Source organism: Streptomyces sp. x-80, from assembly GCF_046549095.1.
Taxonomy (GTDB): Bacteria; Actinomycetota; Actinomycetes; order Streptomycetales; family Streptomycetaceae; genus Streptomyces; species Streptomyces celluloflavus.
On record NZ_JAJPWM010000001.1, the window covers coordinates 1 to 57671 of the forward strand.

Annotated in this window: 46 protein-coding genes (1 of these 46 running past the window's edge); 18 read left to right on the forward strand and 28 right to left on the reverse strand. The window is 71.9% G+C overall.

All coding sequences use genetic code 11. The annotated features are described in order from the left end of the window. The first annotated feature begins 239 nt into the window (after positions 1-239). From ACLJWH_RS00005 to ACLJWH_RS00020, 4 genes are all read left to right on the forward strand, one after another. Positions 240-1424 (forward strand): TIGR04053 family radical SAM/SPASM domain-containing protein, encoded by a 1185-nt coding sequence (locus tag ACLJWH_RS00005; protein ID WP_411139397.1) that lies wholly within the window; start codon positions 240-242, stop codon positions 1422-1424. A 64-nt stretch (positions 1425-1488) separates the two neighbouring features. Further along, positions 1489-2943, forward strand: a complete 1455-nt coding sequence (hemG, locus tag ACLJWH_RS00010; protein ID WP_411139890.1) for a protoporphyrinogen oxidase — start codon at positions 1489-1491, stop codon at positions 2941-2943. 111 nt (positions 2944-3054) lie between these two features. Then, positions 3055-3249: a hypothetical protein gene (locus ACLJWH_RS00015; protein ID WP_411139398.1), complete on the forward strand. Its 195-nt coding sequence runs from the start codon at positions 3055-3057 to the stop codon at positions 3247-3249. After that, positions 3246-4466 (forward strand): MFS transporter, encoded by a 1221-nt coding sequence (locus tag ACLJWH_RS00020; RefSeq protein ID WP_411139399.1) that lies wholly within the window; start codon positions 3246-3248, stop codon positions 4464-4466. The genes ACLJWH_RS00015 and ACLJWH_RS00020 overlap by 4 nt, the downstream gene beginning before the upstream one ends. Before the next feature lie 66 nt (positions 4467-4532). Here ACLJWH_RS00020 and ACLJWH_RS00025 read toward each other — a convergent pair whose 3' ends face one another. The 6 genes from ACLJWH_RS00025 to xylB all read right to left on the reverse strand — a co-directional run bounded on the left by ACLJWH_RS00025 (position 4533) and on the right by xylB (position 12121). Next, positions 4533-5780, reverse strand: coding sequence for a phosphodiester glycosidase family protein (locus ACLJWH_RS00025; protein ID WP_411139400.1), 1248 nt, complete (start codon positions 5778-5780; stop codon positions 4533-4535). Between the two features lie 159 nt (positions 5781-5939). Then, positions 5940-6467, reverse strand: coding sequence for a hypothetical protein (locus tag ACLJWH_RS00030; RefSeq protein WP_411139401.1), 528 nt, complete (start codon positions 6465-6467; stop codon positions 5940-5942). 70 nt (positions 6468-6537) lie between these two features. Beyond that, positions 6538-7167: an N-acetylmuramoyl-L-alanine amidase gene (locus ACLJWH_RS00035; RefSeq protein ID WP_411139402.1), complete on the reverse strand. Its 630-nt coding sequence runs from the start codon at positions 7165-7167 to the stop codon at positions 6538-6540. Between the two features lie 233 nt (positions 7168-7400). After that, a complete protein-coding gene (locus ACLJWH_RS00040; protein ID WP_411139403.1) occupies positions 7401-8816 on the reverse strand; it encodes a family 2B encapsulin nanocompartment shell protein in 1416 nt (471 codons plus the stop codon). Positions 8817-8945: 129 nt separating this feature from the next. After that, positions 8946-10358 carry a family 2B encapsulin nanocompartment shell protein gene (locus tag ACLJWH_RS00045; protein ID WP_411139404.1) on the reverse strand — a complete coding sequence of 471 codons (1413 nt, stop codon included), beginning with the start codon at positions 10356-10358 and terminating at the stop codon, positions 8946-8948. A 332-nt stretch (positions 10359-10690) separates the two neighbouring features. Continuing rightward, entirely contained in the window at positions 10691-12121 is a 1431-nt protein-coding gene (xylB, locus tag ACLJWH_RS00050) for a xylulokinase (protein WP_411139405.1), read from the reverse strand. A gap of 133 nt (positions 12122-12254) precedes the next feature. On the opposite strand from xylB, the gene xylA reads away from it, so the two are divergent. After that, the gene (gene xylA / locus ACLJWH_RS00055) at positions 12255-13418 is read left to right on the forward strand and encodes a xylose isomerase (protein WP_411139406.1); all 1164 of its coding nucleotides are present in this window, start codon (positions 12255-12257) and stop codon (positions 13416-13418) included. A 37-nt stretch (positions 13419-13455) separates the two neighbouring features. On the opposite strand, the gene ACLJWH_RS00060 is transcribed toward xylA, so the two are convergent. After that, positions 13456-14415: an acetylxylan esterase gene (locus ACLJWH_RS00060; protein WP_411139891.1), complete on the reverse strand. Its 960-nt coding sequence runs from the start codon at positions 14413-14415 to the stop codon at positions 13456-13458. Positions 14416-14588: 173 nt separating this feature from the next. Here ACLJWH_RS00060 and ACLJWH_RS00065 point away from each other — a divergent pair, with 173 nt between their 5' ends. After that, the gene (locus tag ACLJWH_RS00065; protein ID WP_411139407.1) at positions 14589-15443 is read left to right on the forward strand and encodes a hypothetical protein; all 855 of its coding nucleotides are present in this window, start codon (positions 14589-14591) and stop codon (positions 15441-15443) included. 39 nt (positions 15444-15482) lie between these two features. Here the strand turns inward: ACLJWH_RS00065 and mmuM are convergent, their stop codons facing one another. From mmuM to ACLJWH_RS00090, 5 genes are all read right to left on the reverse strand, one after another. After that, on the reverse strand, positions 15483-16403 hold the full coding sequence (mmuM, locus tag ACLJWH_RS00070) for a homocysteine S-methyltransferase (protein WP_411139408.1): 921 nt from the start codon (positions 16401-16403) through the stop codon (positions 15483-15485). Positions 16404-16443: 40 nt separating this feature from the next. Then, positions 16444-17316 (reverse strand): YceI family protein, encoded by an 873-nt coding sequence (locus tag ACLJWH_RS00075; protein WP_411139409.1) that lies wholly within the window; start codon positions 17314-17316, stop codon positions 16444-16446. Positions 17317-17438: 122 nt separating this feature from the next. After that, positions 17439-20426: a glycoside hydrolase family 2 TIM barrel-domain containing protein gene (locus ACLJWH_RS00080; RefSeq protein WP_411139410.1), complete on the reverse strand. Its 2988-nt coding sequence runs from the start codon at positions 20424-20426 to the stop codon at positions 17439-17441. Between the two features lie 388 nt (positions 20427-20814). Then, positions 20815-22110, reverse strand: a complete 1296-nt coding sequence (locus ACLJWH_RS00085; RefSeq protein WP_411139411.1) for an SWF or SNF family helicase — start codon at positions 22108-22110, stop codon at positions 20815-20817. Beyond that, complete coding sequence (locus ACLJWH_RS00090; protein ID WP_411139412.1) at positions 22107-25220, reverse strand: SNF2-related protein; 3114 nt, start codon at positions 25218-25220, stop codon at positions 22107-22109. The genes ACLJWH_RS00085 and ACLJWH_RS00090 overlap by 4 nt, the downstream gene beginning before the upstream one ends. A 165-nt stretch (positions 25221-25385) precedes the next feature. Between ACLJWH_RS00090 and ACLJWH_RS00095 the strand changes: the two genes are divergently transcribed. Further along, positions 25386-25568: a hypothetical protein gene (locus ACLJWH_RS00095; protein ID WP_411139413.1), complete on the forward strand. Its 183-nt coding sequence runs from the start codon at positions 25386-25388 to the stop codon at positions 25566-25568. Positions 25569-26007: 439 nt separating this feature from the next. Here ACLJWH_RS00095 and ACLJWH_RS00100 read toward each other — a convergent pair whose 3' ends face one another. Together ACLJWH_RS00100 and ACLJWH_RS00105 are read right to left on the reverse strand one after the other, a co-directional pair. Beyond that, positions 26008-27414, reverse strand: coding sequence for a tannase/feruloyl esterase family alpha/beta hydrolase (locus tag ACLJWH_RS00100; RefSeq protein ID WP_411139414.1), 1407 nt, complete (start codon positions 27412-27414; stop codon positions 26008-26010). 372 nt (positions 27415-27786) lie between these two features. Next, positions 27787-28569 carry a hypothetical protein gene (locus tag ACLJWH_RS00105; RefSeq protein ID WP_411139415.1) on the reverse strand — a complete coding sequence of 261 codons (783 nt, stop codon included), beginning with the start codon at positions 28567-28569 and terminating at the stop codon, positions 27787-27789. Between the two features lie 357 nt (positions 28570-28926). On the opposite strand from ACLJWH_RS00105, the gene ACLJWH_RS00110 reads away from it, so the two are divergent. Next, on the forward strand, positions 28927-29823 hold the full coding sequence (locus ACLJWH_RS00110; RefSeq protein ID WP_411139416.1) for an oxygenase MpaB family protein: 897 nt from the start codon (positions 28927-28929) through the stop codon (positions 29821-29823). A gap of 25 nt (positions 29824-29848) precedes the next feature. Here the strand turns inward: ACLJWH_RS00110 and ACLJWH_RS00115 are convergent, their stop codons facing one another. Together ACLJWH_RS00115 and ACLJWH_RS00120 are read right to left on the reverse strand one after the other, a co-directional pair. Next, the gene (locus tag ACLJWH_RS00115; protein WP_411139417.1) at positions 29849-30460 is read right to left on the reverse strand and encodes a class I SAM-dependent methyltransferase; all 612 of its coding nucleotides are present in this window, start codon (positions 30458-30460) and stop codon (positions 29849-29851) included. A 1096-nt stretch (positions 30461-31556) separates the two neighbouring features. Then, a complete protein-coding gene (locus tag ACLJWH_RS00120; protein WP_411139418.1) occupies positions 31557-31985 on the reverse strand; it encodes a PPOX class F420-dependent oxidoreductase in 429 nt (142 codons plus the stop codon). A 166-nt stretch (positions 31986-32151) separates the two neighbouring features. Here ACLJWH_RS00120 and ACLJWH_RS00125 point away from each other — a divergent pair, with 166 nt between their 5' ends. Together ACLJWH_RS00125 and ACLJWH_RS00130 are read left to right on the forward strand one after the other, a co-directional pair. Continuing rightward, positions 32152-32559, forward strand: coding sequence for a roadblock/LC7 domain-containing protein (locus ACLJWH_RS00125; protein WP_411139419.1), 408 nt, complete (start codon positions 32152-32154; stop codon positions 32557-32559). Between the two features lie 79 nt (positions 32560-32638). Beyond that, entirely contained in the window at positions 32639-33550 is a 912-nt protein-coding gene (locus ACLJWH_RS00130; RefSeq protein ID WP_411139420.1) for a DUF6397 family protein, read from the forward strand. Here the strand turns inward: ACLJWH_RS00130 and ACLJWH_RS00135 are convergent. Continuing rightward, on the reverse strand, positions 33466-34350 hold the full coding sequence (locus ACLJWH_RS00135) for an acyl-CoA thioesterase (protein WP_411139421.1): 885 nt from the start codon (positions 34348-34350) through the stop codon (positions 33466-33468). The two genes, ACLJWH_RS00130 and ACLJWH_RS00135, sit on opposite strands and share 85 nt — an antisense overlap. A gap of 52 nt (positions 34351-34402) precedes the next feature. Beyond that, complete coding sequence (locus ACLJWH_RS00140; protein WP_411139422.1) at positions 34403-36916, reverse strand: DEAD/DEAH box helicase; 2514 nt, start codon at positions 36914-36916, stop codon at positions 34403-34405. A gap of 526 nt (positions 36917-37442) precedes the next feature. Here ACLJWH_RS00140 and ACLJWH_RS00145 point away from each other — a divergent pair. Then, positions 37443-37784, forward strand: coding sequence for a hypothetical protein (locus tag ACLJWH_RS00145; protein WP_411139423.1), 342 nt, complete (start codon positions 37443-37445; stop codon positions 37782-37784). Positions 37785-38669: 885 nt separating this feature from the next. Here the strand turns inward: ACLJWH_RS00145 and ACLJWH_RS00150 are convergent. Continuing rightward, positions 38670-39191: a DUF6624 domain-containing protein gene (locus ACLJWH_RS00150; RefSeq protein ID WP_411139424.1), complete on the reverse strand. Its 522-nt coding sequence runs from the start codon at positions 39189-39191 to the stop codon at positions 38670-38672. 785 nt (positions 39192-39976) lie between these two features. On the opposite strand from ACLJWH_RS00150, the gene ACLJWH_RS00155 reads away from it, so the two are divergent. After that, positions 39977-40570: a pyridoxamine 5'-phosphate oxidase family protein gene (locus tag ACLJWH_RS00155; protein ID WP_411139425.1), complete on the forward strand. Its 594-nt coding sequence runs from the start codon at positions 39977-39979 to the stop codon at positions 40568-40570. A gap of 139 nt (positions 40571-40709) precedes the next feature. On the opposite strand, the gene ACLJWH_RS00160 is transcribed toward ACLJWH_RS00155, so the two are convergent. After that, positions 40710-41075 (reverse strand): hypothetical protein, encoded by a 366-nt coding sequence (locus ACLJWH_RS00160; protein WP_411139426.1) that lies wholly within the window; start codon positions 41073-41075, stop codon positions 40710-40712. A gap of 200 nt (positions 41076-41275) precedes the next feature. Further along, positions 41276-41557 carry a hypothetical protein gene (locus ACLJWH_RS00165; protein WP_411139427.1) on the reverse strand — a complete coding sequence of 94 codons (282 nt, stop codon included), beginning with the start codon at positions 41555-41557 and terminating at the stop codon, positions 41276-41278. Positions 41558-41951: 394 nt separating this feature from the next. Between ACLJWH_RS00165 and ACLJWH_RS00170 the strand changes: the two genes are divergently transcribed. Next, a complete protein-coding gene (locus ACLJWH_RS00170; RefSeq protein WP_411139428.1) occupies positions 41952-42731 on the forward strand; it encodes an SDR family NAD(P)-dependent oxidoreductase in 780 nt (259 codons plus the stop codon). Between the two features lie 1132 nt (positions 42732-43863). Here the strand turns inward: ACLJWH_RS00170 and ACLJWH_RS00175 are convergent. From ACLJWH_RS00175 to ACLJWH_RS00185, 3 genes are read right to left on the reverse strand one after another with little or no spacing between them, the layout of a single operon-like run. Then, positions 43864-44589 carry a tRNA-dependent cyclodipeptide synthase gene (locus tag ACLJWH_RS00175; protein ID WP_411139429.1) on the reverse strand — a complete coding sequence of 242 codons (726 nt, stop codon included), beginning with the start codon at positions 44587-44589 and terminating at the stop codon, positions 43864-43866. 22 nt (positions 44590-44611) lie between these two features. After that, a complete protein-coding gene (locus tag ACLJWH_RS00180) occupies positions 44612-44932 on the reverse strand; it encodes a DUF6092 family protein (protein ID WP_411139430.1) in 321 nt (106 codons plus the stop codon). Then, positions 44889-45506 carry a nitroreductase family protein gene (locus tag ACLJWH_RS00185; RefSeq protein ID WP_411139431.1) on the reverse strand — a complete coding sequence of 206 codons (618 nt, stop codon included), beginning with the start codon at positions 45504-45506 and terminating at the stop codon, positions 44889-44891. The genes ACLJWH_RS00180 and ACLJWH_RS00185 overlap by 44 nt, the downstream gene beginning before the upstream one ends. A gap of 994 nt (positions 45507-46500) precedes the next feature. Here ACLJWH_RS00185 and ACLJWH_RS00190 point away from each other — a divergent pair. Further along, positions 46501-46734 carry a hypothetical protein gene (locus tag ACLJWH_RS00190; RefSeq protein WP_411139432.1) on the forward strand — a complete coding sequence of 78 codons (234 nt, stop codon included), beginning with the start codon at positions 46501-46503 and terminating at the stop codon, positions 46732-46734. 189 nt (positions 46735-46923) lie between these two features. Here ACLJWH_RS00190 and ACLJWH_RS00195 read toward each other — a convergent pair whose 3' ends face one another. Next, positions 46924-47301 (reverse strand): nuclear transport factor 2 family protein, encoded by a 378-nt coding sequence (locus tag ACLJWH_RS00195; protein ID WP_411139433.1) that lies wholly within the window; start codon positions 47299-47301, stop codon positions 46924-46926. A gap of 245 nt (positions 47302-47546) precedes the next feature. Next, a complete protein-coding gene (locus ACLJWH_RS00200; protein ID WP_411139434.1) occupies positions 47547-48323 on the reverse strand; it encodes an HAD hydrolase family protein in 777 nt (258 codons plus the stop codon). A 353-nt stretch (positions 48324-48676) separates the two neighbouring features. On the opposite strand from ACLJWH_RS00200, the gene ACLJWH_RS00205 reads away from it, so the two are divergent. Then, entirely contained in the window at positions 48677-49402 is a 726-nt protein-coding gene (locus ACLJWH_RS00205) for a vWA domain-containing protein (protein WP_411139435.1), read from the forward strand. A 152-nt stretch (positions 49403-49554) separates the two neighbouring features. After that, complete coding sequence (locus ACLJWH_RS00210) at positions 49555-50337, forward strand: helix-turn-helix domain-containing protein (protein WP_411139436.1); 783 nt, start codon at positions 49555-49557, stop codon at positions 50335-50337. Positions 50338-50830: 493 nt separating this feature from the next. Here the strand turns inward: ACLJWH_RS00210 and ACLJWH_RS00215 are convergent, their stop codons facing one another. Together ACLJWH_RS00215 and ACLJWH_RS00220 are read right to left on the reverse strand one after the other, a co-directional pair. Continuing rightward, on the reverse strand, positions 50831-52198 hold the full coding sequence (locus ACLJWH_RS00215; protein ID WP_411139437.1) for a M64 family metallopeptidase: 1368 nt from the start codon (positions 52196-52198) through the stop codon (positions 50831-50833). 435 nt (positions 52199-52633) lie between these two features. Continuing rightward, positions 52634-52900, reverse strand: coding sequence for an ArsR family transcriptional regulator (locus tag ACLJWH_RS00220; protein WP_411139892.1), 267 nt, complete (start codon positions 52898-52900; stop codon positions 52634-52636). A gap of 719 nt (positions 52901-53619) precedes the next feature. Here ACLJWH_RS00220 and ACLJWH_RS00225 point away from each other — a divergent pair. Both ACLJWH_RS00225 and ACLJWH_RS00230 read left to right on the forward strand, forming a co-directional pair. After that, entirely contained in the window at positions 53620-56592 is a 2973-nt protein-coding gene (locus tag ACLJWH_RS00225) for an AfsR/SARP family transcriptional regulator (protein ID WP_411139438.1), read from the forward strand. Positions 56593-56739: 147 nt separating this feature from the next. Next, positions 56740-57671, forward strand: partial view of an L-tyrosine/L-tryptophan isonitrile synthase family protein gene (locus ACLJWH_RS00230; RefSeq protein ID WP_411139439.1) — the beginning only. Its footprint extends 1042 nt past the window's final position; the window shows 932 of its 1974 coding nt (coding positions 1-932); its start codon is at positions 56740-56742; the stop codon falls past the right edge of the window.

The following is a 57671-nucleotide window of genomic DNA, read 5'->3' on the forward strand; positions in this document are numbered from 1 at the left end:
GGACGGGAGTTGAACGACGGCAGCAACGGAGCGGCCAGTCCCCACAGACCATCAGGAACCAGCCGCTGCGAAAGATCGACACCCACAAGCAGCAATGATGCCCCAGTTCACCACGTGAGACATCCTCTAAGTCCCGGAAATCCAGGGCGATATACCCGGTGAAGGGCGCCGGTGACGCATTTCCGGCGGCGTACAGTGCGAATGTTCCGAATTGCCGCAGCGACCTGTGGAGCCGTTTCGTGCCGAATAACCGCCTGGTCCGCCGCCCCCGCCACGATGTCGCCGAACGGCCCTTCATCGTCATCTGGGAGGCCACCCGGGCCTGCCCGCTGGCCTGCGCGCACTGCCGGGCCGAGGCGCAGACCGCCCGGCACCCCGGCGAACTCGGCACCGCGGACGCCCGCGCCGTCATGGACCAGGTCGCCGCCTTCGGGCGCCCGAGCCCGCTCTTCGTGATCACCGGGGGCGACCCGTTCCAGCGCCCCGACCTGACCGAACTCGTGCGGTACGGAACGGGGTTGGGGCTGCGCGTCGCCGTCTCGCCGTCCGGCACCCCCACCCTCACCCGCGACCGCCTCGCCGAGGTCCGGGACGCCGGCGCGCTCGCCCTCTCGCTCAGCCTCGACGGCTCCACCGCCGCACTGCACGACAGCTTCCGCGGCGTCCCGGGCGTCTACGGCTGGACCCTGGACGCCTGGCGGACCGCCCGCGAACTCGGCCTCAAGGTGCAGATCAACACCACCGTCACCCGCCACAACCTCACCGACCTGGCCGATATCGTCCGGCTGGTGCGCGACGAGGGCGCGATGCTGTGGAGCGCCTTCCTCCTCGTCCCCACCGGCCGCGGGCAGCAGCTCGCCGCGCTGTGCGCCACCGAGGTCGAGGACGTCCTGAACTTCGTCCACGACGCGGGCGCGGTGATCGCCGCCAAGACCACCGAGGGGCACCACTTCCGCCGGGTCGCCCTCCAGCGGGCCGTCCTCGACGCCCTCGGCGAGGACCCGGAAGCCGTCCTCGGGCTCGGCGGTCTCTACCGCCGGCTCAAGGACCGGGCGGCGGAGCTGGGGCTGGACGCCGGCCGGGTACGGCGCCCGCCGATGGACGTCGGCTCCGGCCGCGGCTTCGTCTTCATCTCGCACACCGGCACCGTGCACCCCAGCGGCTTCCTGCCGCTGGACGCGGGCAACGTCAAGGACCGCCCGCTGACCGAGATCTACCGCACCTCCGCTCTCTTCACGGCGCTGCGCGACCCGGCGCGGCTCCGCGGCACCTGCGGTGCCTGCGAGTTCCGCACCGTCTGCGGCGGCTCCCGGTCGCGCGCCTACGGCATCACCGGCGACCCGCTCGCCGCCGACCCGTGGTGCTCCTACCGGCCGGGCAGCTTCCCGCACCAGGACCGGCTGGCCGAACTGCTCCCCGCCTGAGGCGCACCGCCGTCCGGCCATCCGTCCTCCGCAACCCCCTTGTCAGGAGCGCACTGTGAGCACCATGCCCGGTACACCGAAGAGCACCGACACCCCGCGCCCGCCCCGGCACGCCGTGGTGATCGGCGGCGGGATCGCCGGCCTGGCCGCCGCCTGGCAGCTGCACGAAACGGCCCGAGGCGCGCTCCGCGTCACCGTCCTGGAGAGCGCGGACCGCGTCGGCGGCAAGCTCTCCACCCGGACCCTCGCCGGCACCGTCCTCGACGACGGCTGCGAGTCGATGATGTCGCTGCGCCCCGAGGCGGTGCGGCTGGCCGAGGCGGTCGGCCTCGGCGGTGAGCTGCTGCCGCCCGTCGCCGCGCCCACCACCGTCTGGACCCGCGGTGCGCTGCGCGCCCTGCCGCCGGGCCATGTCATGGGCGTACCGACCGACCCCGACGCGCTGGCCGCGACCGGACTGCTCTCCGCCGCCGGCGTCGACCGGCTCCGGCGGGAGCCCGCGCTGCCGGCCGCGCCCGTGGCGGGCGACATCACCGTCGGCCGCTATCTCACCGACCGGCTCGGCCCGGAGACCGTCGACCGGATCGTCGAACCGCTGCTCGGCGGCATCTACGCCGGCCGCACCGAACTGCTCTCACTCGAAGCGGTGATGCCCCGGCTCATGCCGTTCGCCCGCCGCGGCACCTCCCTCCTCGACGGGCTGCGCGCCGCCCGGCGGGACGCCCCCCAGGGCCCGCCGCCGCAGGTCGTCACCGGTCTGCGCGGCGGCGTGGGCCGGCTGCCCGCCGCCGTCGCCGCGTCCCTGGCCGGCGGCCGCGACGCGGACATCCGTACCGGTACCCGCGTCGTCTCCCTGTGGCGCAGCGACCGGGGCTGGCACATCCTCGCCGAGACCGGTCACGGCCCACTGGAACTCACCGCCGACGCCGTGGTGCTGGCACTGCCCGCACACCCCGCCGGCCGGCTGCTCGCCCCGCACGCGCCCGCCGTGGCCGGTGAACTGTCCGGCTACGGCTACGCCGCCACCGCCGTCGTCACCCTCGCCTTCGCCCGGCGGACGCTGCCCGCCGTCCCGTGCGGCAACGGCTTCCTCGTCCCGCCCGTCGACGGCCGCACCGTCAAGGCCGCCACCTTCACCAGCAACAAATGGCGCGCGGTGGCCGAGGCCGATCCCGGCACCTTCCACCTGCGCACCTCCATCGGCCGGTTCGGGGCCGCCGAGGACCTGGCGCGGTCCGACGACGAACTGGTCCGCCGCTCGCTGGCCGACCTGGGTGACGCCCTCGGCGGCCCGCTCGGCGATCCGTCCGACGCCGCCGTCACCCGCTGGTTCGACGGACTGCCGCAGTACACCGTCGGCCACCAGGAGCGTGTCGCCCGCATCCGGGCCGGGATGGCGCACCTCCCGGGCCTGGCGGTCTGCGGTGCCGCGTACGACGGAGTCGGGGTCGCGGCGTGCGTCGCGAGCGGGCAGCGGGCGGCGGCCGAGGTCCTGGCGGCGGTCGACGCGGGCCGGTGACCCGCAGTGATCACCTGATCGGAGTACCCGGAGTCGAGCCGCATATACCGCGAAATACGCAAAACTGGCCGCCCCTTGCCGCCTGATCAGGCGGCGTCGAGGAGGTGTGCCATGGTTATCTCCCTCTCGGTCATCCTCTTGCTGGTGATCTTGACCGTCATCTTCCTGCGCGGCGGAAAGCTCAAGCTCTCGCACGCCCTGGTCTGCATGCTGCTCGGCTTCTACCTCGCGAGCAGCAGCTTCGCCCCGGACATCCACAACGGTCTGGGCAGCGTCGCGGACGCGGTGAGCAGCGTGCGCCCGTGACCCTGTCGGCCTGCCGGAACCTCGTTCTCGCCACCATCGGTTTCGCCGTGACCTTCTGGGCGTGGAACCTCATCTCCCCGCTCGGCAACGACTTCCGGACCAGCCTGGGCCTGACGCACTTCCAGGAGTCGGCGCTGGTGGCCGTGCCGGTGCTGGTCGGCTCGCTGGGCCGGGTGCCGGTCGGCGCGCTCACCGACCGCTACGGCGCCCGGGTGATGTTCCCGCTGATCTCCGCGCTCACCGTCATCCCCGTGCTGCTGCTCATCCCCGCCAAGTCCTACCCCGCGCTGCTCGTCGTCGGATTCCTGCTCGGCCTGGGCGGCACCACGTTCGCCATCGGCATCCCGCTCGTCAATGGCTGGTTCCCGCCCGGCAAACGCGGTCTGGCACTGGGCGTCTTCGGTATGGGCATGGGCGGCGTCGCCCTCTCCGGCTATCTGACCCCGCGCATCCACCGGTACGACGAGAACCTCCCGTACCTCGTCGTCGCCATCGTGCTGGCCGCCTACGCGGTGTGCGCCGCGCTGCTGATCAACGACCACCCGGACCGGCCGGTCCCGCAGACCTCCCTCGGCACCCGGCTGGGCGCGGCCGGCCGGCTCCGGGTCACCTGGGAGCTGGCCGCGCTGTACGCGATCGGCTTCGGCGGCATCGTCGCGTTCGGTGTCTATCTGCCGACGTACCTGGAGAACGGGTACCACCTGGACGACACCGACGCCGGCACCAGGGCGGCCGGATTCGCGGTGGTCACCGTCATCTTCCGGCCCATCGGCGGCTGGCTCTCGGACCGGGTGCACCCGGCGGTGGTCACCGCCTGGGCGCTCGGCGCGGTCGCGGTGCTCGCCGTGGTCCAGGCATTCGGACCGGCGCTGAACCCCACCGGAACCGTCACCCTCCTGCTCATGGCGGCCGGTCTCGGCGCCACCAGCGGCTCGGTCTTCGCGCTGGTCTCGCGGGTGACACCGCAGGCCCAGGTCGGCAGCGTCACCGGCATCGTCGGCGCCGTCGGCGGCCTCGGCGGCTTCGTGCCGCCGCTTCTGATGGGGTCGGTCTACAGCGGTACGGGGTCCTACTCCATCGGTCTCATGCTGCTCTCCGACCTCGCCCTGGCCGGCTGCGTCTACGCCGCCGGCCGGATGCGCACCGTGGGCACCGCCCCTACCGGCCCCACCGGCCCTACTGCCCCCACCCGCACCGGCGGTGCCTTCCCCGCATGACCCCGCCCGCCCGCCGGTCGGCCGGCCGTCCGCCTGTCAGCAGGATCCGGACGACCCGAAGGCCGGTCAGGAGGCCCGCGAGGAGAAGACCCCGATGCCGTTCGCGACCGGCCGCTCCGCACCGCCCGACGGATGGTTGCGCACCGTCACCTGCCGGCTGTCCGGGTCGCGGGTGACCAGCGTGGCGGACCCGCCGCCGTCCAGATCGACCGCCTCCCGCGCACCCAACTCGCCCATCAGAATGGCCAGTTCGCGCACCGTCAGACCGGTCCGGCCGGCCGCCCCGTCCAGCGAGAGCAGATAGAGCACCCGGCCGCCGGGCCCGAACCCGGCCGCGGTGCGCACCGCGACGGCGTCCGTGTCGAGACCGTCCACCGGCCGCGCGTCCCGCAGGACCGGGAAGCCGCCGATCGCGAACCGCAGCAGGCCGGGCCCCCGGCCCACGAGGCGGTGGCCGACCCCGACCGGATCGCCCGGACGCAGCCCGCGCAGCTGCCGGGCCCCCTCCTCGCGCCCCACCAGCACCACGCTCCCCGCGGCGACCCCGCCACGGCCCGGCCGCTGTGCGAGCGCCGTCACCCGGCCGTGCCGGACGGTCACCTCGGCGGTCTCCGTACTGCACGGCGCCGCCCGGTCGGTGTCCGTACCGCAGGTGGCGCGCACCCGCGACGCCGGACCCCACTGTTCGGTGTACGCGCCGATGCCGTTCACCGGCAGCGCGAAGAGATTGAGTCCGCGCAGCGGCAGCGGCCCCCGGGCGGTCAGCACCGCGCCACGCAGCGCGAGCCGGTCGAGCCGCGCCCGGCGGTCGTAGCCGACGCCGATGACGTCCTCGGTGGTCGCGCCCGGCGGCAGGGCCGGGCCGAACCGCTGCCCGTCGGGCACCGCGCTCTTGAGCACCCGCCCGGCGGCGATCTCCGGTCCGTCCGGGGCGCCGGTCACCTCCACACCGGGGTGCTGGACCTCGACGATATGGAAGAAGTCACCGTTGACGGCACCCACCGCGCCCTGTGCGGCGGCCAGGTGGGACACCGGCGCCCGTGCGCCGACCACCTCCGGATGGAGCAGATCCACCGTGACCCGGGGATCGGCCAGATCGACCGTCAGCAGATGGCCGAGCACCGTGCCGCGCGGCACCGTCAGCCGGAATTCGCCGTACGCCACACCGGGCGCCACCGGCACCGCGGCCGCCCGGCGCAAGGTCTCGACCGCGGCGGTGGCCGGTGCCCCGCCCGCCAGCGCGCCGCCGGCCAGCACCCCCCACGCCACCAGAACTGTCAGCACCGCGCGAACCCGGCCGAATCGCTGCTTCACGAGTCCCCCTGACGTCCCGCCAACTGTCCCACGTGGTGGAGGCGTTCACCATGAAGTGAGGTCGGCGGGAAGCCGTACATCCGCCGTACGGCGCCGCACATCCGCGGTACGGCCGCCGTGCCGCCCGGCGCGGGTGTCGCCGCGGGTACGCCGCCCGCGCTACGGCAGGTGTCCGGCGGACCCGGCGTGCGCGGGTCCCGGGCCGTACGGCTCCGGCGGGCACTCCGCGCGCAGCTCGTCGAGCACCCACCGCAGGTCCCCGGCCGGTACGGACGGCAGCAGCATGGCCACCGCCGTCAGCAGCCGGCCGAGGACGAACGTGGTGTCGGGGGTGGTGCGGACCAGGTCGCGTACCGCCTCGACATCGCCGTCCCGCAGCCCTTCGAGCAGCGTCACCACCCCGGGCGCCGCCGCCTCGTCGGTCTCCACCCAGCCCGGCTCGCCGGGTGCCTTACGGGCGAGATGGTGCAGGACCCGGTCGGCGACATCGCTGCGGTACGCCTTGCGCACCGCCTCGTTGGCGACCCAGGCGAGAGCCGAGACCAGGTCCCGGCTCTCCTCTGCGGACATCTCCTCGGGGAGTGCCTCGTCGAACGCCTGCTGGTTGCCGTGCCGGAAGGCCAGGAGAAGGCGGCCCGCCTTGGCCTTCGCCGCAGCGACACTGATGTCTGATATCTCGCCACTCACCCGTAAAGCTTAAAGGTGCGGCATGTGTCCCCGCAGGTACGGTACGGCCCCGGCGTCACTTGGCGCCCTGTCAGGAGTCCTCGATGACCAGCCGCATATAGCGGGCCCAGTCCCAGTACTCGCCGGGGTCGGTGTGGTCGGTGCCGGGTACCTCGGCATGGCCGATGATGTGCTCGCGGTCCTTGGGGATGCCGTAGCGCTCACAGATGGCGGCGGTCAGCCGTGCGGACTGCCGGTACAGCGCGTCGGTGAACCACTTCGGCTCGTCGATCCAGCCCTCGTGCTCGATGCCGATGCTGTGGGTGTTGTAGTCCCAGTTGCCGGCGTGCCAGGCGATATTGCGTTCGCTCACGCACTGGGCGAGATAGCCGTCGGCGGACCGTACGACATAGTGCGCGGCCGCCTGGTGCGCGGGGTCCTGGAAGAGCCTGAGGGTGTCGGTGTACGTCTCCTGGGTCACATGCACCACGACCATCTCGATCGGGTACTGGGCCGGGCGGTCGGCGTCGGTGTAGTTGGCGGGGCTGGCCGCGGACCAGTGGACGGGCGGATACGCCGCGCTGCCCGGTCCGGCGGTGCCCGGTCCGGCGGTGCGCGCGGCCGCGCGGGCGGTGGCGAGCGGGGTGAGGGCGGCGGCCGCGGCGAGCGCGGCGGCGCCGGTGAGCAGCTGTCGGCGGGCGGGGTGGTGGCCGGACTCCATGGGAACTCCTGACAAGGTCAGTTTTGGTCGCGTACATGTCACGTAGCTGTGTGCGTTCATCATGCGCAACAGGACGCGGCCTGCCAAGGGAATGGCCGATCCGTCAATGGCTTGACCAAAGATGGAACAACGCAGGTCAGAAGTGGGAAACAAATGATCGGACGTCACCCGGGTGCCACGGCCGGCCCCGAGGCGGGGACGGCCGCGGCACCCGGGCCGGAACCGGTCGCCGGTCAGCGGCCGATCTCTACGTCCTCCAGGATGCCCAGGGCGTCCGGTACCAGCACCGCCGCCGAATAGTAGGCACTGACCAGATACTTGATGACGGCCTGGTCATTGATGCCCATGAAGCGCACCGACAGCCCCGGCCGGTACTCGTCGGGAATGCCGGTCTGGTGCAGGCCGACCACACCCTGGTTCTCCTCGCCGACGCGCAGGGCGAGCACCGAACTGGTCTGGTCCGCGCGGACCGGGATCTTGTTGCACGGCAGCAGCGGGATACCCCGCCAGGCCCGCACCACCGTCCCGTCGATCTCCGCGTGGGTGGGATAGATGCCCCGCGCGTTCCACTCTCGCCCGATGGCCGCGATCGTGCGCGGATGCGCCAGCAGGAACTGGGTCTTACGGCGCCGGGACACCAGCTCGTCCAGATCGTCCGGGGTCGGCGGGCCGCTCCGGGGGTGGATGCGCTGGGTGAGGTCGGCGTTGTGCAGCAGCCCGAACTCGCGGTTGTTGACCAGCTCGTGCTCCTGGCGCTCGCGCAGTGCCTCGATGGTCAGCCGCAGCTGCTGGTCCAGCTGGTTCATCGGGTCGTTGTAGAGGTCCGCGACCCGTGAGTGAATCTTCAGCACGGTCTGCGCGACGCTCAGTTCGTACTCGCGCGGCGCCCGCTCGTAGTCGGCGAAGGTGCCCGGCAGCGACGGTTCGCCGACATGCCCCGCGGCCACGTCGATGGCCGCCTCGCCGTGCTTGTTCCGGGCGGGCGCGAGCGTCGCGCGGTAGGTGTCGAGATGCCCGCGCAGCGCCGCCGACCGGGCCAGCACCTCCTCGTACGCGGCGCGCGGCAGCGTCAGGGCGGTCACCCGGGTCGCGGCCCGGACGGAGTGCTCCCACACCGTGTCCGGCGCCAGCAGCACCGCCTCGCCGACGGCGTCGCCGCCGGCCAGCACGCCGACCACCGTCTCGTCGCCGTACTTGCCGGCGGTGAGCCGGTCGAGCCTGCCGTGCGCGATCAGGATGACCCGGTCGGCCGGCCGGCCCTGCTCGGCGAGGAGGTCACCGGGCGCGTACTCCTGCTGGACGAACCGGTCGGCCAGCGCTTCCAGCGTCGCGGGGTCCTCGAAGCCGGACAGCGGCGCCATCTCCCGCAGCTCCGCCGGGATCACCCGTACGTCCGGGCCCTGCGTGACGAACTCCACCCGGCCGTCGCCGAGCGTGTGCGTCAGCCGGCGGTTGACGCGGTAGGTGCCGCCGGACACCTGCGTCCACGGCAGGACGCGCAGCAGCCAGCGGGAGGAGATGCCCTGCATCTGCGGCGCGGTCTTGGTCGTCGTCGCCAGCTGGCGGGCCGCCGTGGTGTCCAGGCTCGAACGGTCCTGCTCGACGCCGGCGGGCTGCGGGGCGGACGTCGGGTCCACCGATGTGGTCATGGAGAAGATTCACCTGTTCCGAGGGGCGTGTGCGGTGTCTGTGTCAGATCCGTGTGCGACACGGGACACGGGATGTGCGAGGTGCGGTGCGCGGTATACGCGGGCGCCGCCGCGCGGACCGCGGCCCGGTCAGAGACCGATTTCCACGTCTTCGAGGACGCCGAGCGCGTCGGGCACCAGAACGGCCGCCGAATAGTAGGCGCTGACCAGATAATTGATGACGGCGCGTTCGTCGACGCCCATGAAACGCACCGAAAGGCTCGGCTCGTATTCATCGGGAATTCCGCTGCGGTGCAGGCCGACCACGCCCTGATTCTCCTCACCGGTGCGCAGCAGCAGAACGGAACTCGTCCGCTCCTTCGTCACCGGGATCTTGTTGCACGGGAAGATGGGCACACCGCGCCAGGACGGCAGTGAATGGCCCTGGAATTCGACCGCCGCCGGATACAGGCCGCGGGCGCTGCACTCCCGGCCGATCGCCGCGATCGTCTTCGGATGGGCCAGCAGAAAGCCCGGGTCCTTCCAGACCGTCGCGAGCAGTTCGTCGAGGTCGTCGGGGGTGGGCGGGCCGCTGCGCGGACGGATGCGCTGGGTGAGGTCGGCGTTGTGCAGCAGCCCGAACTCGCGGTTGTTGACCAGTTCGTGCTCCTGGCGCTCGCGCAGCGCCTGGACGGTCAGCCGCAGCTGCTCCTCGACCTGGTTCATCGGGTCGCTGTAGAGGTCACCGACCCGGGTGTGGGTGCGCAGCACGGTCTGCGCGACGCTGAGTTCGTACTCGCGCGGCGCCGGTTCGTAGTCCACGAAGGTGCTGGGGAGGGACGGTTCGCCGCGGTGCCCGGAGGCGACGGAGACCGTCGATTCCCCGCTCGCGTTCGCCGGCCGGGCGGGGCCGCGGACGACCGTCGCGAGATGTGCGCGCAGTTCGGGGGAGCGGCCGATGACCTCCTGGGCGGCCGGCCGGGGCAGCTCCAGGGTGGTCACCCGCGTCACCGCCCGGTAGCCGGACTCCCAGCGCGCGTCCGGGGCGGTGAGCGGCTCGTCGCCGAGGTGGTCGCCGCCGGCCAGCGCGGCGAGCACGGTCTCGTCGCCGTACTTGCCGGTGCCGAGCCGGTCCACCCGGCCGTGGACGATCAGTACCAGCCGGTCCCCGGGCCCGCCCGCCTCGGCGATCAGCTCGCCGGGGGCGTAGTCGTGCCGGACGAACCGCTCGCCGAGCGCCGTCAGCACCGCGGTATCGGTGACCTCCCGCAGCGCGGGCAGTTCGCGCAGTTCCTCGGGGATGATCGCGGCTTCGGTGCCGGTGATGTCGAAATCGATGCGCCCGTCGCCGACGGTGTACGCCAGCCGGCGGTTGACGCGATAGGTGCCACCGGCGACCTGCACCCAGGGCAGCAGCCGCAGCAGCCAGCGGGAGGTGATGCCCTGCATCTGCGGCGCGGTCTTGGTGGTGGTCGCCAGATTCCGCGCGGCGGCGGTGCTCAGACTCGACGCGGTAAGAGAGCCCTCAAGTTCAGGTAAAAACGATTCTTCATTAATCGTCATGGTGTGGTGCCTGTTGCCTATCTCTCCGAAGGGTGCGAGGCGGCCGGTGAGAGGTCCGCTCCTCGTGGCCTTCGAGGAGGTTCACCGACGGAGATTCACCGACGGCCCGCCGGACCGAAGATAGGGCCATGAAATTACCCACACAATCCCTCGATAGGGTGGCATGGAATTATCTTTTGATGGAAAGGTTTAGCAGTTTCCGGGACGGGGCAGCGTGCCGGGGCGCCCGCCTCGGCCGCACCGTCCGGTACGGCTCGCGGCGCACCGCGCAGGCGCACCGCCCGCGGACCGGCGGCCGCACCGCCCCGGTGCGCTCCATGGGCCGGGCGCCTTCACCGCCGCAGCAGCGCGTCCCCGTCGGCGAGCGTCGCGGCCAGCCGGTCCCAGACGGCGGCGTCCCGCTCCCGGGCCTCGTACACCGGGCCGCGGGCCGTCCCCCAACGGCGCGCAACCGCCGCCGGATCCTCGCCCAGCAGCAGCCCGGCCGCCTGCGCCGCCGCGCCCAGCGCGACCAGCTCCCGCGCCTGGGGCACCACCACCGGACGGCCCGACAGCCGCCGTACCGTCTCCCGCCAGGCCCGCCCCCGCGCACCGCCGCCGATCAGCAGCAGCGGCGCGTCGGGCGCGGTGCCCTCGTCCAGCACCCGGTCCAGCGCCTGCAACAGCGCGAACACCGCGCCGTCATAGGCGGCCTGGAGCAGCTGGCCGGCCGTGGTGTCGTACCGCAGACCGTGCACCAGGCCGGACGCGCGGGGCAGGTTCGGGGTCCGCTCGCCGTCCAGGAAGGGCAGCAGCACCGCGGTGCCGCCCGCCTCGACCGCCTCGCGGTCCCGCCCCAGGAGTGCGGCGACGCGGTCCACGGCGAGGGTGCAGTTCAGCGTGCAGGCCAGCGGCAGCCAGTCGCCGCGCGCGTCGGCGAACCCCGCGACGGTCCCGGTCGGATCGGCGGGCCGGCGCGGGGAGACCGCGTAGACCGTGCCCGAGGTGCCCAGACTCAGCACGGGTGCGCCGGGGCGCAGGCCCAGGCCGAGCGCGGCCGCCATGTTGTCGCCGGTCCCGACGGCCACCAGCGCACCACGGGGCACCGGCAGTTCGTCGGTGCGTACGGTGCCCGCCGCCTCGCCCGGTAGCGCGACCCGCGGCAGCGCCTCGGGGGACAGGCCGACATGGTCCAGGACCCGGGCGTCGTAGGACTCGGTGGACGACGCCCACCAGCCGGTCCCCGACGCATCGCCCCGGTCGGTGACGGACTGCCCGGTGAGCCGCTGGGTGAGGTAGTCGTGCGGCAGCCGCACCGCGGCCGTCGCGGCGGCCGCGGCCGGCTCGGCCGCCCGCAGCCAGGCCCATTTGGCCACCGTGAAGGCGGGCGTCGGTACGCTGCCGATGCGCCGTGCCCAGGACTCCGGGCCGCCCAGCTCCGCGATCAGCCGCTCGCTCTGCGGCGCCGGCCGTACGTCGTTCCACAGCAGCGCGGGGCGCACCGGCTCCCCGGCCGCGTCCAGCGTCACCAGGCCGTGCTGCTGCCCGCCGACGGAGAGCGCCGACGCCTGCCGCGCCGCGGCGCCGCACTGCCGCAGTGCCTGGTCCAGCGCCCGCCACCACTGCCGGGGGTCGCTCTCCTTGCCGTCGCCGTCGGAGACCGTGTGCGGTGCCCGGCCGCGGGCGACGACCGTACCGGTCGCGGCGTCCACGACCAGCGCCTTGGTGGCCTGGGTGGAACTGTCCACCCCGACGACGAGCGGTCCCGCTGACTGTGCGCCCATCGCGCTCTCCCTCGGCCGGCTGCTGCCCCGCCCCGGTGTGGTCCCAGGGGGTTCCCCGGTGTGCTGCCGCATATTAGTTTGGCCGCCGCGGAACGGGCGAAGCGCGCCCTGACGACATGACCGGGGAGTCGCGATGCGCCATCAGCCCGTGCCCGAGGACAAGTTCAGCTTCGGCCTGTGGACCGTCGGCTGGCAGGGCCGCGACCCCTTCGGCGACGCCACCCGCCCCGCCCTCGACCCCGTCGAAACGGTCCACCGGCTGGCCGGCCTGGGCGCCTACGGCGTCACCTTCCACGACGACGACCTGATCCCGTTCGGCTCCGGCGGCCGCGCCCGCGAGGCGGCCGTCGCCCGCTTCCGGAAGGCACTGGACGCCACCGGCCTGGTCGTCCCGATGGTGACGACCAACCTCTTCACCCACCCCGTCTTCAAGGACGGCGGTTTCACCTCCAACGACCGCGGCATCCGCCGCTACGCCCTGCGCAAGACGATCCGCACCCTCGACCTCGCCGCCGAGCTCGGCGCCCGTACCTACGTGGCGTGGGGCGGGCGCGAGGGCGCCGAGTCCGGCGCGGCCAAGGACGTACGGGCCGCCCTGGACCGGATGAAGGAGGCGTTCGACCTGCTCGGCCAGTACGTCGTCGAGCAGGGACTCGACCTGCGGTTCGCGATCGAGCCCAAGCCCAACGAGCCGCGCGGCGACATCCTGCTGCCCACCGTCGGCCATGCCCTGGCGTTCATCGGGCGGCTGGAGCGCCCGGAGCTCTACGGCGTCAACCCGGAGGTCGGACACGAGCAGATGGCGGGGCTGAACGTCCCGCACGGCATCGCCCAGGCGCTGTGGTCGGGCAAGCTCTTCCACATCGACCTCAACGGCCAGAGCGGGCTCAAGTACGACCAGGACCTGCGCTTCGGCGCGGGCGATCTGCGGTCCGCGTTCTGGCTGGTGGACCTGCTGGAGACGGCCGGGTACGGCGGGCCGCGGCATTTCGACTTCAAACCGCCGCGCACCGAGGACCTGGACGGGGTCTGGGCCTCGGCGGCCGGCTGTATGCGCAACTACCTCGTGCTCAAGGAGCGCGCGGCGGCCTTCCGGGCCGACCCGGCCGTCCAGGACGCGCTGCGCGCCGCGCGCCTGGACGAACTGGCCCGCCCCACCGCCGAGGACGGCCTCGCCGGGCTGCTCGCCGACCGCACCGCCTACGAGACCTTCGACGCCGGGGCGGCGGCCGCCCGCGGTATGGCCTTCGAGCAACTGGACCAGCTCGCCCTGGACCATCTGCTGGGCGCGAGGTGAGGGGCGGCGCGGGCGGCCTTGGGGTAATGGCGGACGGTCAGCCGAACAGCTCGCGCAGGAACCGCAGCTCGGCCACCCGCTGCTCCCCGCCGCCCCCCTCATGGCCGTTGAACCGCCACACCAGCAGCTCCTTCTCGCCCGCGTAGTGGTGGTGCGCGGCGAAGACGGTGGACGGCGGCACGACCGCGTCCCGCAGTGCCACGCCAAAGAGCGCCGGGGCGCTTGCGCGGGCCGCGAAGTTCAGACCGTCGAAGTGGTCCAGGGTGTCCAGGGCGGTGTCGATCCGGGTGCGCTCGCCCGCGAAGTAGCGCGTGAGCTCGCCGTACGGGTCCGCGTCGGTGATGTCGAGCGCGCGCCGGATGTGCGACAGGAACGGCACATCGAGCAGGGCGCCCGCCAGGCCGGGCGCCAGGCCCGCCACCGCGAGCGCGGTCGCGCCGCCCTGGCTGCCGCCCGCGACCACTGTGCGGTCGGCGTCCACCGCGGCATGTCCGCGGGCCGCCTCCACGGCGCGCACGCCGTCGGTGAACAGCCGCCGGTAGTAGTGGTCGTCCGGGTCGAGCAGCCCCTGGGTCATTTTTCCGGGCACCCCGGGATGGGGCGCGCCGACCGGATCGGGGGTGTCACCGGGCCGGTCGGGACCGCTCTGCCCGCGGGTGTCCATGACCAGCGTCGCGTATCCGGCGGTGGGCCACAGCAGCCAGTCGTGCGGGGTGAGCCGGCCACCGCCGTAGCCTATGTACTGCACCACGCACGGCAGCGGTCCGGCGGCCGCCCGCGGGACCAGGAACCAGCCGCGGATGCGGTGCCCGCCGAAGCCGGAGAACTCCACGTCGTAGGTGCGCAGCAGGGTGAGCCCGGCATCGGTCTCGGTGAAGCGGGCGTCGAGGTCGTGGCCGCGCGCCTCGTCGAGGGTGCGCTGCCAGAAGGCGTCGAATCCGGCCGGCTCGGGACGCGGCGGACGGTAGGCGCGCAGCTCGTCCAGGGGAAGGTCGATGAACGTCGATGAACGTCGATGAACAAGGAATTCCTCCGGGCCGTATGACGGTGTGCAAGGCGGTATACCGACTGTGATCAACCGTGCCCGCCGGTCGGATATTTCGGTCCGGGATTGTTCCAGGTTGGTCACCGTGGCACCCAAAGCTCCGTAAAGAAGCGATCATTTGTGCCATGATTTTTCCTCCGCCTCCGTCCTCGCCGCCGAACCAGCCGCCCAACGGCAACCCGGGTGGCTTCGGTCCGCCGGCCGGCGGCTTCGGCCCCGGCCAGGGCCAGGGCGGTTACGGTCCGGGCGGCTACGGTCCCCCCGCCGGCAACCAGCCCCCCGGCGGCTTCGGCCCGCCCGCGGGCGGCTACGGCCCCGGCGGCCCGGGAGGACCCGTCGGCGGCTGGCCGCCGCCCGGCCCGCCCGCCGGCGGCGGCGGTGGCGGCAACGGCAAGACGATCGCCGCCATCATCGGCGGTGGCGTGATAGCGGTGGCCGCCGTCGTCGTCTTCGTGGTGATGTCCAACAGCGGCGGCGACAACGGCAAGAACCAGGCGGCGCCCGTGGAAACCGGCACCAGTGCCACACCGTCCGCGACGGGCTCCGCCACGCCCACCGGCCCCACCACACCGCCCGCGACGCCGACGGCGAGCACCGACATCGAGAGCATGATGCCGTCGCCCACCAACGGCAAGATCCCGTTCTTCCAGCTGAAGCCGGGTGACTGCTACAACCTCCCGGCGGGCGGTGGCGGCAACAACGACGCGGCCTCCTGCAACGGCGCACACGACGCCGAGGTCGTCTCCACCCACCGGCTGGACGCCGGCCTCACGAGCGAGGACGCCATCAAGGAGAAGGCGTCGGCGCTCTGCAAGAACGACCTCCAGAGCAAGGCGGTCCGGCAGCCCGCCGGGACCGCCGAGGGCACCTACGTCCAGTTCCCCAACATGAGCGGCTACAAGATCGGCATCAAAACGGTCAGTTGCAGTCTGACGGGCAATCGCACCGGCACCAAGAAGCTCACCAAACCGCTCTCCTGAGCCCGCCGTCGCCGGGGCCGACCCGGCCCCGGCGGTGCGTCAGCGCCCGAGACCGGCCGCCAGCCCGGCGATGGCGGCCGGGCCCACCCGGCAGCAGCCGCCGATCAGCCGGGCACCCGCCGCCGCCCAGGCGGCGACCCGGTCGGCGCTGAACTCCGGACTGCCGCACCACGCCCGCGCCCCGGCGTCCCAGCTCTCCCCGCTGTTGGGGTAGACCACCACCGGTTTGCCGGTGATCCGCGCGGCGAGCGGGACCGCCCGGTCCGCGTCCCGCGGCGTACAGCAGTTCACGCCGACCGCGATCACCTCCTTGGCCTCCGCGGCCAGCGCGAACGCCTCCGTCAGCGGCTGCCCGGCCCGGGTGCGGTCACCCGCGATGCTGTAGGAGAGGTAGGCCGGTACCTCCAGTCCGCGCACGGCGCGCAGCAGCGCACGGGCCTCGTCGGTGTCGGGCACCGTCTCCAGCGCCAGCACATCGGGCCGCGCGGCGGCCAGCACGGCCAGCCGCGGACGGTGGAACCGCGCCAGTTCCGCCACCGACAGCCCGTAGCGGCCGCGGTATTCGGAGCCGTCCGCCAGCATCGCGCCGTAGGGTCCGGCCGACGCGGCGACGTACAGCGGCGCGGCCACCCCGCCGGCCCGTGCCCGCCGGGCCGCCTCGCGCGCCAGCTCCACACTGCGGCCGAGCAGCGCCGCGGCCTCTTCGGCACCGATGCCGCGCCGCGCGAACCCCTCGAACGTCGCCTGGTAGCTCGCGGTGATCGCGACCTGCGCCCCGGCCTCGTAGTACGCCAGATGCGCCAGGACGACGGCCTCCGGGTCCTCGGCGAGCAGCCGGGCCGACCACAGGGTGTCGCTCAGATCGTGCCCGGCGGACTCCAGCTGGTTGGACAGCCCGCCGTCGAGGACGACCGGTCCCGCGGCCAGGGCATCGGCGAGCGACGGGGAGACACTGGCCACGGGCGGCACCTCTTCCTGCGGCGGGTTCTTCCCGCCGGTCCTAGTCCTGCTGGACGGCCTGGATGTCCAGCTCGATCCGGATCGTAGCGCCGATCGCCGCGATGCCCCTGGCCAGCATCTTGCGCCAGTCCAGGGTGAAGTCCTCGCGGTGCAGTTCGGCGACGGCCGTGCACGCGGTGCGGGTCTCGCCCCCCATGCCCGTACCGATGCCCAGATAGCGGGTGTCCAGCTGCACATTGCGACTGACCCCGTGCAGATGCAGGACGCCCGGTACGGTCCAGCGGCCGCCGCCCTTGTGCACGAACCGCTCACCGGTGAACTGGAGCGTGGGGAACCGGGCCACGTCCAGGAACTCGGCGGAGCGCAGATGGTCGTCGCGCAGCTGCACACCCGAATCGATGCTGGCCGCGTCGATGGTCACCTCGACCCGGGAGTCGCTCATCTGCTCGCCGATCCACAGCCCGCCCTCGAAACGGTTGAACCGGCCGTGGATCTCGGCCAGCCCGATGTGCCGGGCGGTGAAACGGATGGAGCTGTGGTCGGGGTCGAGCCGCCACCGGCCGGGAGCGGGCAGCTGCGGCGCGGGCGCCAGGTCCAGCGCGACCGGCCGCGGCGCCGTCCGCTCGCCCGCCACGACCTCGACGTCGAACCGCTCGGGGCGGAACCCGTCACAGGTGATCACGAGGTGGTACCCGGCCGGAGCCAACGTGGCGGTCAGCCGCCCGTTCGGATCGGTCCGGCCGCGCATCACCTCCTGGCCGCCGGCGTTCCGGACCGAGACCTCGGCCCCGGCCATCGGCAGCCCGACGGGATCGTGGACCGCCAGATCCAGCGCCCCGGCGCCACGGGGGAGGGGCGCCTGGGCAGTGTGCGGCGTACGGTCACGAAGGCGGTTCAGGAAGGCGAGCGCCATGGCAGGACGGGCCTCTCGGTCGATAGTGGGGGGATCCGGAGATCGGCGGGCAATCAACTCCATCCTGTCATTGGTCCAGACCGGGCTGCCGTCGGGTGGCATGTCACAAAGAAACGTGACATTCATCGCAACGAGGAGAAGGTGAAGGCGAACCGGGCCGGCGCCACCTCCAGCCGGTACCGCGGCAGTACACCCGGTCCGCACGACTGGCTGCCGATGCCGTGCTGCGCATGGTCGAGATGCAGCCACACCAGCTGACCGGGCGAGAGATCCGTGGTGTGCCGGGCCGCGTCCAGCTCCTCGACCGGCCAGCGGCGCGCGGTGAGATAGAAGTCCGGATCGCCCTCGATCCGGATGCCCGAACCGTCCGTACGGGACAGCTGCGCCCAGCGCACACCGGGCCGCGCACCGTTCTCCTGCGGCCGGACGTACGGCGTCTGCATCGCGTCCACCGGCATCGACCAGCGGCCCACCCGCGCCGCGGCCAGGGTGTCCGGATAGCCCTCACCCGGCCCGCCGCCGAACCACTCCGCGTGCCCGACGCTGCCGCACACCGCCATCCGCACCCCCAGCCGCGGCAGCGGAGCGGGCCAGTCGCCCTCCGGCTCGACGGACACCTCCAGCCGCAGCAACTCCCGCCGGGCCGTCCAGCGGTAGACCGTACGCAGCGCCGGCTCCGCCCCGGCCGCCGCGACGCGGGTCCGCACGACCAGCGCGTCCGCGAGCGTCTCGACGGCGTCGACGCGGTGCCGCATCCGGTGCAGCCCGAGCCGCCGCCACTCGGCGGCCGGCGACCGTCCCGGCTGCCGGGGCGTGGCCTCGTCGTTGTCGGTCGGCGCCCGCCAGACATCCAGCCGGGGGCCGCGCAGCAGCACGCCGTCCAGATAGCCGAGCGTTCCCGTGGTGGCGTCGAACGTCCCCGGGCCCAGCAGGATCACATTGCCCTCGCCGCGGCGCGGGGCGGCGGTGGCGGCCGGGGGAGTACGGACCGGGCGGGCGGCGGCCGGCAACTGGCCCCAGGCGACCTCGTGCCCCGCGCCCGCCCACGCGGTGTCCTCGGCCAGCACCGCCCGGACCGTCCACAGCGCCTCCGCCTCACCCGGCGGCGCGGGTGGGGCGGGCAGCCGCAGTTCGGCCGACTCACCGGGCGCCAGCGCCGGCACCGCCAGCGGACCCGTCCCGCGCACCTCGCCCGCCACCTCGTACGCCCAGCGGAACGCCAGATGGCCCAGATCCGCGAAGTCGTGGAGATTGGTGATCCGGACCGTGCCCGCCACCCCGTCCCCGTCGATCCGCACCGGTTCGACGACCTTCTTGAACTCGGCCAGCCCCGGTGACGGCGTCCGGTCGGGGAAGACCAGCCCGTCGCAGACGAAGTTGCCGTCGTGCAGCTCCTCGCCGAAGTCGCCGCCGTAGGCGTGGTACACCTCACCGTCCGGTGTCCGCTGCCGCAGCCCGTGGTCGATCCACTCCCAGACGAAACCGCCCTGGCAGCGCTCGTACGTCTCGAACAGCCGCTGGTACTCACTCAGCCCGCCGGGACCGTTGCCCATCGCATGCGCGTACTCGCACAGCAGGAACGGGAGCCGGCGGCGGCGGGCGTCCAGCTCCGGGTCGGGGAGCGGGTCCTCGGCGCGCCGCCCGATCCGCGCGACCTCGGCGTGGTCGGCGTACATCCGGGAGTAGACATCCGTATCGGCGCAGCTGCGGTCGCCCTCGTAGTGCAGCGGGCGGGACGGGTCGCGCTCGCGTATCCAGGCGGCCATCGCGGACAGCCCGCGGCCGGTGCCGCACTCGTTGCCCAGCGACCACAGCACGATGGCGGGGTGGTTCTTGTCCCGCTCGACCATCCGGCGGGCGCGGTCCAGCAGCGCGGGCTCCCAGCGCGCGTCGTCCACCGGATTGCCCCGCCAGTCCTGCTGTCCGAAACCGTGGGTCTCCAGATCGCATTCGTCGACCACCCACAGGCCCAGCTCGTCGCAGAGGTCCAGGAAGGCGGGGTGCGGCGGATAGTGGCTGGTGCGGACCGCGTTGATGTTGTGGCGCTTCATCAGCAGCAGATCGCGGCGCATCACCTCCCGGCCGACCGTGCGCCCGTCACGCGGGTGGAACTCATGGCGGTTGACACCGCGCAGCAGGATCCGCCGGCCGTTGACCTTCAGCAGGCCGTCCTCGACGCGGACGGTACGGAACCCGATCCGCAGCGGTATCCGCTCGCCGGGGGTGGCCAGTTCGGCGTCGTAGAGCCGGGGTGTCTCCGCCGTCCACGGGAGCACCGGGACACTCGCGCTCTCGCCCGTCGCCAGATCGAGGCCGAGCGCCGGGACGGTGACCCGGCCGGCCGGTGCGCAGTCCACGCGCAGGGTGCCCAGGCCCGTCGTGTGGTCGAACCCGGCGTGCACGAAGTGGTCGGTGACCGAGCCCTCGGGACGGCGGTGGACCGAGACGCTCCGGAAGATGCCGGGCAGCCACCACTGGTCCTGGTCCTCCAGATAGCTGCCCGACGACCACTGGTGCACGCGGACCGCCAGCACATTGCCGCACGGCCGCAGCAGATGCCCGACCGCGAACTCGTGGGGCAGCCGGCTGCCCTTGAAATGCCCCAGCTCCTGCCCGTTGAGCCAGACCCGGGCGCAGGACTCCACGCCGCCGAAATGCAGCACCGCGGGTCCCTCGCCCCAGCCCTCCGGCAGGTCGAAGCGGTGGCGGTGGTCGCCGGTCGGATTCTCGTCCGGCACCCGCGGCGGGTCGACCGGGAAGGGATAGGCGGTGTCGGTGTACGCGGGCGCGCCGTGACCCTTGAGCACCCAGTGGCCGGGCACCCACAGGTCCTGCCACCGGGAGTCGTCGAAATCCGGCCGGGCGAAGGAGTCGTCCTCGGCGGTGGCGGTCACCGAGAGCCGGAAGCGCCAACTGCCGTGTAACGGGAGCCGGGCGGCGTCCGATCTGGCGTACCAGGCACGCGGCGGCAGCGCCCCGCGGCCCGGGGAACGGTCCTCGTAGTACGGCGGGAGCTCCGGTCGGCGGGGTGAGCCGGCCGCGCCGGGGGCGGTCCGGGCCGGCGGCCCGTACGGCGGATGGTGCGGTGCGTGGGACGAAGTGCCGGACACTGGTCCTCCTCGCTGCGGGCGGTGGCCTGGCCGTGGGGGATCCGATCAGCGAATCATGATCGGGCGCGGGGCGCAGCAGGATGGGCAGGATTGGCCGGGGCGGGCGGGCCGGGGTGTCCGCCGCTGTACCGGACACCGGTGGCCGTCCAGCCCCCCGTACCGCTCCGGAACACGCCCCTCGTACCGGGCCCGTCGCTCCCCCGTACCGGCCCGCCTCCCCGGCCGCTCCAACGGGCACGGCACGGGGATGCCCGGAGGACATGAACTCCGCGGTACCGGCCGGTGAAGGCCCGCGATCCGCTCCGTCACCTCCGCGTGGCCTGCCCCTTGGCCGCCGCCCGCCGGAACGCTCCCGCCCGGCCCCGGCGTTCCGCGGTCCCGCCCGGTGTCAGTCCTCCGCCGACAGTCCCGCGAGGGCGCCCGCCGGATCGTCCGTCGGCGGGCCCGCGGGTGCCCACCGGCCGCGTTCCTTGCGGTAGGGCCACCAGCGCCCGTCCGGGCCGTACCGCAGCTGGACGTCGCCGCCGGCCACCGTCCAGCGGTTGCGGGTGGCACGCAGCCGCGGCCGGGGCTCGCCCTCCTCCCAGGCGGCGGCCAGCCGGCCGGTCGCGCGCGCCAGTGTGGCCGGATCCGGCGTCCACTCCTCCTCCAGGACGGCGAGCCCGGCCGAACCGCCCAGCTCCCAGGCCCGTACGGCCAGCGCCAGCCCCCGCGCATCGCGCCCCGAACCGGCCGCCAGCCGCTCCGCGACGGCCGCCCCGGGCCCGGTGCTTGCCAGCCGGACCGCGTCCTGCGCGGGCGTCAGGGCGGGTGCCGGCGGCGTGTCCGCGTGCCAGGTGGCGAGTGCGTCCGCCAGCAGCAGCCGGGCGCGTGCCGCCGTGTCCTGGATGAGGAACTCCAGGGCGGCCACCTCCACTCCGGGCGCGGGCGGGGTGCCGCCGCCGAGAGCCGGTGCGGCGCCCGGCGCCTCGACCGGCGGTGGCGGCGCGGGCAGCGGCGGCAGGATGTCGCGCGCCGCGTACGCCTCGACGGCCGGTACGCCCGCCGCCGGTGCCGCCGGCCCCGGGTCCCCGCCGGCCGGCGTCCCGGCACGGGCGGCGCTGCGCGCCTGGAGATCGTCCAGCAGCTCCTGCTCCCCGCGCCCGCGCAACAGCAGCAGCACGAACGGATCCTGGTCCAGCAGTCGCGCCAACTGGTAGCAGAGTGCGGCGGAATGCGCGCAGTGGTCCCATGCCTCGCAGCCGCATTCCGACTCCATGTCGCCGATGGACGGCAGGAGGCCGATACCGGCGGCGGCCGCGTCCTCGACCAGATGCGGCGGCATATCGCGGTCCAGCAGCGCCGCGATGTGCCCGGCCCGGTCCGCGACCAGGTCCAGCAGACGGTCCCACTCCGCCGCGCTCAACTGCTGGAGCAGCACATCGGCGCGGTGCCGGGTGTGGTCCGGATCCTGGACGATCGCGGTGATCCGGCCGGGGCGCACCGACACCGCGCCGACCGCACCGGCGCGGGCGTGCCGACGGCCCAGCCGCAGCTGCGCACCGTCCAGCGCGGTGTCCTCCAGCGCCTTGAGCCACGCCTGTCCCCACCAGCTCCGGGCGAAGGGGCCGCTCCGGGCGGCCGGCAGCGCGGCGAAGGTGCGTTCCCGCCCGTCGGGCGCGTTCCTCGTGTCCGGTATGGTCATCGCTCGCTCCCTCGCAGTGCGACCAGGTCCGCCAGCTCGGCGTCGGTGAGTTCGGCCGGCGCGGCCTCGCCGGAACCGAGCACCGCATCCGCCAACCGCTGTTTACGGGAGAGCATCTCCGCGATGCGGTCCTCGATCGTGCCCTCCGTGATCAGCCGGTGGACCTGCACCGGCCGGGTCTGTCCGATGCGGTACGCGCGGTCGGTGGCCTGCGCCTCGACGGCCGGATTCCACCAGCGGTCGAAGTGCACGACATGCGCGGCCCGGGTGAGGTTCAGACCCGTACCGGCCGCCTTCAGCGACAGCAGGAACACCGGGACCGCGCCCTCCTGGAAGCGCCGCACCAACTCCTCGCGGCGGGCCACCGGCGTACCGCCGTGCAGAAACAGGGTGGGCACCCCGCGCGCCGCCAGATGCCCCTCCAGCAGCCGCGCCATCCGCACGTACTGCGTGAACACCAGCACGCTCGCGCCCTCGGCGAGGATGGTGTCGAGCAGTTCGTCCAGCAGCTCGACCTTCCCCGAACGACCGGCGAACGCCGGCCCGTTCCCCTCCCGTCCGGCTCCGTCCGGGCCGGTCTCCCTCCCGTACTGCGCCGGGTGGTTGCAGATCTGCTTGAGCGAGGTGAGCAGCTTGACCACCAGACCGCGGCGCGCGAACCCGTCCGTCCCGGCGATCTCGTCGAGCCCCTCGCGCACCACGGCCTCGTACAGCCCGGCCTGCTCCCTGGTCAGCGCCACCGCATGGTCGGTCTCCGTCTTCGGCGGCAGCTCGGGCGCGATCCCCGGATCGGACTTACGGCGGCGCAGCAGGAACGGCCGCACCAGCCGGGCGAGCCGCTCGGCCGCCGCGGCCGCCTCGGCGGACGCCGCCGCACCGCCTTCGACGGCCTGCGCGTAGCGGGTACGGAACCGGCCGAGCGGCCCCAGCAGACCGGGTGTCGTCCAGTCCAGGATCGCCCACAGCTCCGACAGGTTGTTCTCCACCGGAGTGCCGGTCAGCGCCACCCGCGCCTTGGCGGGGAGGGTGCGCAGCGCCCTGGCGGTGGCGGAGAACGGATTCTTGATGTGCTGCGCCTCGTCGGCGACGACCAGCCCCCAGCCGGCTCCGGCCAGCTTCCCGGCGTCCAGCCGCATGGTGCCGTAGGTGGTGAGCACGAACTCGCCGTCGGCCAGCTCCGACAGGCTGCGCCGCCCGGCGTGGAAGCGGCGTACCGGCGTGCCCGGCGCGAACCTCTCGATCTCGCGCTGCCAGTTGCCCATGAGGGAAGTGGGGCAGACGACGAGCGTGGGGCCCGCCGAGTCGGGATCGCTCTGACGGTGCAGGTGCAGGGAGATGAGGGTGATGGTCTTGCCGAGACCCATATCGTCGGCGAGACAGCCGCCGAGCCCGAGCGAGGTCATCCGGTGCAGCCAGCCGAGCCCGCGCAGCTGGTAGTCGCGGAGCGTCGCGGCGAGTTGGGCGGGCTGCCGGACGGGGTCGGCACCGCTCCGCTCCGGGTCGGCGAGCCGGTCGCGCAGCCGCGCCGCCCAGCCGGCGGCCCGCACCTCGACACACCGGCCGTCGTCGGTCTCGGCCGTCCCGGTGAGCGCCGCGCCGAGCGCGTCGAGCGGCGTGATCTTACGGTCCTGGCGGTTGCGTGCGGCGCGCAGCTCCTCCGGGTCGATCAGCACCCACCGGTCGCGCAGCCGCACCAACGGGCGGCCGGCCTCGGCGAGCCGGTCCAGCTCCGCCTTGTCGAGCTCTTGGTCACCCACCGCGAACCGCCAGCTGAAGGAGAGCAGCGCGTCCGCGGAGAGCAGTGCGGGCAGTCCGGACTCCGGTCCGTCCACCGGGTCGGGCGTTCCCACCACGGCCCGGGTGGTCAGCGTGCGCGCCAGCCCCCTGGGCCAGTGGACGCGCACTCCGGCGGCGGCCAGCGCACGGGCGGCCGGCCCGAGCAGTTCGGCTATCTCCTCGTCGGCGAGATCGAGTGCGCCGGGCACCGCCGCGGACAGCAGCGGGGTGAGCGGCGCCCAGGCGTCGGCCGCGCGGCGCAGCGTGCGCAGGGTGTCCATCCGCGCCCGCGGTCCGAACGCCTGCCCCGCGGCGGACGTTCCGGCCCACACCTCGGCGGCGTCCGCGACCAGCGTCGGGTCGGTGAGGCTGTGCAGCTGGAGGACGGCGGTGAAACCGATCCGGGCGGCGTCCGCATCCGGGGGCCCGTCGTACGGCTGCCCTTCCCGCGACGGCTGTTCCTCCTGGCTCCCTCGTCCGGCCCGGGTCTCCTCTCCACCGGCCCGGCTTCCTGCTCCGGCCCGGGTCTCCGCTCCCGCCTGCGTGTGCCGCTCCCGCGTGCTGTTTCCTCCCGGCGGTACGTCCGGTTCGTCCGGCCCGACCGTGCCGTGCACCTCCACCCGCAGTGAGATCCGTACGCCCGCGTCATGCCCGGCGGCGACGTCCGCGGCCCAGGCGCGCTGCTCGGGGATGCGCTGCGGGGCGGGCGCCGCGAAGGCGGGTGCCCCGGTGGCCAGCGCCGCGGCGGGGGAGCGCGGCAGCCCGTCGGCCACCGCGTCGAGGAAGGCCCGTACGTGGCGCTCCGGCTCGGGCAGCAGCACCGGGTCGGTGTCCGGGAGCGGGGTGGCGTGCGCGTACGGCGGCATCGCGGCCGCGAGGTCACGCAGCCGCTCGACATCGGCCGGGTCCAGCGGACCCAGCCGCCAGGCGTCGTGGTCGGCGGCGCTCAGACCGGGCAGCAGCCGGCCCCGGGCGGCGAGCTGGAGCGCCAGCACGGCCGCGGCGCCCCAGAACGCGGCGGCCGGATCGGCGCCACGGGCGGCCCGCGCGCGGGTGAGGACGGGCACCGCGGCACTGACGGGCAGGATCACGGCCGGGACGGCGCATACCGAGACCCCGCCGTCCGCATCCGGCAGCACGACAGGAATCCCGTCCGTCACCGGCAGGGTGTCCACCGTCGGTCCGTCCCCGGCCGTGGTGCCTGCCAGGGGTTCGCCGTCCGGGCGCCAGAACGCGACCCGGCCGGCCCGTGGTGGGTCCGACGGAAGGAAAACCGCTGCACAGCGGGCGAGCGCGGAGAGGTGCGCGGGCGTGACTGCGGGAAGAAAAGTCACTGGGCGGAGAACTCCTCAAATTTGACTACTGGCCCTTGGAGCGCCCGAGAGTACACGACGCTCCGGCCCTCGATGGAACCTGCGGCGCGAAAACGGCGTTCAATGGGATACGGCGTTCACAGGGATGCACGGAGCGCGGCATGCGCCGCGGAAGGGGCGTGAAGGATGTCCACACAGGCGAAGGTCGCGATCGGCGGCGTTGCGGTGGGAGTGATCCTGCTGTGGCTGCTGCCGTTCTGGGCGGCCGTACTGGTCATGGTCGGAGTTCCGGCCGTCGCGTATCTGGCACTCGACCCCTCCCAGCGGCGTCGGCTGCGCCGGGCCGGCCGCAAGGAGATCGGCCGCTGAGCCGCGGGGCCCCCGCACCGCTCCGGGGGCCCGGGGGCCGGCCGAAGCCGGGCAGGGACCGCAGTTCCGTACGGCCCCGAACACCGGCTCATGAAGCCGGACGGGCCCGGCCCAGGGCCTGAGCCGACCGGCCCGAGACCTGAGCACGGGGGCGCGACGGCGCGGCCGCCGGACCTGACCGTCCCGGCCGGGAGCGCCCACCGCTCGTTCCTCCTGGCAGACGGTCAGGGCGGCACCACTCCTCCTGGCGGAGGGCCCGACCGGGGGCACACCTGCCGAAGACCGCCAGGAGCACTGCTCGCCGGGAACACTCATCGCGGGAGACGGCCAGGACCTGAATCCGGTACGGCGGCCCCCACGGAGCCGACGGCCCTGCCGCTGACGACCGGAACCGAACCAGGCGCGGCGGAACGGTGGGACGCGGCCCCGACGCGATCGATCAGCCGCCGACGCGGCAGGTGTTGACGACATCCCCGACCACCGGTCTGCGGATCGTGTGGTCCGCGGGCGGGAGGACGGCCCGCTCCACCCAGTCGGTCAGCGCGGTGAACGCCGACCGGTAGCAGGGCAGGATCGGCCGGAGCAGGCCCGGATAGCTGTCGTAGAGGCCGTCGACATGGGTACCGCCCTGCACGGTGTAGTAGCGGTGCAGCCCGGAACGCTGCTGGTCGGCGACCATCCGGGCGTAGACGTCGGAGTCCGTCGCGATCGGCAGCAGCGTGTCCAGATCGCCGTGCAACGTGATCAGCGGCCGCCCGATCCGTCCGGTCAGCGCGATCCGCTCGACCGCCTGCCGCACGGCCGCGGGTCGGGCGGCGAAATCGTACGCGGCGTCCGACGCACAGGGCGCCAGAATCTCGCCGGGCGTCGAACCCGCCGAAGTCCCCGGGCAGATGGGGTCATAGTCCGGATCCAGCGCCGCCCGGTAGGTCTTCTGCGTCACGCCCCAGTAGGCGGCCTGGTGGTACGGCCAGAGAAACCACGAACCGGCCGCGAACCCGGCCGCCACCATCTCCCGCACCCCGGCCTTCCCCTGCCCGTACGCCACGGCCGTCGGCAGTGACGTCAGCGGGTTCGGCCCGTTCGCCGTCCACAGCGTGCCCTCCCAGTCCACACCGCCGTCGTACAGCTCCGGGTGGTTCTCCAACTGCCAGCGCGTCAGATATCCGCCGTTGGAGATCCCGGTCATGTACGTACGGTGCGGGGCGCGGCCGTAGAAACCGGCCACCGTCTGCTGCGCGGCGCGGGTCAGCTCCGTCGTACGGCGGTTCCACTCGGCGATGGCATCACCGGGCCGCCGCCCGTCGCGGTAGAAGTCCGGGCCGTTGTTGCCCTTGTCGGTCGCGGCGTACGCATAGCCCGCCGCCAGCACCCGGTCGGATATCAGGACGTCGGTGGCGTACTGCTTGCGGGTGCCGGGCGCGCCCGTGACGACGAGCCCGCCGTTCCAGTGTTCCGGGAGCCGGATCACGAACTGGGCGTCGTGCCGCCAGCCGTGTGTGGTGTTGAAGGTGGAGTCGTCGGGGAAGTAGCCGTCGATCTGGACGCCGGGCACACCGCTGGGTCTGTGGGTGCCGGCCGCCGCGAGACCGGCTTGGTCGGCGGTGTCCGTGTACTCCGTACCGGCCAGCGCGGTGGTGGTCAGATCGGGCAGACAGACCGCCTGCTGCCGCTCCGACCCCGGCACGCGCAGGGCGGAGACGGCGGCGCCGGAGCTCGGCGAGGGCCCCGCGCAGGAGCGGGCGGCACCGGACGCGGCGCGCGCCGGCCCCACCGAGGTCAGGGCGAGCAGGACGGCACCGCACAGCGCGGCGGAGCGTCGCGAACGGCCGATCGGCGGGCGCATGAGGAGCCTCCAGAGGCGGGACGGCGGAGAACGGCGGCACCGGCGGGCCGAGGCGACCGCGGCGCCCCATGCTGCGCCGCCGCGCCACCACGCACCATGGCCCCGCCCCACACCTCCCGGACCGCGGCGATGTGCCCGGCCACCGATATCCGCGCCGGCCCGGGGAGTCCGTGAGCCGACCGTTCCCCGGCGGAGCCCCCGTAAGGCCCATGACGGGGCCGCCGGTGCCCGTGCCGAAGCCGTCGGCCCTCCTCGTCCCGTGCCGGTCGTCTGCATGAACGCCTCCCCGCGTGTCCTCCTCATGCGTCCGGACCAGTGCAGCACACGGGTCTGACAACGGCCGTTCCCGGCAGCCGCCGCCCGCCGCGGAGGTCAGGCGGGACGTGCCGCCAGCGCGTCCAACGACGCCAGCAGGGCCGGGAGTTCGGGCCCGCGGCCCACCGGATGCACCTCGCCGGGCTCCTCGTCCAGCAGCACGAACGCGATGTCGTCGGTGCGGGCGACCATGCTCCAGCCCGGCCCGTCGACCCGAAGTGTGCGGGCCTCACCCGCCGCGAACGACGACCGCACCCGACCGGGCGGCGGTGGCTGCGCCAGGTAGCCGCGCGCCTCGTGCAGCACCTGCCGCACCCCGTGGTGCGGGTGGGCGCCCGGAGCGACGAAGGTGACCTCGGCAGCCACCTGCTCGCGCCACACCGCCCACCGCAGCGCGATCTCGTCCGCGCCGAGCCGCCGTTGGGCCGGTCCCCACCGCCCGGCATCCGGCGGGACGAGCGGGGCCGGATCCCCCTCCCGCGGTTCTGGGTCGTGCGGCTGCGGAACCCCCGGCGCCGATACGGCGAGGGCCAGCGGCCACCCCGGCAGCGCGGCGACGATGCTGCCCGCCCCGGGCGAGAGGTCGTACGCCATCCCGCAGTCCCACGCCGCGACAGCGCAGGCTACCAGCGGCACGTCGTCGGTCGCCACCGTCCAGCGCGCGCCGCCACCGTCCTGGCCGAGGACCAGCCCGTAGCCCGCATCGCGGGGATCGAGGCCGAGACCCGCACACGCCTCGGCGTAGTCGTCGCCGAGCACGCTGGGGAACTGCGCGGGGGTCAGCAGCACCGCCGTCAGCACGAACAACTCGTCGCTGCCGGCGCTCTCGGTCCTGGACACGGGGGCCTCCCCAGCCGATCCGTCCGGAGTACGTCGGCGCACCCTAATGGGCCCGGCCGGAGCTTGTCACCGGCCCGGGCACGCCCGCCCACCGGCCGCACCTCTCACGCGGCCGGCCGAGCAACTCGCGGGCCACCTCCCGGGGCGACCGCTGATGCTCCCGCGCTGGCCGCGATCATCGCTGTCCGCGCGCCCGTCGGTCCCACCCTCGCCGCCGGCCCCCTGGCGCCGCACGGCACCCCGGCGGTATCCCGCATGAATCCGGCCACCCTGCCCCGGCCGCCGTCCGGCTTCGCCGTTCACGTGTGCCCGGAGCCCATAAAGTGGGAACTTCGGCTATCGAAGGGATGGTTTCCGGTGCGGCGTTACGACTGGTTGAGAGAGATCCGACGACTCGATCCCGAGCGTGACTTCCTGCGGATCTACCGCATCATCGCGACGCACGAGTTCCCCTGGGACTTCACCAGAGCCCTGGAACTGGCGCTCTACCGCACCTATGCCGTACCGAGCATCGGCCGGCTGCTGGCCGAGACCGCGGAGCTGACGGGCCGTACGCAGAAGCGCTACGACGACACCGCCCTCCTGCTGGACGCCGTGGTGGAGCACGGCTTCGACGGAGCCGACGGCCGTACCGCGATCCGCCGTATCAACCAGATGCACCGCGGCTATGACATCAGCAACGACGACATGCGGTACGTCCTGTGCACGTTCGTCGTGGTGCCCAAACGCTGGATCGGCGACTACGGCTGGCGGCAGCTGACCGAGCACGAACTACACGCCATCGCCGCCTACTACCGCACCCTCGGCCGCCATATGGGCATCACCGGACTCCCGCAGACTTACCAGGACTTCGAACGCCACCTGGACGACTACGAGCGCGCGCACTTCGGCCGGGACGAGGGCGCCCGGCGGGTCGCGGACGCCACCTTGGACCTGATGGCGAGCTGGTACGGCCCGCTCGCCCCCGTGGTGCGCGGTGCGAGCATGGCCCTCCTGGACGACGCACTGCTGGACGCCTTCCGATACGAACGGCCCCGACCGGCGGTCCGGGCGGCGGTACACACCGCCCTGAAATTACGCGCCAAGGCCGTGCGGCTGCTCCCGCCCCGCCGCAGTCCGCACTACGCCCGCCAGAACCCCGAGATCAAGGGCTATCCGAACGGATTCCGCGTCGCCGGTCTCGGGACCTTTCCCACCGCTCGCCGCACGGGCGGCTGCCCGGCCCCGCACCCCGAAGGCCCGGCGGCACCCTGAGGAGGGTGCAACTGCCGCGGAGTCCTCACCCCTGGCGGAGTGCCAGCGCCAGATAGCGGGCGTCCTCGTCCACGTACCGGATCAGGTCCCACCCGGTGGCAGCCAGCAGGGGCCGCAGATTCGGCTCCGCCCGGAGGTCGCCGGGGGTGAGCGGGCGGCCCTTGCGCGCGGCGAGGGCCGCCCGCCCCACGGGATGGAAGAGCGCCAGCCGGCCGCCGGGCCGTACGACCCTGGCCAGTTCGCCGAGCCCGCCCGCCGAATCCGGCAGATGGGAGAGGAGCCCGGCCGCGAAGACGGCGTCCACAACGGCGTCCCGCAGCGGCAGCCGGGTCACATCCGCGAGCAGCAGCCGCGCGTCCCGGTCGCGCTCGCCCCGTACGGCAGCCGCCAGCATCTCGGGCGTGAGATCCGCGCCCAGCACTGTCCCGTGCGGTCCCACGGCGTCCCGCAGCGCGGGCAGCGCCCGCCCGGTGCCGCAGCCGGCGTCCAGCACCCGGTCACCCGCGCGCAGCTCCAGTTCCGCGACGCCCGCGGCATAGGCGGGGCCGTCGTCGGGGAACCGGGCGTCCCAGTCGGCGGCCCGCGCGGCGAAGAACGTGCGGACGTCGTGCGGCCGGTCGGCGTGGTGGTCGGTCATCGGGTTCCTCCGGGGGCGGATCGGTCGGCCAGGTGGGCGGTGACGGCATGCGGGACCCCTGTGACGGGCGGGGCCGCCGCGAGGCCGAGATTCATGGTGCCCGCGTGCCGTGCGTGGCGTCGTCGGTGAACAGAGCCCCGTGGCCAGGGTGGGACGGGGTTGGTAGCGGTGATCAGCCGGAACCCGACGCCGGTGGCGACGGCGAGCGAGCACACCCCGGTCGGCCCACTCGGGGTGCGGCGCCGCTCCGATGCCGGTGCGGGGGGGCGACGCGGTGGCTTCCGGCGGCACCCGCCGAGGTCTGCGCAGCGGCCCGTACGCCGTGCCACCGCCGGGACTGCTGCCGCCTCATGAGCCCATGATCCCGCACGGATGCCGGGCCGATGTCGGGCGGTGAGGCGGGTACGGCGAACGGAGCGGAGCGCGCGGGTGGCGAACGCGTTCCGTCACGCGAAGCCGGTTCGCCGCCGGCGTCACCGGAACCGGCCCGGGACACCGCAACCTTCCCCAGCCCCAGCCCCAGCCACGCCCCGGACATGCCAGACGAGAACGCGGGCCGCACAGGAGGACGGCACCGGAGCGCGGACCGCAAGCCCACCGCCACACCAGCGATCGATTTCGGCCGCATCACCGACCGGCGGAGACCCTCGGGCCACCGCTCCGGCGCGCCGGGACAGGGCCGCTTCTCCTGCCGGGGACGACCTGAGGACGGCCCATCGGACGCCCCTGATCCCCACATCGGCACCTGGCGGCTTCCAGCCTGCGCGCCCGGCGCCGGACTGCCTCACGCACGCCGCGTCCGGTCCCCGCTGTCCGTCAACTGCCATGCGCAGCAACGGCCTTACGGAGCGGGCGACACGCCTGTGCCCTGGGGACGTCTCCCGGGGCACCCCGCCCCTGCCTCATGACGCCGCGGACCGTGACCCTGGCAAGTACGAGCTGGTCAGGCGGGGTGAACGCGCCGGGCGGAGGCGCCCCGCCCGGCTGCCGCACCCGGTGGAAAGACGGGACGGGCAGTCCGCCCGGCGGCCACGCTCAGCCGGATACCCGGACGGTCGGATACCCGGGCGACGTCCCGCGCATCGTGCCGGGTCCGTCAGTCCGCGAGGCGTGTGACGGCGACGGCCTTGCCGATACGGACCCGCACCAACAGCTCTCCCGGAACGCCGTTGCGCTCGCCGTACTCCTCCGCGCGGTCCTCGCCCATGTAACGGGCCGCGATCCGAGCCGCCCAGTGCCGGACATCGGCGAGTTCCTCACTGATCTCCACCGACCCCTCCACGACCACGAAGGCGAAGGGCGGCCGCTCGTCGTCGACACACAGCGCCACTCTGCCGTCACGGGCGAGGTTGCGCCCCTTGACCGTGTCCTTGCCGGTGTTGAACACCAGCTCATCGCCGTCCATGAGGAACCACACCGGTGCGATGTGCGGGCTGCCGTCGGCCCGTACGGTCGCCAGTTTCGCGGTCCGGGTGCCCTCGGAAAGGAATTTCTGCCACTCGTCCTTGGTCATTTTTCGTGCCATGGCGACATCCTCTCCATCCGGCGCGATCGAGCGGGGCGTGGCACGCCGGGGCGCGGGGCCGCTTGCCGAGACGGCGGAGGTGGGACAGGCTGGCACGGCAGTCGCGGACGGACTGCCGACGGCCGCCCGGCCAGGTGTGCGGACGGGGACACGGGGAGGAAGCGGCATGGCACTGAGCAGCGCACTCGACTGGCTGCTGAACGACCTGACCAAGCGGATGGAAAAGGTGCGGCACGCGTTGGTGCTCTCCAACGACGGGCTGGTGACCGGCGCGAGCCAGGGGCTGGAGCGGGAGGACGCCGAACATCTGGCGGCGGTCGCCTCGGGGCTGCACAGCCTCGCGAAGGGGTCCGGGCTGCACTTCAAAGCCGGGCGGGTGCGGCAGACGATGATCGAGTTCGACGACGGAGTGCTCTTCGTGACGGCGGCGGGCGACGGCAGCTGCCTGTGCGTGCTGGCCGGCGCCGACCCGGACATGGGGCAGATCGCCTACGAAATGACACTGCTGGTCAATCGTGTCGGGGAGCATCTGGGCGTCGCGACCCGGCAGTCGGAGAGTTATCCACAGGCTTGAGGTGAGGGTTGACGCACCGTCACAGCCCGCCGGTAGTGTCATCACTGTCAGTGATCGACCGAGCTGTGGGGGAAGCGACATGACAGTGATGTGCGACGGACGGCAGACGCTCACAATGGGGCAGGCCGCCCGCGAACTGGAGCTGAGGACCGGCGAGTTCGAACTCGCCACCCAACTCGGAGAAGTGCGTACGATCCCCGCCGGGCCGCCCGGCCGGCGCCGGGTCCCCGCGGAAGAGATCGACCGCCTGCGGGCCGAGCCGGGCTTCCCCGACGCGCTCCGCGAACGGGTCCGCACCGTCGGCACGACGGAGGCCGCCGAGCTGATGGGCATCGGCCCCGGCCGGTTCCTGCGGCTGACCCGGGCCGGCTGCCTCGGCCCCGTCAGGTTCTATCCGAACCGCTACGGCGCCGTGGTCTGGCTCTATCTCGCGACCGAGATCGCCGCCTTCGCCGACCGCGAACCAGGACTGATGCGGGGCAGCATCCCCGCCGCGATGCGCGTCATGCTCGCCGGGGGCCAGGACTGGCGGGGCCGGCAGTGGCGCGGCCGCCGTGTCGCCCAGCTCATGGGACAGGCCCAGGACCGCTGGGAGTCGGCGGCCGTGATCGCCGCCGTGCTGCCCCCGGAGGAACTGGCCTCGGTCGTCGACGACCCACGGGAGCGATCCCTGCTCCGCGAGCTCCGGCCGCCCTTCGCCTCTGTGATCACGGCGACGGCCGCCGCCCGGGAATCCTTCGACCGCGTGCTGACGGCCGAGGAGTTCGACGAAGTGTTGTGGTACCGGGTCAATCTCTCCCGGACACTCGCCACCGCCCGCCGAGACGCCCCGGCGCGTCCGCGGCAAGCGACCGCGGTCCGCCGCCGGCCCCCGGGCTTCGCGAACAGCCCGTCCCGGACCGGGACTTACGGCTCGGTGACCGAGCTGTCGCGCGGACGGAAAAGCCCCTCCTGGACAACGGAGACCAGCAGCTTGCCCTCCCGGTCGTAAATCCCTCCGCGGGCCAGACCCCGGCCGCCGATGGCGATCGGCGACTCCTGGTCGTAGAGGAACCACTCGTCCGCGCGGAACGGACGGTGGAACCACATCGCATGATCCAGAGAGGCCATGTCGAACCCACGCCGCCCCCAGAGCGGCTCGACCGGGATCCGGACGGCGTCCAGCAGTGTCATATCGCTGGCGTAGGTCAGCGCGCAGGTGTGCACGAGAGGATCGTCGCCCAACGGCCCGACCGCACGCATCCACACCGCACTGCGCGGCTCCGCACCCTCGATCTCGTCCGGCGTCCAGCGCAGCCGGTCGGCATAGCGGATGTCGAACGGCTGCCGGCGCGCCATCCGCTCCAGCGTCTCGGGCAGTTCGCCCAGGTGCTCACGGAGCTCCTCCGCGATCGTCGGCAGCTCCTCCGGGCCGGGCACCGCCCGGCGCATCGGCAACTGATGAGTGAAGCCGGGTTCCGGCTTGTGAAAGGAGGCGGTCAGATTGAAGATCGTGCGTCCCTGCTGGACGGCGACGACCCGGCGGGTGGTGAAGGACCGCCCGTCGCGGACCCGCTCGACCTGGTACACGATCGGCACGCCGGGCCGCCCCGGCCGCAGGAAGTACGCGTGCAGCGAGTGGACCGGGCGGTCCCGCTCCGTGGTCCGGCCGGCGGCCACCAGCGCCTGGCCCGCGACCTGTCCGCCGAAGACCCGCTGGAGGGACTCCTGCGGACTGCGACCACGGAAGATGTTCACCTCGATCTGCTCCAGATCCAGCAGATCGACCAGCCTCTCGACAGGATTGGTCATGCCCGGCGGACCTCCGTCACATCCGTCGACGGCCTCGGACGAAGCCGTTCCCTCACAGCTGACCCACATCGGTGACGCGCACCACCGCGCGCCCCTCCTCGTCGGAGGCGGCAAGATCCACCTCGGCGGAGATGCCCCAGTCGTGATCGCCATTCGGATCGGCGAACGTCTGCCGTACCTTCCACAGACCGTGCTCGGCATCCTCCTCGATCAGCAGCAGCTTCGGGCCGCGCGCGTCCGGACCGGTGCCCAGCTCGTCGTACTCGTCCCAGTAGGCGTCCATCGCGTCGCCCCAGGCATCCGCGTCCCAGCCGGACTCGGCGTCCATCTCGCCGAGCTCCTCGACCTTGTCCAGCGCCGCCAGCTCCACCCGCCGGAACATCGCATTGCGCACCAGCACACGGAACGCGCGGGCGTTGGCCGTGACCGGCCGGACCTGATCGGCGCGTTCGGCGGCCTCCTCGGCCGTCTCCTCCGCCGGGTTGGCGAGCTGCTCCCACTCGTCCAGCAGACTGGAGTCGACCTGCCGCACCATCTCGCCCAGCCAGGCGACGATGTCCTGGAAGTCCTCGGACTTCAGATCGTCCGGCACGGTGTGATCGAGCGCCTTGAACGCACTCGCCAGGTAGCGCAGCACGATGCCCTCGGTACGCGCCAGCTCGTAGAAGGACGTGAACTCCGTGAAGGTCATGGCGCGTTCGTACATGTCGCGGATGACCGACTTCGGCGACAGCGGATGGTCGCCGACCCACGGGTGATTCTTGCGGTACAGGTTGTACGCGTGGAAGAGCAGCTCCTCCAGCGGCTTGGGGTACTCGACGTCCATGAGCCGCTCCATGCGGTCCTCGTACTCGACGCCGTCGGCCTTCATCTGGGCGATCGCCTCGCCCCGGGCCTTGTTCTGCTGCGCGGCCAGGATCTGCCGCGGATCGTCCAGCGTGGATTCCACGACCGAGACCATGTCCAGGGCGTAGGACGGCGACTCGGGGTCGAGCAGGTCGAACGCGGCCAGCGCGAAGGTGGACAGCGGCTGGTTGAGCGCGAAGTCCTGCTGGAGATCGACGGTCAGCCGGACGATCCGCCCCTCCGCGTCCGGCTCCGCCAGGCGCTCCACGATCCCGCCGTCCAGCAGCGAACGGTAGATCGCGATCGCCCGCCGGATGTGCCTGAGCTGGTTCTTACGCGGCTCGTGATTGTCCTCCAGCAGACGGCGCATCGCCTCGAAGGCATTGCCCGGCCGGGCGATCACCGAGAGCAGCATCGCGTGCGTGACCCGGAAACGCGAGGTCAGCGGCTCGGGATCGGAGGCGATGAGCTTCTCGAAGGTGTTCTCACCCCAGTTGACGAAGCCCTCCGGCGCCTTCTTGCGCACGACCTTCCGGCGCTTCTTGGGATCGTCGCCCGCCTTGGCCAGCGCCTTCTCGTTCTCCACCACATGCTCGGGGGCCTGCGCGACGACGAACCCCGCGGTGTCGAAGCCGGCCCGCCCCGCGCGCCCCGCGATCTGATGGAACTCCCGCGCCCGCAGTGTCCGCACCCGGGTCCCGTCGTACTTCGTCAGCGCGGTGAACAGCACCGTACGGATCGGGACGTTGACGCCCACGCCGAGGGTGTCCGTACCGCAGATGACCTTCAGCAGGCCCGCCTGCGCCAGCTTTTCGACGAGCCGGCGGTACTTCGGCAGCATGCCTGCGTGGTGCACGCCGATGCCGTGGCGGACGTAACGCGAGAGGTTGCGGCCGAACTTGGTGGTGAACCGGAAGTTCCCGATGAGCTGCGCGATCTCGTCCTTCTCGGCACGCGTGCACATATTGATGCTCATCAGCGCCTGCGCCCGTTCCACGGCGGCGGCCTGCGTGAAGTGCACGATGTAGACCGGCGACTGGTGGGTCTCCAGCAGTTCGGTGAGCGTCTCCGTCATCGGTGTCGTGCGGTACTCGTACGACAGTGGTACGGGCCGGGTCACGGAGCGCACGACCGAGGTCGGTTTCCCGGTGCGCCGGGTCAGATCCCCCTCGAACCGCGACATGTCGCCGAGCGTCGCCGACATCAGGATGAACTGGGCCTGCGGCAGTTCCAGCAACGGAATCTGCCACGCCCAGCCGCGGTCCGGCTCGGCGTAGAAATGGAACTCGTCCATCACGACCTGGCCGATGTCGGCGTGCTTGCCGTCGCGCAGCGCTATCGAGGCGAGCACCTCGGCCGTACAGCAGATGACCGGGGCATCGGCATTGACGGACGCGTCACCGGTGAGCATCCCGACGTTCTCGGTGCCGAACAGCTTGCACAGATCGAAGAACTTCTCCGACACCAGCGCCTTGATGGGCGCGGTGTAGAAGGTGACCTGGTCATTGGCGAGGGCGGTGAAGTGGGCACCGGCCGCCACCAGGCTCTTACCGGAGCCGGTGGGCGTGGACAGGATGACGTTCGCCCCCGAGACCACCTCGATCAGCGCCTCCTCCTGGGCAGGGTAGAGCGTGATGCCCTGCTGCTCGGCCCAGCTCGAAAAGGCTTCGAAGAGGGCATCGGGGTCGGCGTCTTTCGGCAAATGATCGATGAGGGTCACACCCCCTATAGTGCCTGCCTTCGACCCGCATCAGGGAACCGGCGGCTCATATCGAGATCAGGTGACCCGGCGACCCGCCGGCCTGTGGTAATGGCTACCGCACGGCGTCTGAGCTGCCGCGATGCTGTTTCCCGCCATACGTGCTCAGGTGCCTTGAGCCACCTCAAGGCTCCACCTGACGTAAAGCCCGGGACAGGTCGCCGGAACCACCGGACGAGCGGTGCAGCCGGGGTCGCCGGGATGACGGCGCTGCACCACCTTGGGATACATGGCCTGACCTGCGAAAACGTGTCCCGTGAGCGTTGGCTGACACGTCCCTGGGACCTATGCGAGATGCGAGGGGAGAGGGGCGAACGGGGGCATTTTCACCCCGCCGGATACCAAGGACCTCCGCGCCCCGATTGCCCCGCTTCCAGCTCCTCGGGGTTGTCTGCCTTCTCCTGGGCAATCCTCGTTCTTCGGCCCTTGCGGCAGGCGGGACAGGGGACGGCACCGGGTCCGAGGAGGTTCCGCCGGCCTGGGGGAAGTGGCGGAGATCACCGCGGGTGTGGTGGCGTGCGAGCCGTGCCCACAGGAACTGGACGAGGCCAGTGCGGAGGCGCTCCTCGGGATGCGCATCCCGAGAAGCGATTACCACCCTGGCCGGTCCGCCTGCCACCGGCATCGGCACTGGCAGCGGTACCGGCACTGCCACCGGCACTGGCAGCGGCACCGGATCGAGTCGGTCGGCGTCGATGGGGACGGTTCGCCGGGCGAGGTCGATCACGGAGATCAGTGCGTCGGCACGCTGGGAAATGCCGTCCAAGCCTCGGTGCAGTCGGTCCTCTGTGAAAGGAGGCGCGATCCGCTCGGCTGGTGCCTGCTGTAGGAGAGAAGGGTGTCTCAGAGCGGCAGGAGCGGTTGGATCACGCGCAGGGGGCGCAGGGCGCACGACGCGGGAAGCCGGTGCGGGAGGGACAGGGTGCGCTCCACGGTGAGGCGTCGCTGTCTCGCACCAGGCGGCAGAGCCGTAGAGACTGCTGGCGGCGACGGGTGACGTGCGGCACGCCCTCTCGTACGGCTATCTGCGCTGTCGGCATAGATGCAGGGCGTGGGGGTGGCGTCGGCGGAGGCGGGGTTGGGGGAGGAGGGGAGGGGCAAGGGACGCAGGCGGAACTGGGGCCGAGGCGGTGCCGCACCTCAAACCGTCGATCCTGCCAACGGCCTACTCCGCTTCGGCCGCCGCAGTACGCATCAAAAATGCGCGTTGAATCGGCGTCGGCCGCATCCAGCCGGATGGTGCGGACCCGGTCCGGCGTGCACGTCACGAGAACGACGGCACTGGAGATCCGCCAGAGCGGTGTAGATCACCTGAGTATTGGAGAGCCCCGGAGCGCTGGAGAATCCCGAACGTTGGAGACCTGCCGAGCGTCGGTCCCACGGTCGCATGCGTGCGGGCCACCCAATCGCCATGTGTGACGGCCACCCGAGTGTGTTCCGCCCGAGGCTGGAACCGGTCCCGGTAATGAGCCCAGATTCGGCCCCGCCGGGCGCTCGGTCGCACCACCTGCTCATCCCGCTCCTTCTCCATGTCATCCCGCTCCTTGTCCATGCTGCGCGATCCCAGGTCTTCGATCCGGGCGGCACCGGTGTTCAGCCTGCGCGATCGGCGTTGTGCGTAGCCGACGGTTCGGGGAGACAGGGATCCGCGGGCCTTGCCAAGCGCGGCCGGGATTCTGGGTGCGGTCCGGCGCGCCCGGCTCAGGGTGACGGATCAGGTGGTTGAGATCTTGTCGGTGTACTTGGCGGTGTATTCGGCGAAGGACTCAATTCCGACCTCCGCCCGCAACTTTTCCATGTTCTCGGGCTGTTCACAGGGCCACGGAACAGGCGAACCGTCCTTGATGCCGGCGATCTGCGTGCCGTAGACCTGCTTGTGCCCGTCGTTCACCAGCGTCCGGTCACGCAGGAAAGCCAGCTCACGGGGGCTGGCTGAGCCCGTAGCCACTGCCTGTTCCATGAGCTGGAGCGCCCGCCGCTGTATGTCGAGCTGCCGGTCGGCATGCTGCGCGATCAGCCATGCGCCGCGCGCGGCATCGTCACCGACCAGTTCTGCCGTCGGCCAGCCGTACTCCTCCATGATCTCGTTGAGTCGGTCGCCGTGCCGGGCGGTGAGCCGCCGCCATGCCAGCTGCTCGGCAGGGTCTTCGCTGTTCGCGCGGTATGAGTTCTGCTGGTCTGCCGCAGCCATGCAGATCAGTTCCGCCGCCAAGGCGGTGATGCTGTCGTGAACCACTGTCAACTCCAGGGTTCAGGTGGGAACTTCGTGTCGGGTCACAACGGTAGAGGCGTATTTCGCAGTGAAGATCATTCGGCGGAATGGTGACAGAAGTACCCGTGCGGAGGGATACTGGATCTACTCCCAGACGCGGCACAGCGTTTTCCGTAAGCGGCACAGCGATTCCCGTAGGTAGGCCCGCAGCCACAGTTGGATGGCGGCGAGAAGACAGTTGTCCCGGGCCTCGCACGTTCCTTCTTTGGCGAGTGGCTATGTGTCGCATGCCGCGAAGTCCGTCGCTTGTAGCGGCCGGGGGTGTTTCGCGGCGCGCATGTCGCTCAAGCTCCAGGCGGTCGACGCTCGATCGGCGTGGCGTTCGGCGGTACGGTCTTCGTCGCCAGGGTAGAGGACGCGTACGAGTGCGGCAGCGGGGGGAAAAAGAGACCATGCCAAATCGCGTCAAACCATGCCCGTGCCGGAAGGTGCGTCGGGTCGGTCCGAAGCCGGGCGCTGCGGCTCCGCGCTTCCCCTGGGCAGCTGGTCGCACGGACCACCGGCCCCGGTCGGGCAGTACCGCTGGTCGCAGCCGCTGACGCCGGCTGCGGTGTTCACGGCGCTCCGTAGCCAGGCCGCGTCGGCGAAACCCTCGGAGTGATCGTCAAGATTCTGGATCAGGTGCGAGGCGCGCCGTTCACGCCGTCCAGCCGATCGTGATGTCGGCCGGCGGTGGTCCATTTCATTGGCCCGCGATCCGCGATCCCCGCGTCCTGCCGCGTGGAAGGATCGCCCGCCATAATCGACCTATGGGAAAGAGCTATGAGCGGATAGATGGCAGGCTGCGTGCCTTCATCGAGGCGCAGCACATCTTCTTCACCGCGACGGCGCCGTTGGATGGAGAAGGCACCGTCAACCTTTCGCCCAAGGGCCTGAACGGCTCGTTTGCCGTGCTTGACGAACTCACCGTGGCCTACCTCGATTTCGCCGGCAGCAATGCCGAGACGATCGCCCATCTACGCGAGAACGGCCGCATCACCCTGATGTGGTGTGCCTTCGACGGTCCGCCCAACATCGTGCGCGTGCATGGGCACGGAGAGCCGGTCTTCCGCGACGATGCGCGTTGGGCCGAGTTGATGGGGTACTTCCCGGACATCGACCCGACCACGCACGGCCTGCGCGCGATCATCGTCGTGACCGCCGAGAAGATCCGTGATACCTGCGGGTACGCCGTCCCGTTCATGACGTATGACGGAGACCGGCCATTGCACGCGTCGCGCTTCGCGCGCGAGACCGATGAGTCGCTCGACGGGTACTTCCAGAAGAAGGAGGACATCGCGACCAGCATCGACGGCCTTCCGGGGCTTCCCTTGCCGCTGCCGCCGCTTCCGCGCACGGCATGACCCCCCGGCGGGCGGAGCGGACGCCACGGCGGGCTCTGCCCGGGAGACGGTCATGCCGCCCGGAACTCCCCGTGTTTGGTCAGGAGGTTGTGCTCGAAGAGGTCCCCGGCGCGGGTAAGGGCGATGAGGCGGGGTGCCTTTACGGCTCTTCAGTGGCTCTGGGCGGGCTGGACCAGTCGAGCACACTGCCGTGGCGTGACGGGCCTTTGTAGCGCAGGCGGGCGGTCCTGCCCCGATCCTCGGTGAGTCCGACCTCTTTGCCGGGATGGCCGGCGGTACGGGAGCGCGCGCTGCGGCGACTGTCGCAGCAGGGAGCGGACACGGGTGTGAGTGTGGGCGTGGGCGTGGATATGGGTGTGGGGGTGGAGGCGAGCGTGGAGGTGGACGTCGAGCCGAGGTTGTTGGGATCGCTGAGGCCGTTGAGACCGTTGCCGGGGGCCGGAGGCTGGGGGCCGAGGTTCGTCGGCCGGGGCCGGCGTGGCTGGCCCGCAGTTGCTGTCACCATGGCCTCAGTCGTAGCTACCGGCCGGGAGGGCGGCAGCTGGGTCCGGTTCAGGGCCTACCTCTGACTCTTCACCGGCCCGAGCCGGTCCCCGGTCTCGGCCCGCGCAGGCCCCCGGCCCCGACACCGCGCCGGGGGACCGGTGGTATCCCGGGTCCCCGGCGTCGGACGACGTAACACAATCCGTCGGCGGCGCGGCAGGGTTACGCCAGGGTCGGCAGCAGGCCCGTCACCGGGGCCACGAGGTCCGTCAGTTGATGCAGCTCGCTCACATCGTGGAGATGCTGGAGGCCCATGAGCTGGCCGGTGACCGTCGGCAGCTGGCCCCGGTATGCCGCGGGGACGGGGGTGACGCCGAGGCTGTCGAGTTCGCCGAGCACGGACACTGAAGGGATCTGATGGGTGGATGCGGCGGCGGGGGCGGCCGAGGCGGACGGCGCCGCCAGGCCGGATGCGCCGATGGTCAGGGCGAGCGCTGCGTACATACGTCGAGTTGAGATCACGCTTTCACAACCGGTCGGGGGCGCCGACGGACACGGGATACCGGCGGCATCATCCGGCTGGCCGGTGCCCCGGAGCGAAGGCCGGGGTGCGTGCCGCTGGTGAGACCCCAGACGCTCCGGCACCCCATCGCCTCACCACGCAGATCCGCCGGAGTCGACGATGAAGCCCCAGCCAGGCGGTGGGCAGAGTCCTATCCTCGCCGGATGCCGGATGCCGGATGCCGGATGCCGGATGCCGGATGCCGGATGCCGGATGCCGGATGCCGCCTGGATGTCCTCGATCGGACGCTGTTGGGTGAGGACGCCGCTTCGGCCGCGGCGACATCCCGGTGGACGCGCTGTCCGGCGTCGCGGACGTGCTGTCTAGGGTGCAGTCATGACCATGCAGACATATCTCTCCGAATTGTTCTCGCTGGACGGCCGGGTGGCCATGGTGACCGGTGGCAGTTCCGGTATCGGCCGGGCTGTCGCCGAGGCCCTCGCACGTGCGGGGGCGAGCGTCGTGATCGTGGCACGCAAGGAGGCGGAGCTCGCCGCCGCAGTCGAAGAGCTGACGGCCCACGGCTGCCGGGCGGCCTGGGTGAGCGCCGACCTGGGCACCCGCGACGGCGTGCGCGCGGCGGCCGAGGGAGTGGCCGACGCGTTCGGCGAGCCCGACATCCTCGTCAACTGCGCCGGAATCAACCTGCGGCCGCCGATGGGCGAACTGGGCGAGGAGGTGTGGGACACCACGATGGCGGTGAACCTCAAGGCGCCCTACCTGCTGGGGCAGCGGTTCGGTCCCGGCATGGCCGAACGGGGCTTCGGGCGGATCATCCACATCACCTCCCAGCAGGCGCATCGGGCGTTCGTCCAGAGCGGTGCCTACGGCGTCTCCAAGGGAGCGCTGGAGTCGCTGGCCCGTTCACAGGCCGAGGCATGGTCGCCGCACGGCGTCACCTGCAACACCCTCGTACCGGGTTTCGTCATGACGCCGCTCAACGCGCGCCTCTCGTCCGACCCCGAGAAGGTCGCGGCGCTGGCCGAACGCACGATGGTCGGGCGCAACGGGCTGGCAGAGGACTTCGCGGGCGCGGCGGTGTTCCTGGCGAGCGGTGCCTCCGCCTACGTCACCGGTCAGGCGATTTTCGTCGACGGCGGATTCTCCGTTCACTGAACAGGCACGAGGGTCACGGGAGGGCAGCCGGGCAGGCCGATCTCCCGCCTCCTTCGGGTGGCGGTGTCCGGGTAGGACGCTGAACGGCGGTGTCCGCGTACGACCGCTGGATGGTGGTGTTGCAGCAGGGCCGCCTGGAACCTGCGGACGAGTCGGGCAAGGCCCCGAGCGCGACGAGATCGGCGGCCACTCCGTGGTGCTCCATCGCGCCGCGACGACTCCCCGTCGGAAGCGGACCGCGAGAAGCCATCCCTGACGCCCCGGGCTGGGACCGTACCGGCGACGGCGACTCCGCGTGGAGCGCAGACACCGTCTGTCGTGCCGGCCAGGAATACCTCTGTCCGCGCGGGCCGTCGTCGTGCCGCAGCCGCTCGGGATCGTCCGTCGCCGACGGTGAGCCCGTACAGCCGACGGTGCCCGCACCGCCAACGGCGAGCCCGCACAGCCGACGGTGCGCCCGCATCGCGGACGCGCCGGACGGTCCCGGGGTCGTTCGGGGTGGCGGTGAACGTATGGGTGACCGGGTGGCCGAGGGCGTGGCGCTCCGCCGGACGGATCGAGGGGGCGCGGTGGTGGCACGCCGGGGGCTCGGCGTAGGGCCACGGGATGCGCTCCGATGGGATTGCGGGACGCGCTGCGGTGAGCACCCTGATACAGGGCCGGGGGTGCCCTTGTACGTCCGTCCCCGTGTGCCCTGCTGTGCTCCGGAGCGCACAAGTGGCGGCGCGAGCGGGCCGATTGAAGCCGCGAGCGGGCCGCGTGCAGCCCGGAAAGCGCGTGAAGTCGGGAGGCCGGGCGGGGCTCTGGGACCATCCGAGGTTCGACGGCCTGCGTCGTCGCGTTGTCAGTCGTCCGCCGGCCATGCCTCCCCGCCGATGCGGAGGGCACGGGCGCGGAGGGGTTCGCCGTAGCAGTCGCAGACCGCCCGTGGCCGGAGCGCGGCGCTGCATTCGTATTCCCGCACCGTCGGGGGCTCCCCCCGGTCGCATAGTGAGCGACCGGGACGTGTCGGGTCGGTCTGCATCATCTGCTTCTGCCGTCCCGGCTTGCTTCCAGCATCCCGGCCTGTCGGGCCGCGCGTGCGGAGTTGCCGGCCGAGGTTGTGCGCAACAGGTCGGCCGGCGGCGCCGTCTCATGTGCCGGAGGCGACCGATGAGGGGGGTCTTACGACGACGTAAGCCTGTCCCTGTGCGGCGCAGAACCCCGTTGTCTGCTGGGCGAGATGTTGGGAGACAGGAGTTCTCGTGTGGTAGAGGAGCACCGAGGTGGAGACGTCGAAGATGCTCGGAGAATCCACGAAGAGCGGGGCTTCGGCCTTGAGGTAACTCAGTCCCGCGTCCACTTGTTCCGCAGTGACGTCGCTGCCACCGCCCGGCCGGTGCTGGACGATCTCATGCACCATGGCTTCGCAGATCGAGGAGAACTCCTCGTCCTCTTTGATGGCCCGATCCGTCCGCTTTTCCACGGCTCGGTAGATCGGCAACTCCATGACTTCGGAGAGGGCCCGGACGCGAAACCGTGCGGCTTCGGGGCCCAGCCTCTCCAGTGCCCGCCGGATTCTGCGCCGTACGTCTTTGAGCGTGGCTTTCACCGACCGTACGGCGCTTTCCGGGATACGGCCGTCCGCGATGAGCATCGAGTCTATATGCGTGTCGACGTATACGACATCGATTTTGGCGAAAGAATTTTCCGCCCACTCCATCAAGGCGGTAAGGCGGTCCTGGTTGAAATAGCCATTTCCTGCGCTTACGCCTATGAGGGCATGCTCGCCCCGCTGCCAGATGTGCCGGCATCTGTCGCTGAGCGGCTCGACGTACATTTTGCTGTCTGGCGTGGTTAAGAGCGGATAAGACTGCATGACGGATCTTCTTCCTTTCCGCTCAGGCGGTTTTGAGTTCCTTCAGGGCGCCGGCCAGCTGTAGGCAGAGATCGTCCAGGATTTCGGGGAGATGCAGATCGCCGCCCATCGGTGAGAACATCACTTCGTCCAGGCGGTGGCGAATCCCCACCAGCTGGGGGGTGCTCGCCCCGGCCTGCTCCAGAATTCCCAGCGTTCGGCGGGCGGCGTCTGCACAACGATAGGCGCCGTAGTCCGCCGGCTCGTCCAGGAGCCCCCGCCCGCTGCTCAGCAGATAGGCGGCAAGAAGGGCGATTTCCTCATGCAGCCGGTCCTGTGGCAGCGTCTTTTCCCCAGATTTCATAGCTGATTACCTCGTTCTTGTCGCGGCGTTCGGAGGGTGTGAGCTTCTGTGCGGGACGGCCGATGGGGACCATCAGGATCGGTTCGATCGGGGTCGGCAGATCGAGCAGGAGCCGTACCGCCTCTTCCCGGAAGCTGCTTACGGGGCAGCCTCCCAGTCCCAGCGCGTGCGCGGAGAGGAGAAGATTCTCCACCGCCATGGCCACGCAGAGCTTTGAGGTCTGGTAGATCTTCTGTGAAATGTTGCCGGAGAGGCCGTCCGTGAGACGCCTGTCGAGACATGCCACCACGACGAATGCGGGCGTTCCGATGATTCCCGGAGAGAATGCCCGCAGGAGCCGCACGCCCGCAGGTTCCCGTACCACGACGAAGGACCACGCCTGTTTGTTGGACGCGGTGGGTGCGGCCAGCATGCATTCCAGCAGCTGCTCGATGAGCGAGTCGTCGACCCGGTCGGGTGCGTAATTTCGGACCACGCTCCGTGAGCGGAGCACGTTCAGTGTTTCCGGCAGCGTTACCGGAAGTGTTTTCGTCGGTGTTTCCGCCAGTGTTTCCGGCGAAGAAGATTTCGGCATCACTTTCCTTTCTTTTGGGTAACTCCCGGTCGTCGGGGGATCTCAGCGGTATCTCGGCGGGATTCGCCAGGTTACGCAGGTGCTTTCGAGGTATGTGTGCGTGAGAATGAATGTGTTTCGCCACCTCCGCCTCCACTGTCCCGACAACCCCGTAAGACCTGTGCGCCACAGAAAGCACAGGAGGCACATGTGTACCGCGAGAGACCTGTTCGTGCAAGGGAAAAGTGGACAAAAGGACCTTTACGTGATGCGGAATTAACCATTCGGCAAGGTGGCGGATGAATGGCTCAAATCTTGCTTCCGCTTGCCGCCCGGATCTGAGGGTTGCCCGGGGGCTGCTGTTCACGACCACTGTCACGTCACGGGCGAGTGGGTCTTGGCGCCGTCGGTGTCATCACGGCCGGCATGGTCGGCGTAATCACGGCGCCGAACCGTCCTGAAAATTTTAACCCCGTCCACCGAACCGCGCCCGCGCTGCCGCAGCCGGCGGGTGAGGCCGGTGAGCGGCCTGCGCCATGACGGCACGACATACCGGCAGGCGGTGGCGGCGGGGCCGCGTATCAGCCGGAACTCCTGCGTGCGGGATGCGCGGGACCTGACAGCGGCTCGGTACGCCACACGCCGACCGGTGGGACCGGCGCGATCCCGACGGGCCGAAATTCGGCCGCGCGCCGGCCAGGCGTACGGCCACCGTTCCTGGTGCGCGAATCGGCTCGCTCGCCTGGGCGGTCGCCGCGGCGCTCGGGCTCGTGGCGGTACTCCAGCGGCGGGTTACGGCGTTCACCGTCGTACGGCTGGCCGGTGCTGCCTGTCCGGCACTGCTGGGCGCGCAGGTGCTCTGGGCCCACCGGTGATCGGGCGCGGTCGCCGAGTCCGGGGAAGCGCCCTCGGCGGCGGAGGCACCGGACCGCTCCGCCGCGCGCTTGGGGCTGGTACGCGCCTTCCAGCAGGGGCTGTTGAGCTGCTGCTCAACCACAAGGTCGGCATCTTCTTCGTGGCGCTGGTACCGCAGTTCCTGTCCGAGGGGTACTCGGTCCTGGGGGCGACGTTGTTCCTCGGGGCGGTCGATGCCGTCATCGCGGCGGGCCGGCTGCTGCTCGTCGTCTGCGCCGGCCGACTCCTGGGGCGGCTGCGGCGCCCCCGCGTACACCGCAACCTGGAGCCCGCGACGGGCGCGGTGCTAGTCACGCTCGGGGTGGGGACGGCGGCAGGGACGGTCGCGGGGTAGGCGGGGCGAGGATCCCGGCGCCCGTCGGGGGATGGGCGGAGCCGGATGCGTATGGCCCCGCACCCGCAGCGAAAAGGGCATTCGCTGGGGCGGACGCCCCCTCAACACCGCGGCCTGACCCACCGCGAACAGCAGCCCCCGAACGCCGACGGGGCAAGTTCAGGAGAAGGACAGCGACAGAAGGATGACTCAGGAGGAGAACGGCTCGATCTCCCCCGCGAAGACGATGACCTGGTCGATGAGGCTCCGTCGCAGATGGACGACATCCGTTCCCGCCAGGCGGGGGCCTCCATCAGGCGTGGTGAAGACCCACTGGTACCGGGCCCATTCGCCAGGCATGTCCACCGCTGAGCAGCGCACCATCGTGCCGGTCCCCGCCGGGTGGCGTCGGATGTCCAGCACGAACCGCTCGACCGCCCCGATTCCTTCGCTGCGACCCAACGGCCCCCAGAAAACCACGTCTGAGGTCAGGGCCTGGGAGAGCAGGGCAGTCACATAGCTGTCGTCCGAGGCGTTGAACGCGGAGATGAACGTGTCGATCGCGGAGCGTGCCGTCTCTTCCTGCATGCCCCAGTAATACCAGCCGTTGCGCGTGCGCTCGTCCTCCGAGCCGCCTTCCGATCACGGTGAACCTTCCCGGTCACAGCACTAAGGGCTGTCCCGTCATACCTGGCGGGCGCGCGACGACAGCTACGGCACCTCGCCGCGTTGTCGGAACGTCCACATACACCCAGTATGCGGACGCTCCTCCGCCTTGCGATGCACCGCATCCGACGCCGCGCGCTGATCCACCAGGTATGACGGGACAGCCCTTAGACGACGACCTCGGCCGCCTGGGCCAGCAGCGATATCTCGGCCGCGACTGCCACCGGGTCGGCCGCGACGGTGACCTGGGCGACGTCGTCCAGACCGGGGTGTGTGCCGACGCGCACCGCTCGCTCCGCGTTCCGCAGGAGATCGAAGTCGTTGATGTCGTTGCCGAACGCGACGTACTCGCGGATCCCCATCGAGGTCAGGGCTTCCCACTTCGTCGTCGAACCCGGGGCGAAGTCGATGATCGCCTCGTCGAGGTGGTGGTTGACCGTCAGCCCGAGCCTGCGGCCGGCCTCGGCGAGTTCCGCCATGTCCGACGCGCCGACGACGAGGAACTTCACCACCTCGGGGAGCGCGGCGAGGTCCACCCTGTGCGCGAGGTCGCCCTGATCGACGCGGCTCCTGACCGGGTGATCGACAGGTCCGGTGCAGGCGTAGTCCCAGGGGCCGTCGGCGAGGTAGGCCGTCTCGTACCGCCCGACCGTCTCCATCAGTGCGCGAAGTCCGGCAGGATCGAATGCGGCCCGAGCCCGCACCTGGCCGCCGACCGAGACGAGGCTCCCGTTCCCGCCGATCAGCGTGGCGGAGGCGAAGGCTCCGTTGAGTACCGGCAGGAGGTCTCGGACAGGTCGGGCGGACGCGAAAACCAGGTGATGGCCGACGCGTTCGCACTCGCCGATCGCCGCGAGAATTCCCTCGTCGATCGTCCGTCCGTCGAAACAGAGCGTGCCATCGATGTCGAAAACCACGGTGCGGGCGCGAAGGCTGAACAGCACCGGATGATGTCCGGCCGACCGGCGATGCCGAGGTGATGCCGGCAACTGCGCCCGCGCCGCTGACCGCCCGGCCGGGCAGCTCCCGGCCCCCGGCCCCCGGGCGCCACATCGTGACCGGTACGGCGCGGGCGTACGGCGCGGGCGCAGCTGTATCCGGAATGTGGGGAAGACGGCATCCTTGTCCGGACCGGGGGACGTGGTCCGTGGCACCCGCAGGACAATGGTCCACGTGGCGAGCCCGGTGCCGTACCGGCCGGGCGAGCCGCGGCAGCCGGGGCGCCGGTCCCGGGGCCGACCGTACAGCTGCCGGTGCCATGCGCCGGCCGTCCCGCCGGTGTACCAGGAGGCATCAGATGACCAGTCCCGCGATCAGCCTGACCAAGGTGCAGGAGAGGGCACCCGGCCTGGTCAGCCTCTACAAGAGTGCGGCCGTCAGCCTGCGCAAGCGCTCCCTCCAGGGCGTGCGTGCGGCCGTCTATCTGGTACTCGACCGCTCCGGCTCGATGCGCAACTACTACAAGGACGGCACCGTCCAGCACCTCGCCGAACAGGTTCTGGGCCTGTCGGCGCACCTCGACGACGACGGCACCGTCCCGGTCGTCTTCTTCTCCACCGACATAGACGGCACCGCCGAGCTCGACCTCGGCAACTATCAGGGCCGCATCGAGGAACTGCACAGCGGTCTCGGCCACATGGGCCGCACGAACTACCACTGGGCCATGGACGAGGTCATCGACCACTACCTCGCCAGCGGCTCGTCCGCCCCGGCACTGGTCATCTTCCAGACCGACGGCGGACCCACCAGCAAGTTCGCCGCGGAACGCTATCTCTGCAAGGCGGCCACGCTGCCGATCTTCTGGCAGTTCGTCGGCTTCGGCGACCCTGACGAGCGGGAGTTCGCGTTCCTCCACAAGCTCGACGAACTGCCCGTCCCGGCGAAGCGCGTCGTGGACAACGCGGGCTTCTTCCACGCCGGACGCGACCCCCGCAGAGTCAGCGACGATGTCCTGTACGACCAGCTGCTGCACGAATTCCCCGGCTGGCTGGCCGCCATCGACAGTGCGGCAAACCTGCCGTGACGAGGTATCCGGCCCGGTCCGTCGGCGGCCGTGACGGCGCGGAGGCCGGGGCCGGCCCCGCGGGGGGACTTCGGGTCTACGGGGTGTCGGCTGCCGTGGCAGGCCGGCGGACGGGCCGGAGAGACGATCCGGGCGCGGGGCACGGCGGGACGGTGACCGGACTGCCCGATGTGCGGTTGCGTGACTATGTGCACGGCTATGTCGGTCTCGGGCCCACGATGGGGCTGCCCGCCGTACAGCGCGTACTGCCGGAGGTGGCGGTCATGCTGGTGCTGGACTTCGTCGCGCGGCCGTCCCGCCTGGTCACGGTGGAGGGCGGGGCATCGCGCATGCCGTCGCTGCCCGTCATCGGCCTGCACGACCGCCCCGTTCTGGTGGAGCACGGCGGCTCTCCCAGCGGGGTGGCGATCGGCCTGACACCACCTGGTGCCCATGCCCTGTTCGGCGTCGCGATGAGCGAGCTGGCCAACACGTATACGAGCCTGGCCGATTTACTGGGCGGCCGGGCGTGGTGTCTGGTGGAGCAGCTGTGCCAGCTCTCCCACTGGCCTGCCCGCTTCGCGCTGCTGGACCGGACACTCGCTCAGTGGCTGGCGGGCACGGACGCGCCGTCGGCCACTGTCCTACGGGCCTGGCGGCGGCTCACGGAGTCCGCCGGGCGGTTGACGATCGCCGGACTGAGCGACGAACTGGGCTGTAGCCGACGCTACCTGGAGATGCGGTTCGGCGAACAGGTCGGTCTGCCGCCCAAGACCGCGGCCCGGATCCTGCGCTTCAAGCGTGCGGCGCGCATACTCACCGCGTCCGGCGGCGGATCCTTCTCGGAGGCCGCGGGGAGGTGCGGATACAGCGACCAGGCGCACCTCAACCGCGACTTCCGGGCGCTGGCCGGCTGCACACCGACGGAGTTCCTGCTCCGTCGGTCGAGTGGCTGACACGCGTGAGCACCCGACCCGCCTCGGACCCGTGCGCATTCTTCCAATAGGCCGCCGCACACCGCGGCCTAACCTCACGAGAGTGGGCCTACGGGGGTGGCCCACACCCGCTCAGGAAAGCCGCACCATGTGCGGGAACTGTCCGCTCGCCGGCTCCCACCACCGCAGCGCCGGTGACGGGAGCCGCAGCGGTGCCGGCCGTCGGCCCGCACGGCACGCCGCGGTGCACCGGGCACAGGACCCTCCGCGGCTCCTCGGTGCGGTCGGTACAGGGGAGGGCTTCCTCGCCACGCACCGCCGTCGTGCATGGGCGCGGCGGCGGCAGCGGGCCGGGCCGCGTACGGGTAACGGTGTGCTGCTCCCCGGTGCCGGGCGGGCGTACGGAGCCGGCCCGCCCGGCACCGGGGCGGCATTCGGGATACCGCGGGTCGGCGCACCGAGATCCTGCGCACCGAGACCCCGCGCACCGGTGCGCGGTGGCGCGACGGTGTGCCTAGCGGGTGACCTGCCAGCTCAGCGACGCGGAGAGCGGTTTGCGCAGCGCCGGGTCACGGATCGCATCCGTACGGTCGACGGCCTTGGCCGTGACCGTGTGGGTGCGGCCGTCGGAGGGGACGCCGAGGGAACGCGGTACGACCGTCGTCCTGCCGCGCCAGGCTGTGGCCTCGCGACCGTCGACGTACCACTTGACCTGCGCGGAGGCGGGCAGCGTGACCGGGATGCGGTCTCCGCGGGACAGCGCGCGGCCGGTGGCGACCGGGCTGCTCAGCACGCTCGCGTGGCGGTAGAAGCCCGCGATCATCGCCTCACGGCCGGGGAGGTTGAACTCGCGGCCGAGGGTCCGCATGATCGAGTTCTCGGTGGGGCGGTTGAGGCCGTACTGGTAGTAGCCGCCGCCCTCGTACGCGCCGACCGTGCCGCCGTCCGGCGACTGCTGGCCGATCCAGCGGTACCACTTCTGCTTCCGGGTGGTCATCTGGTCGGCGGAGTAGGTGGTGATGTTGGCCGAGCCGGGCTCGGGGCCGGAGTAGGTGCCGGGCTGGCCGTAGTCGTACTCGTCGGCGAGTTTGCCGAGCGAGTGACCGGTTTCGTGAATGGCGATCTGTACGGCATCGGCGTTGTGGGCGGAGGCGGTGGCGATGCCGTCGTAACCGACCTGCGAGGAGATGTCGTTGTAGCCCGCGCCGCCGTACTTGGTGGAGTTGGCGAGCACCACGACGAGGTCGGCGGCCGGGGCCTTGGCGGCGTACGACTCGACCTTGCCGGTGTCGACGCAGAGCAGGCGCTCGATGTCGTCGCAGAAGAAGGCTGAGCCGAGGGCGGTGTCGCGAACCGCGTTCCGGTCCGGGTCACCGGAGACGCCGGACTGCCGGGAGACGGCATCGACGGCCCAGACGTTGAAGAGGCCGGTGTACGAGGCGTACGGCTCGACGGCGGTCATCTTGGCCCATTTGGCGCGGACATCGGCGTGGAAGGTCGCCTGCTGGGCGGCGGTGTAGCCGTCACCGATGAAGACGACGTCGAGTTTGGTGCCGACGGGGCCGTTCTGCACGATCGGGGTGACCGTGCCGTCGGAGGCGGTCGCGGCCTTGGCGGACCGGGAGAGCGGCTTCGAGGCCGGGACGGTGGTGTGCCGGGGATGGCCGTCCGGACCGGTGAAGTACTCGACCTGCTGGGTGGGTTGACCCTGCGGGACGGGGGACGGGGTGGCGCCCTGGGCGGTGCTGGTCGCGGCGGCGGTCAGGGCGACGGCGGCCAGACCGACGGCCGCGGCGGTGCGCAGGGAAGTGCGGAGAGAGAGGCGTGGGGTGGTGCGTGCGGAAGTGCGTGTCGAGGCGCCTATGGAGGTGCGTCTGAGCATGGGTGATCCTCCTGGAGCCCACCGCAAGGCGGTGAGCGGAACGGGATGCGGGCGCGGATCAACGTAGAGGCTGTGGTGGCTCCAGGCAACGGATGGTGCCCAAGTGCTGTGAGGGATCAGAGGGGCAGGGAAGCAGGGGGCAGGGGGCAGGAAGCGCGGTCGGTGGAGCGCGCGGCGGGGTGAGCTCGGGATGGGCGCGCTCGGGTGGGCGAGGGTGGCGGGGGCAAGTTGCCGACACCGTCGGCCGGGTACCGGTGCTGGTCACCGAACGGGTCCAGGGCGGAGCGAGTTGCCGAGGTGGAGGGTGTCGCGCCACTCGGCGGGCATCGCCGGGAACTCGTCGAGCGCGCGCTGGGTACGGAGCGGGTAGCCGGCCGCGATCGGCCAACGTGGCCTCGGGCTCCTGCGTGGGCAGTTCCGCGTCGTCGAAGGAGATCAGCTTGTGTGCCGAACTCCACCAGCGTTCCCGCGCTCGGTGTCCTCCTTGACGCCCCCCGCCGCGCCCAGTCGCCGCAAGCGGTGGCTCGCGGTGCCGGAGGTGATGCCCAGGTGCGCGGCGAGCCGGGTGGCCGTCGACGGACCGTAAGTGCGCAGCGGACCCACCAGTTGAACGCGTACGGAGTGCGCGAGTGGGCGCAGGCCCCTGGCGTCCAGGTCCTGCCTCCGCTTCGAGGTCCTGGAGCGTCGGTCCGTCCCTACGATCGCTCATGTCCGGCACGGCGGAACGCGGAAGCCTGTCGGCAAAGATTTCTCCGCGGAAAGCTGATTTCGACGACTTCCCGCGCGAGCTTGTTTCGGCATCGGGTAGTTATTCGCGGGGAGATGGAATGCCGATCCCTGCACGGTTGACGTCGGATCGCTTCCCTTGCCGTTGATTTTCTTGGGGTGCCTTCGATCGTCTTCGGCCGACGTCAACCGCGATATCCCTCGCCGACAATGGCCGCTGCCTCCGCCGTAACTGGATGCCGTGACGAATCCGGCGCCTTGCGACTGATGAGGCGTCAGGCAGCTGCCCCGGAATCGGCCGACGGCCGACAGAAGGCCGACAATTGACCGACAAGGGAGCCGCGGCGGCGCAAACATGCCGGTGAACGTAGCTGCGCACGCCGAGCGCGGTCAAAGCCGTCTCGGCTGGTGGACCCCTGTCGCGGGGCGGTGGGCGGGGATTGCGGATGTTCGTCGGCGGGCCGGGCGGTGCGTGTAACTCGGCTGCGCCGTGGTCGTGTTCAAGGAAGTCCAGATAACTCGTGGATGTCGCAATCGGGGGGATCCACAAGGAACCGCGAGTAAGTCGGGGCATTGCAAGTGGAATAGCTCACACCGCATGGACCGTATGGTTTTCGGGCTCGTCGTTTTTCAAAACATGCCCATCAGAACGCGTACGCCCTGCGTCGCGCAGCCAACAGAAAGGCGGACCTGCGGTGGAGTTTCCGCGCGTCGAGTTCAAGGTACTGGGACCCCTGGAGGCCGTATCCGGCGGCCGGGTCCTTGCGCTCGGCGGACCGAAGCAGCGGACGCTGCTCGCCGCACTGCTGCTCAACGTCAACACCACGGTGTCCGGGGACCGGCTGTGCGACGCGGTCTGGGGCGCGGCCCCGCCGGCCTCGGCCCAGGCCAACGTCCGCAGCTATGCCGCCGCGCTGCGCCGGGTGCTCAACCCGGCCGCGGGAGACGACCGGTTGAGCCTGGGGCACGGCGGCTACCAACTGCGGGCACGGCCGGACGAAGTGGACCTGCACCGGTTCGAGGAGCTGGTCGAGCGCGGCCGGTCCGCCCTGAACGGGGGCGCACACCTGGCGGCGGCCGGCCATTTCCGGGCGGCGCTGGACCTGTGGCGCGGCGGCGCCTTCGAAGGGGTGGCGCACCACGACGTCCTGCACATCGAGGTCGCCCGCCTCGACGAGGCACGGCTCGCGGTGTTCGAGGACTACGCCGAGGCGCGTCTGGCACTCGGCGACAGCCGCGAGATGGTGGGCCCGCTGCGGGAGCAGGTGGCCCGGTACCCGCTGCGCGAGTCGCTCTGGGGCAAGCTGATGACCGCGCAGTACCGCTGCCACCGCCCGGGTGACGCGTTGCAGTCCTATGCCCTCGCCCGTACCGCACTCCGGGACGAGCTGGGACTCGAACCGGGCGCCGAACTCCGCCGGTTGCACCGCGCGGTCCTGGGCGGGGACCCGGCCCTGCTGGGCGCCGCCCCCGCACCTGCCACCGTCCCCGAGCCCGTCCCCCTGCCGCCCGAACGGCCCGCGGGCACCTGGCAGCCGGTCAGCCAACTCCCCTCGGATCCCGCGGACTTCGTCGGCCGGGACGAGGTGCTGACCCGGGCCGCCGCCTTACTCCGGCCGGCCGCCACCGCGCCGGGCGCCCCGCCGCCCGTGCCCGGATCGCCCTGCGCCGTACCGGTCGTGATCCTCACCGGGCTCCCGGGTGTCGGCAAGACCACCCTGGCCACCCGGCTCGCCCACCTGCTGCGCAGGTCCTTCCCCGACGGCCAGTTGTTCCTGCACCTGGGCGGCGCCCGGCGCGCGCCCGGCGCGGTCCTCGCGGACCTGCTGCTCGGGCTGGGCGTCGCGGGCGCGTCCATACCCGAGTCGACGGTGGACCGCGCCGCGCTGTTCCGTTCGCTGCTGTCCGGCCGCAAGGTGGTGGTGCTGCTCGACGACGCCCAGGACGAGGCCCAGATCCGCCCGCTGCTGCCCGGGACCCCGGGGTGCGCGGCCCTGGTCACCAGCCGGGCCCGGCTGGCCGGGCTGGCCGCCGCCCACCTGATCGACGTCGCCCCGTTCGATGCCGGTGAATCGGAGGCCCTGCTGCGGCGCATCGCCGGCGGCCGGCGGCTCGCGGCGGAACCGGAGGCGACCGAGCGGGTGCTGGCCGGCTGCGCCGGTCTGCCGTTGGCGCTGCGGGTGATCGGCGCGAGACTCGCGAGCCGTCCGCACTGGCGGGTCGGGCGGCTCGCGGACCGGCTCGCCGACGAACAGGGCCGGCTGGCGGAACTCACGGTGGGCGACCTCGCCGTCCGCACCTGTGTGGCCACCAGCTACCGCAGCCTGACCCCCGACGCCGCCCGCGCCTTCCGGGCCATCGGCACGCTCCCCGCACCGGAGTTCCCGGGCTGGGCCCTGGCCGCCCTGCTGGACTCCGGCGACACCGACGACACGATCGACGTCCTGCTCGACGCGAACCTGGTGCAGGTCGTCGGCGTCGACGACCAGGGCCAGCCGCGCTACCGGATGCACGACCTGCTGCACGTCTACGCCACGGAACGCGCACTGGCCGAGGAACCCCGGCCATGGCGGCGGGCGGCGGTCGCCCGGGTCCTGACCGGCTGGCTCTCCCGGGTGCGGACGGCGGGCGACCAGCTCGTCCGCGGCGGTACGGACGACCGCGCGGGCGATCTCGTCGGCCGGCTGGAGGGCGAACGGACGAGTCTGGTCACCGCGGTCGAGTTCGCCGCGGGGTCCGGATACGGCACGCACGCGGCCGAGCTCGCCGCCGCCCTGGAGGACATCTGCCACCTGCGCAACTGGTGGGACGAGTGGGACCGGGTGGCGCGCGCCGCACTCGACTGCGCCAGAGCCGACGGCGACCTCGTCGCCGCCGCGGTCGCCCAGGGCTCCCTGGCCAGGGCCCTGGCCGCACGCGGCCGGGTGGACGACGCGCTGACCCGCTTCACCACGGCCATCGACCAGCTGGACGAGCTGGGCGAGGCACATCACGCCGCCCGGCTGCGGATCTACCGGAGCTTCGCGATCGCCGACCGGGGCATGGCCGGACTCGCCCACGACGACGCCGACGCGGCCGCCGTCGTGATGGACCGGCTCGGTGACGTACACGGCCGGGTCCTCGCCCTGCGCAGCCTCGGCTTCGCCCTGCTGTGCCAGCGGCGCGCGGCCGAGGCCATCGCCACCCTGGAACCGGCCCTGGAGACGGCGGAGCGACTCGGCCGGCCGCTCGCGCTCGCCGACGTCCTCCAGATGCTGGCCGTGGCCGAGATCGGCCACGGCCGGCTCGGCCGGGCCGCCCGCCGCCTGCCGCGGGCCCTGAACCTGTACCGGACGGTCCGGCACCGCCCCGGCGAGGCGTATGCGCTGCTGACCCTGGGGCGGCTGTACAGCGTTCTCGGTCCCGGCCGGGCCTCGCACGCGCTCGGCCCGCTCGGCGAGGCGGCGGAGATCTTCGCCGAGCTGGGGGAGCACCGCGGTGCGGCCTTCACCTCCTACTGGCTGGGCAGGGCTCACACCGCGCTGGGCGACGCCGACCGCGGCAGGCGCCATCTCGCCGAGGCACTGGCCGGCTTCCGCAGTCTGCGGATGCCGTTCTGGGCCGACCGCGCCGAGCGGGAGACCGGCGCCGCCGCACGGGCCGGCACCCCGCCCGGTCGCCCTTCCTGACGCCCCTTCCGAGGCTCTTGCCGAGGCCCCTCCCGAGGCTCTTTCTGACGCGCCGCCGACCGCGGGGACCGGGCAGTTGTGCACTCTTTGTGCGTTTCCCATGCACCCGCGGACCACGGTGGGACCCAGTCAACGAAAGGAGACGCGGTGTCCGATCTCGCCGTACCCGATACCGAACTGGCCGCCGTCGAAGTGCTCCGGGAGGTCCTGGCCCATCAGCGCAGAATGCGCGAGGGCGGGTGCACCGGGGAAGTCTGCCCGCGATGCGTCGGGCACCACCTGGACACGGTGCGCGACGCCATGGCGAGCGGCCGGCGCATCGAGTTCGTCCTGCCGGCGTTCCCGACGAAGTCCCCGAACCCGGCCAAGGTGCTCGGCCCGCTGCCCGACCTCGCCGAGGAACTCGCGCTGCGTTTCCTCAACTCGCTGTGCGAGCGGATCGGCGAGATCTACCCGCCGGGAGCCGCCATCCTGATCTGCTCCGACGGACGGGTCTTCAACGACCTGCTCGGGGTGAGCGACGAGAACGTCACCGGCTATGTGCGGGCCCTCGACGACATGATCACCAGGATGGGCGCCACCCACCTCGAACAGTTCACCCTCGACAAGGTCTACCAGGGCGCCGGACACCCGGACATGCGCACGATGCTGTCCACCGGCCACGCCCCGGAGATCGAGGAGCTGCGCGCGGAGGTACGGGCCGGCGGCGCGCCCCTCGCCATGTACCGGGGCATCACCCGGTTCATGCTGGAGGACCTGTCCGGTCCGCACTACACCGGCACCCGGTCCGCCCTGCAACGCGAGTGCCGCCGCCTCGCCTACCGCGTCATCCAGCGGAGCCGGGCCTGGGGCGATCTGCTGGCCCAGCTCTTCCCGGCCGCCGTCCGGCTGTCGATCCACCCCCAGCCGTGCGGTACGGAGAAGATCGGCATCCTGCTCGCGGACACCCCGGACGCCTGGCTGACGCCCTGGCACAGCGTCGCGGTCGAATCCGGCGGACGTTTCACGCTGATGAAGCGCGCCGACGCCGAGCGGGCGGGAGCCGAACCGGTGCACGTGGCGGGGCGCCCCAGCCACTA

What these genes read in the sequence shown, in the direction of transcription:
- hemG (WP_411139890.1), top strand. Translation starts at nt 1,489, where the DNA reads ATGCCCGGTACACCGAAGAGCACCGACACCCCGCGCCCGCCCCGGCAC.
- ACLJWH_RS00015 (WP_411139398.1), top strand. Translation starts at nt 3,055, where the DNA reads ATGGTTATCTCCCTCTCGGTCATCCTCTTGCTGGTGATCTTGACCGTC.
- ACLJWH_RS00035 (WP_411139402.1), bottom strand. Translation starts at nt 7,167, where the DNA reads ATGGAGTCCGGCCACCACCCCGCCCGCCGACAGCTGCTCACCGGCGCC.
- ACLJWH_RS00040 (WP_411139403.1), bottom strand. Translation starts at nt 8,816, where the DNA reads ATGACCACATCGGTGGACCCGACGTCCGCCCCGCAGCCCGCCGGCGTC.
- ACLJWH_RS00045 (WP_411139404.1), bottom strand. Translation starts at nt 10,358, where the DNA reads ATGACGATTAATGAAGAATCGTTTTTACCTGAACTTGAGGGCTCTCTT.
- xylB (WP_411139405.1), bottom strand. Translation starts at nt 12,121, where the DNA reads ATGGGCGCACAGTCAGCGGGACCGCTCGTCGTCGGGGTGGACAGTTCC.
- xylA (WP_411139406.1), top strand. Translation starts at nt 12,255, where the DNA reads ATGCGCCATCAGCCCGTGCCCGAGGACAAGTTCAGCTTCGGCCTGTGG.
- ACLJWH_RS00065 (WP_411139407.1), top strand. Translation starts at nt 14,589, where the DNA reads ATGATTTTTCCTCCGCCTCCGTCCTCGCCGCCGAACCAGCCGCCCAAC.
- ACLJWH_RS00075 (WP_411139409.1), bottom strand. Translation starts at nt 17,316, where the DNA reads ATGGCGCTCGCCTTCCTGAACCGCCTTCGTGACCGTACGCCGCACACT.
- ACLJWH_RS00085 (WP_411139411.1), bottom strand. Translation starts at nt 22,110, where the DNA reads ATGACCATACCGGACACGAGGAACGCGCCCGACGGGCGGGAACGCACC.
- ACLJWH_RS00095 (WP_411139413.1), top strand. Translation starts at nt 25,386, where the DNA reads ATGTCCACACAGGCGAAGGTCGCGATCGGCGGCGTTGCGGTGGGAGTG.
- ACLJWH_RS00100 (WP_411139414.1), bottom strand. Translation starts at nt 27,414, where the DNA reads ATGCGCCCGCCGATCGGCCGTTCGCGACGCTCCGCCGCGCTGTGCGGT.
- ACLJWH_RS00115 (WP_411139417.1), bottom strand. Translation starts at nt 30,460, where the DNA reads ATGACCGACCACCACGCCGACCGGCCGCACGACGTCCGCACGTTCTTC.
- ACLJWH_RS00120 (WP_411139418.1), bottom strand. Translation starts at nt 31,985, where the DNA reads ATGGCACGAAAAATGACCAAGGACGAGTGGCAGAAATTCCTTTCCGAG.
- ACLJWH_RS00125 (WP_411139419.1), top strand. Translation starts at nt 32,152, where the DNA reads ATGGCACTGAGCAGCGCACTCGACTGGCTGCTGAACGACCTGACCAAG.
- ACLJWH_RS00130 (WP_411139420.1), top strand. Translation starts at nt 32,639, where the DNA reads ATGACAGTGATGTGCGACGGACGGCAGACGCTCACAATGGGGCAGGCC.
- ACLJWH_RS00135 (WP_411139421.1), bottom strand. Translation starts at nt 34,350, where the DNA reads ATGACCAATCCTGTCGAGAGGCTGGTCGATCTGCTGGATCTGGAGCAG.
- ACLJWH_RS00155 (WP_411139425.1), top strand. Translation starts at nt 39,977, where the DNA reads ATGGGAAAGAGCTATGAGCGGATAGATGGCAGGCTGCGTGCCTTCATC.
- ACLJWH_RS00160 (WP_411139426.1), bottom strand. Translation starts at nt 41,075, where the DNA reads ATGGTGACAGCAACTGCGGGCCAGCCACGCCGGCCCCGGCCGACGAAC.
- ACLJWH_RS00165 (WP_411139427.1), bottom strand. Translation starts at nt 41,557, where the DNA reads ATGTACGCAGCGCTCGCCCTGACCATCGGCGCATCCGGCCTGGCGGCG.
- ACLJWH_RS00170 (WP_411139428.1), top strand. Translation starts at nt 41,952, where the DNA reads ATGACCATGCAGACATATCTCTCCGAATTGTTCTCGCTGGACGGCCGG.
- ACLJWH_RS00175 (WP_411139429.1), bottom strand. Translation starts at nt 44,589, where the DNA reads ATGCAGTCTTATCCGCTCTTAACCACGCCAGACAGCAAAATGTACGTC.
- ACLJWH_RS00180 (WP_411139430.1), bottom strand. Translation starts at nt 44,932, where the DNA reads ATGAAATCTGGGGAAAAGACGCTGCCACAGGACCGGCTGCATGAGGAA.
- ACLJWH_RS00185 (WP_411139431.1), bottom strand. Translation starts at nt 45,506, where the DNA reads ATGCCGAAATCTTCTTCGCCGGAAACACTGGCGGAAACACCGACGAAA.
- ACLJWH_RS00195 (WP_411139433.1), bottom strand. Translation starts at nt 47,301, where the DNA reads ATGCAGGAAGAGACGGCACGCTCCGCGATCGACACGTTCATCTCCGCG.
- ACLJWH_RS00205 (WP_411139435.1), top strand. Translation starts at nt 48,677, where the DNA reads ATGACCAGTCCCGCGATCAGCCTGACCAAGGTGCAGGAGAGGGCACCC.
- ACLJWH_RS00215 (WP_411139437.1), bottom strand. Translation starts at nt 52,198, where the DNA reads ATGCTCAGACGCACCTCCATAGGCGCCTCGACACGCACTTCCGCACGC.